This is a genomic window from uncultured Clostridium sp., assembly GCF_947039605.1.
Classification (GTDB): Bacteria; Bacillota; Clostridia; order Clostridiales; family Clostridiaceae; genus Sarcina.
Map to the genome: position 1 here is coordinate 1 of NZ_CAMQZG010000007.1, position 57,671 is coordinate 57,671.

52 protein-coding genes and 1 pseudogene (1 of these 53 running past the window's edge) are annotated in these 57,671 nt (G+C 30.3%); 51 read left to right on the forward strand and 2 right to left on the reverse strand.

Annotated elements, in window-relative coordinates:
• Together Q0V24_RS03855 and Q0V24_RS03860 are read left to right on the forward strand one after the other, a co-directional pair.
• Positions 1 to 549, forward strand: a pseudogene (locus Q0V24_RS03855) (hypothetical protein); the annotation flags it as partial.
• A 21-nt stretch (positions 550 to 570) separates the two neighbouring features.
• Positions 571 to 1,389 (forward strand): ribonuclease HII, encoded by an 819-nt coding sequence (locus Q0V24_RS03860; RefSeq protein WP_297518804.1) that lies wholly within the window; start codon positions 571 to 573, stop codon positions 1,387 to 1,389.
• A gap of 36 nt (positions 1,390 to 1,425) precedes the next feature.
• Here the strand turns inward: Q0V24_RS03860 and Q0V24_RS03865 are convergent, their stop codons facing one another.
• Complete coding sequence (locus tag Q0V24_RS03865) at positions 1,426 to 1,797, reverse strand: YraN family protein (protein ID WP_297518805.1); 372 nt, start codon at positions 1,795 to 1,797, stop codon at positions 1,426 to 1,428.
• A gap of 145 nt (positions 1,798 to 1,942) precedes the next feature.
• Here Q0V24_RS03865 and Q0V24_RS03870 point away from each other — a divergent pair, with 145 nt between their 5' ends.
• The 45 genes from Q0V24_RS03870 to Q0V24_RS04090 all read left to right on the forward strand — a co-directional run bounded on the left by Q0V24_RS03870 (position 1,943) and on the right by Q0V24_RS04090 (position 52,784).
• On the forward strand, positions 1,943 to 3,460 hold the full coding sequence (locus tag Q0V24_RS03870; protein WP_297518806.1) for a YifB family Mg chelatase-like AAA ATPase: 1,518 nt from the start codon (positions 1,943 to 1,945) through the stop codon (positions 3,458 to 3,460).
• The gene (gene dprA / locus Q0V24_RS03875; RefSeq protein WP_297518807.1) at positions 3,461 to 4,528 is read left to right on the forward strand and encodes a DNA-processing protein DprA; all 1,068 of its coding nucleotides are present in this window, start codon (positions 3,461 to 3,463) and stop codon (positions 4,526 to 4,528) included.
• A gap of 33 nt (positions 4,529 to 4,561) precedes the next feature.
• Positions 4,562 to 6,661: a type I DNA topoisomerase gene (topA, locus tag Q0V24_RS03880; protein WP_297518808.1), complete on the forward strand. Its 2,100-nt coding sequence runs from the start codon at positions 4,562 to 4,564 to the stop codon at positions 6,659 to 6,661.
• Between the two features lie 142 nt (positions 6,662 to 6,803).
• Positions 6,804 to 7,580 (forward strand): GTP-sensing pleiotropic transcriptional regulator CodY, encoded by a 777-nt coding sequence (codY, locus tag Q0V24_RS03885; RefSeq protein WP_297518809.1) that lies wholly within the window; start codon positions 6,804 to 6,806, stop codon positions 7,578 to 7,580.
• 203 nt (positions 7,581 to 7,783) lie between these two features.
• Positions 7,784 to 8,485, forward strand: coding sequence for a 30S ribosomal protein S2 (rpsB, locus tag Q0V24_RS03890; RefSeq protein ID WP_297518810.1), 702 nt, complete (start codon positions 7,784 to 7,786; stop codon positions 8,483 to 8,485).
• A gap of 71 nt (positions 8,486 to 8,556) precedes the next feature.
• Positions 8,557 to 9,471, forward strand: coding sequence for a translation elongation factor Ts (gene tsf, locus Q0V24_RS03895; RefSeq protein WP_297518811.1), 915 nt, complete (start codon positions 8,557 to 8,559; stop codon positions 9,469 to 9,471).
• An 81-nt stretch (positions 9,472 to 9,552) separates the two neighbouring features.
• Positions 9,553 to 10,269, forward strand: a complete 717-nt coding sequence (gene pyrH, locus Q0V24_RS03900) for a UMP kinase (protein ID WP_297518812.1) — start codon at positions 9,553 to 9,555, stop codon at positions 10,267 to 10,269.
• 25 nt (positions 10,270 to 10,294) lie between these two features.
• The gene (gene frr, locus Q0V24_RS03905) at positions 10,295 to 10,837 is read left to right on the forward strand and encodes a ribosome recycling factor (protein ID WP_297518913.1); all 543 of its coding nucleotides are present in this window, start codon (positions 10,295 to 10,297) and stop codon (positions 10,835 to 10,837) included.
• 77 nt (positions 10,838 to 10,914) lie between these two features.
• On the forward strand, positions 10,915 to 11,670 hold the full coding sequence (locus Q0V24_RS03910; protein ID WP_297518813.1) for an isoprenyl transferase: 756 nt from the start codon (positions 10,915 to 10,917) through the stop codon (positions 11,668 to 11,670).
• A gap of 12 nt (positions 11,671 to 11,682) precedes the next feature.
• Complete coding sequence (locus Q0V24_RS03915) at positions 11,683 to 12,483, forward strand: phosphatidate cytidylyltransferase (RefSeq protein ID WP_297518814.1); 801 nt, start codon at positions 11,683 to 11,685, stop codon at positions 12,481 to 12,483.
• 225 nt (positions 12,484 to 12,708) lie between these two features.
• Complete coding sequence (locus Q0V24_RS03920) at positions 12,709 to 13,866, forward strand: 1-deoxy-D-xylulose-5-phosphate reductoisomerase (protein WP_297518815.1); 1,158 nt, start codon at positions 12,709 to 12,711, stop codon at positions 13,864 to 13,866.
• 29 nt (positions 13,867 to 13,895) lie between these two features.
• Positions 13,896 to 14,924 carry an RIP metalloprotease gene (locus tag Q0V24_RS03925; protein ID WP_297518816.1) on the forward strand — a complete coding sequence of 343 codons (1,029 nt, stop codon included), beginning with the start codon at positions 13,896 to 13,898 and terminating at the stop codon, positions 14,922 to 14,924.
• A 10-nt stretch (positions 14,925 to 14,934) separates the two neighbouring features.
• On the forward strand, positions 14,935 to 16,032 hold the full coding sequence (ispG, locus tag Q0V24_RS03930) for a flavodoxin-dependent (E)-4-hydroxy-3-methylbut-2-enyl-diphosphate synthase (RefSeq protein WP_297518817.1): 1,098 nt from the start codon (positions 14,935 to 14,937) through the stop codon (positions 16,030 to 16,032).
• 62 nt (positions 16,033 to 16,094) lie between these two features.
• The gene (locus Q0V24_RS03935) at positions 16,095 to 20,417 is read left to right on the forward strand and encodes a PolC-type DNA polymerase III (protein WP_297518818.1); all 4,323 of its coding nucleotides are present in this window, start codon (positions 16,095 to 16,097) and stop codon (positions 20,415 to 20,417) included.
• A gap of 195 nt (positions 20,418 to 20,612) precedes the next feature.
• Positions 20,613 to 21,083 (forward strand): ribosome maturation factor RimP, encoded by a 471-nt coding sequence (gene rimP / locus Q0V24_RS03940; protein WP_297518819.1) that lies wholly within the window; start codon positions 20,613 to 20,615, stop codon positions 21,081 to 21,083.
• A 17-nt stretch (positions 21,084 to 21,100) separates the two neighbouring features.
• The gene (gene nusA, locus Q0V24_RS03945; RefSeq protein WP_297518820.1) at positions 21,101 to 22,147 is read left to right on the forward strand and encodes a transcription termination factor NusA; all 1,047 of its coding nucleotides are present in this window, start codon (positions 21,101 to 21,103) and stop codon (positions 22,145 to 22,147) included.
• A gap of 23 nt (positions 22,148 to 22,170) precedes the next feature.
• Positions 22,171 to 22,443, forward strand: a complete 273-nt coding sequence (locus Q0V24_RS03950; RefSeq protein ID WP_297518821.1) for a YlxR family protein — start codon at positions 22,171 to 22,173, stop codon at positions 22,441 to 22,443.
• Positions 22,430 to 22,732 carry a ribosomal L7Ae/L30e/S12e/Gadd45 family protein gene (locus Q0V24_RS03955; RefSeq protein WP_297518822.1) on the forward strand — a complete coding sequence of 101 codons (303 nt, stop codon included), beginning with the start codon at positions 22,430 to 22,432 and terminating at the stop codon, positions 22,730 to 22,732. Before Q0V24_RS03950 ends, Q0V24_RS03955 begins: the two co-directional genes overlap by 14 nt.
• 32 nt (positions 22,733 to 22,764) lie before the next feature.
• Positions 22,765 to 24,795: a translation initiation factor IF-2 gene (infB, locus tag Q0V24_RS03960; protein ID WP_297518823.1), complete on the forward strand. Its 2,031-nt coding sequence runs from the start codon at positions 22,765 to 22,767 to the stop codon at positions 24,793 to 24,795.
• Positions 24,796 to 24,811: 16 nt separating this feature from the next.
• The gene (rbfA, locus tag Q0V24_RS03965) at positions 24,812 to 25,162 is read left to right on the forward strand and encodes a 30S ribosome-binding factor RbfA (protein ID WP_297518824.1); all 351 of its coding nucleotides are present in this window, start codon (positions 24,812 to 24,814) and stop codon (positions 25,160 to 25,162) included.
• A gap of 2 nt (positions 25,163 to 25,164) precedes the next feature.
• The gene (locus Q0V24_RS03970) at positions 25,165 to 26,121 is read left to right on the forward strand and encodes a bifunctional oligoribonuclease/PAP phosphatase NrnA (RefSeq protein WP_297518825.1); all 957 of its coding nucleotides are present in this window, start codon (positions 25,165 to 25,167) and stop codon (positions 26,119 to 26,121) included.
• Positions 26,121 to 27,008 carry a tRNA pseudouridine(55) synthase TruB gene (truB, locus tag Q0V24_RS03975; protein WP_297518826.1) on the forward strand — a complete coding sequence of 296 codons (888 nt, stop codon included), beginning with the start codon at positions 26,121 to 26,123 and terminating at the stop codon, positions 27,006 to 27,008. The genes Q0V24_RS03970 and truB overlap by 1 nt, the downstream gene beginning before the upstream one ends.
• Before the next feature lie 4 nt (positions 27,009 to 27,012).
• Entirely contained in the window at positions 27,013 to 27,930 is a 918-nt protein-coding gene (locus tag Q0V24_RS03980; RefSeq protein WP_297518827.1) for a bifunctional riboflavin kinase/FAD synthetase, read from the forward strand.
• Positions 27,931 to 28,057: 127 nt separating this feature from the next.
• On the forward strand, positions 28,058 to 28,321 hold the full coding sequence (rpsO, locus tag Q0V24_RS03985; protein WP_297518828.1) for a 30S ribosomal protein S15: 264 nt from the start codon (positions 28,058 to 28,060) through the stop codon (positions 28,319 to 28,321).
• A 117-nt stretch (positions 28,322 to 28,438) separates the two neighbouring features.
• The gene (locus Q0V24_RS03990) at positions 28,439 to 30,556 is read left to right on the forward strand and encodes a polyribonucleotide nucleotidyltransferase (RefSeq protein ID WP_297518829.1); all 2,118 of its coding nucleotides are present in this window, start codon (positions 28,439 to 28,441) and stop codon (positions 30,554 to 30,556) included.
• Between the two features lie 96 nt (positions 30,557 to 30,652).
• Positions 30,653 to 30,928, forward strand: a complete 276-nt coding sequence (locus Q0V24_RS03995; RefSeq protein ID WP_297518830.1) for a YlmC/YmxH family sporulation protein — start codon at positions 30,653 to 30,655, stop codon at positions 30,926 to 30,928.
• Between the two features lie 13 nt (positions 30,929 to 30,941).
• Complete coding sequence (dapG, locus tag Q0V24_RS04000; protein ID WP_297518831.1) at positions 30,942 to 32,138, forward strand: aspartate kinase; 1,197 nt, start codon at positions 30,942 to 30,944, stop codon at positions 32,136 to 32,138.
• A gap of 70 nt (positions 32,139 to 32,208) precedes the next feature.
• The gene (locus Q0V24_RS04005) at positions 32,209 to 32,982 is read left to right on the forward strand and encodes an ATP-dependent Clp protease proteolytic subunit (RefSeq protein ID WP_297518832.1); all 774 of its coding nucleotides are present in this window, start codon (positions 32,209 to 32,211) and stop codon (positions 32,980 to 32,982) included.
• Positions 32,983 to 33,228: 246 nt separating this feature from the next.
• Entirely contained in the window at positions 33,229 to 35,898 is a 2,670-nt protein-coding gene (locus tag Q0V24_RS17090; RefSeq protein ID WP_366938270.1) for a DNA translocase FtsK, read from the forward strand.
• 192 nt (positions 35,899 to 36,090) lie between these two features.
• Positions 36,091 to 36,681, forward strand: coding sequence for a CDP-diacylglycerol--glycerol-3-phosphate 3-phosphatidyltransferase (pgsA, locus tag Q0V24_RS04015; protein ID WP_297518833.1), 591 nt, complete (start codon positions 36,091 to 36,093; stop codon positions 36,679 to 36,681).
• Positions 36,682 to 36,952: 271 nt separating this feature from the next.
• On the forward strand, positions 36,953 to 38,485 hold the full coding sequence (gene rny / locus Q0V24_RS04020) for a ribonuclease Y (RefSeq protein WP_297518834.1): 1,533 nt from the start codon (positions 36,953 to 36,955) through the stop codon (positions 38,483 to 38,485).
• Between the two features lie 141 nt (positions 38,486 to 38,626).
• On the forward strand, positions 38,627 to 39,814 hold the full coding sequence (locus tag Q0V24_RS04025; RefSeq protein WP_297518835.1) for a pyridoxal phosphate-dependent aminotransferase: 1,188 nt from the start codon (positions 38,627 to 38,629) through the stop codon (positions 39,812 to 39,814).
• Positions 39,815 to 39,910: 96 nt separating this feature from the next.
• Positions 39,911 to 40,171 carry an HPr family phosphocarrier protein gene (locus tag Q0V24_RS04030; protein ID WP_297518836.1) on the forward strand — a complete coding sequence of 87 codons (261 nt, stop codon included), beginning with the start codon at positions 39,911 to 39,913 and terminating at the stop codon, positions 40,169 to 40,171.
• A gap of 160 nt (positions 40,172 to 40,331) precedes the next feature.
• A complete protein-coding gene (locus Q0V24_RS04035) occupies positions 40,332 to 41,111 on the forward strand; it encodes a serine hydrolase (protein WP_297518837.1) in 780 nt (259 codons plus the stop codon).
• A gap of 230 nt (positions 41,112 to 41,341) precedes the next feature.
• Positions 41,342 to 42,277 carry an aspartate carbamoyltransferase gene (pyrB, locus tag Q0V24_RS04040; RefSeq protein ID WP_297518838.1) on the forward strand — a complete coding sequence of 312 codons (936 nt, stop codon included), beginning with the start codon at positions 41,342 to 41,344 and terminating at the stop codon, positions 42,275 to 42,277.
• Positions 42,278 to 42,430 carry an aspartate carbamoyltransferase gene (locus Q0V24_RS04045; protein WP_297518839.1) on the forward strand — a complete coding sequence of 51 codons (153 nt, stop codon included), beginning with the start codon at positions 42,278 to 42,280 and terminating at the stop codon, positions 42,428 to 42,430.
• A 20-nt stretch (positions 42,431 to 42,450) separates the two neighbouring features.
• Positions 42,451 to 43,650 (forward strand): dihydroorotase, encoded by a 1,200-nt coding sequence (locus Q0V24_RS04050; protein WP_297518840.1) that lies wholly within the window; start codon positions 42,451 to 42,453, stop codon positions 43,648 to 43,650.
• An 11-nt stretch (positions 43,651 to 43,661) separates the two neighbouring features.
• Positions 43,662 to 44,531 carry an orotidine-5'-phosphate decarboxylase gene (gene pyrF / locus Q0V24_RS04055; RefSeq protein WP_297518841.1) on the forward strand — a complete coding sequence of 290 codons (870 nt, stop codon included), beginning with the start codon at positions 43,662 to 43,664 and terminating at the stop codon, positions 44,529 to 44,531.
• A gap of 27 nt (positions 44,532 to 44,558) precedes the next feature.
• Entirely contained in the window at positions 44,559 to 45,305 is a 747-nt protein-coding gene (locus Q0V24_RS04060; RefSeq protein ID WP_297518842.1) for a dihydroorotate dehydrogenase electron transfer subunit, read from the forward strand.
• A 14-nt stretch (positions 45,306 to 45,319) separates the two neighbouring features.
• Positions 45,320 to 46,219, forward strand: coding sequence for a dihydroorotate dehydrogenase (locus Q0V24_RS04065; protein ID WP_297518843.1), 900 nt, complete (start codon positions 45,320 to 45,322; stop codon positions 46,217 to 46,219).
• Positions 46,220 to 46,257: 38 nt separating this feature from the next.
• Positions 46,258 to 46,824, forward strand: coding sequence for an orotate phosphoribosyltransferase (pyrE, locus tag Q0V24_RS04070; RefSeq protein WP_297518844.1), 567 nt, complete (start codon positions 46,258 to 46,260; stop codon positions 46,822 to 46,824).
• A 558-nt stretch (positions 46,825 to 47,382) separates the two neighbouring features.
• Positions 47,383 to 49,611, forward strand: a complete 2,229-nt coding sequence (gene pflB / locus Q0V24_RS04075) for a formate C-acetyltransferase (RefSeq protein WP_297518845.1) — start codon at positions 47,383 to 47,385, stop codon at positions 49,609 to 49,611.
• 124 nt (positions 49,612 to 49,735) lie between these two features.
• Positions 49,736 to 50,443 carry a pyruvate formate-lyase-activating protein gene (gene pflA, locus Q0V24_RS04080; RefSeq protein WP_297518846.1) on the forward strand — a complete coding sequence of 236 codons (708 nt, stop codon included), beginning with the start codon at positions 49,736 to 49,738 and terminating at the stop codon, positions 50,441 to 50,443.
• 246 nt (positions 50,444 to 50,689) lie between these two features.
• A complete protein-coding gene (locus tag Q0V24_RS04085) occupies positions 50,690 to 51,808 on the forward strand; it encodes a M20/M25/M40 family metallo-hydrolase (RefSeq protein WP_297518847.1) in 1,119 nt (372 codons plus the stop codon).
• Positions 51,809 to 51,995: 187 nt separating this feature from the next.
• Positions 51,996 to 52,784 (forward strand): TIGR00266 family protein, encoded by a 789-nt coding sequence (locus Q0V24_RS04090; protein ID WP_297518848.1) that lies wholly within the window; start codon positions 51,996 to 51,998, stop codon positions 52,782 to 52,784.
• A gap of 43 nt (positions 52,785 to 52,827) precedes the next feature.
• On the opposite strand, the gene Q0V24_RS04095 is transcribed toward Q0V24_RS04090, so the two are convergent.
• Complete coding sequence (locus Q0V24_RS04095; RefSeq protein WP_297518849.1) at positions 52,828 to 53,688, reverse strand: vanadium-dependent haloperoxidase; 861 nt, start codon at positions 53,686 to 53,688, stop codon at positions 52,828 to 52,830.
• A gap of 178 nt (positions 53,689 to 53,866) precedes the next feature.
• On the opposite strand from Q0V24_RS04095, the gene Q0V24_RS04100 reads away from it, so the two are divergent.
• The 4 genes in view from Q0V24_RS04100 to Q0V24_RS04115 are tightly spaced (at most 12 nt apart) and all read left to right on the forward strand, a layout consistent with a single transcriptional unit that may run on beyond the window.
• Positions 53,867 to 54,970, forward strand: coding sequence for an ATP phosphoribosyltransferase regulatory subunit (locus tag Q0V24_RS04100; RefSeq protein ID WP_297518850.1), 1,104 nt, complete (start codon positions 53,867 to 53,869; stop codon positions 54,968 to 54,970).
• The gene (hisG, locus tag Q0V24_RS04105) at positions 54,967 to 55,593 is read left to right on the forward strand and encodes an ATP phosphoribosyltransferase (RefSeq protein ID WP_297518851.1); all 627 of its coding nucleotides are present in this window, start codon (positions 54,967 to 54,969) and stop codon (positions 55,591 to 55,593) included. Before Q0V24_RS04100 ends, hisG begins: the two co-directional genes overlap by 4 nt.
• 12 nt (positions 55,594 to 55,605) lie before the next feature.
• The gene (gene hisD / locus Q0V24_RS04110) at positions 55,606 to 56,889 is read left to right on the forward strand and encodes a histidinol dehydrogenase (RefSeq protein WP_297518852.1); all 1,284 of its coding nucleotides are present in this window, start codon (positions 55,606 to 55,608) and stop codon (positions 56,887 to 56,889) included.
• A protein-coding gene (locus tag Q0V24_RS04115; RefSeq protein ID WP_297518853.1) for a histidinol-phosphate transaminase crosses the window boundary here: on the forward strand, positions 56,889 to 57,671 show its 5' portion. 204 nt of this gene lie beyond the right edge of the window; the window shows 783 of its 987 coding nt (coding positions 1–783); its start codon is at positions 56,889 to 56,891; its stop codon lies beyond the right edge, outside the window. Before hisD ends, Q0V24_RS04115 begins: the two co-directional genes overlap by 1 nt.

Below are 57,671 nucleotides of genomic sequence, written 5' to 3' on the forward strand. Positions count from 1 at the left end.
GACACAGAAGAGCTTACATATAAACTTATAGATAGACTTGCAGTAACATCTCCAGAGGTGCTTAAAAACAGATATAAACTTGATGATATATCAGATAATCCAATTGAAAATTTAGATGCAATAGCTAAAAAAAGAGGTTGTATTATGTCTGGTAAAAGAGTGAATTACAACAGGATTTCAGCTATAATTCTAGATGAATTTAGAGGCGGAGTGATAGGGAATATTTCTCTTGAAGGTCCTAATGATGTAATAGAGGAAGATGAGATAGAAGAGTTAGATGAAGATCAAAAAGCTAAGAATGATAAAAAAGCTAAAAAAGCTAAAAAGAAGCAAAAGCGTAAAGAATATCAGGCTAGCAAAGAGATAAAAGAAGCTAAGGAAGCTATGTCAGCACCAAAAGAAGAAAAGAAAAGTAAGTACCAAGAGTACCAAGAGAAGAAGAAAGCTAAAGAAGCTAAGAGTAAAAAAGAAAGTACTTCAAGTTTCCAAGGAAGAATTTCTAAAGTAACTAAAGGAACAAAGAAAACAAAGGGACTAAGAAGAAAATAATTGTTAAAGTGGGTAAATTATATGGATATTTTAATGAATTCATTATCTGAGAATATAAAAAGTTATTCTTATAAAGTTTTAAATGACAGTGTAAAACTACTTGATATTTCAGTAGAAAATACAGAAAGTCTTTTAGCGGTTGCTAGTATTTTAAAAGAAGATACTAGAAAAAATGTAATAGCATTAGGCACTAGACTTGAGAAAAACATAAAGGCTTATTTAGCAGAAATTGAAAGAGTTAAAGGTATGTATGAGTTTGATAAGGCTTTTAGCAATGATGGAATACTTGCTGGGGTTGATGAAGTTGGAAGAGGACCTCTTGCAGGTCCTATAGTAGCCGCGGCGGTAGTTTTAGATTTAGAGCGTATAGAAGATATTATTTTAGAAATAAATGATTCTAAGTTACTCTCAGAAGCTAAGAGAGAGAAGCTTGCGCAGATAATAAAAGAAAAATCAATATCTTATTCAATTTCAGAAAAATCAAATGATGAAATTGATGAAGAAGGTTTATCTTATTGTAATAATCAAATCTTTATAGATAGTTGCAAGGGGCTTAGTGTTAAACCAGATATAGTTTTATCAGATGGATACCTGATAAAAGGTTATGAGGGACTAAATGAAGCGGTTATTAAAGGTGATAGAAAAAGTGCATCTATAGCATGTGCATCTATTATAGCAAAAGTTTATAGAGATAATTTGATGAAGAAGTATGATTTAGAATACTCAGGTTATGATTTTTCTAATAATGTAGGATATGGTACTAAAAAACATTTAGAAGGCTTAAAGGAACATGGACCTACAAAGTTACACAGAAAGAGTTTTATAAAAAATTTAATATAAATAAAAGCACATCAGATTTAGAATTTGATGTGCTTTTTAATTTGCTCGAAAAGCATCAGGGATATAATTACTTTTATGTTGAGTAGAATTTGGAGATAATAGTATTTCAATGACATCAAAACGAATAAAAAAATTATTGTAATTATTTATATGTATATAATAATTAGCTAATTTTATGATATTTTTAATTTTAGATTTAGAGATAGATTCACAAGGAAGTCCAAAATTAGAATTAAATCTAGTTTTAACTTCTGTAAATACAAGAATATTTGTATAGATTGATATTATATCAATTTCACCACTACGTGTTTGAAAATTTGTTTCAATTATTTTATGATTGTTATTTTCAAGGATTGATTTAGCTATATTTTCACCATAAAAACCAATTGATTTGTTGTATTTTTTCATTAATATCACCACCACATAGAGTCTTAACATAAAAATATTGTTTTAAACAATGTTAAGTTTTTTTAGGGGAATTTTAATTAGATGTTTAGAATTACAAAAAAAAGGGTATTAATTTAGATAATAATAAGTTGAGGAGGTAAAAAATATGGCAGTGACAATTTTAAGTTCAACATATAAAGGAATAGAGGGAGTTTTAATAAGAATAGAGGTAGATATAGCGAAAGGGATTCCTTCGTTTAACATAGTAGGACTTGCAGACATATCGGTTAAAGAGGCTAAAGATAGGGTTAGAACAGCTATTGAGAATTCGGGGTATAATTTTCCATTAGGAAGACTAACTGTAAATCTAGCGCCTGCTAACATAAGAAAAAAGGGCTCTTTTTTAGATTTAGCTATAGCGGTAGCAATTCTTATAGAAAGTAACCAAATAAAAAATATAGAAAATGAAAATTTTCTATTTTTAGGAGAGTTATCATTAAATGGAGAGTTAAGAAAGTTAAATGGTGCATTAACATCTGTAATTCAGGCTCGTGAAGAGGGAATAAAAAAGATTATATTACCAAGAGAAAATTTGAGTGAGTGTAGTAATTTAAGTAATGTAGAGTTTTATGCATTGAATAATTTAAAGGAAGTTATAGAGTTTTTAAATTATAAACATTTAAAAGCAGAGAAGATAGAAGAGTTTAAAGCCGAGGATAGAGATCTTTATGAGTTTATAAATATATGTGGGCAAGAAGGAGCAAAGAGAGCTCTTATGATTTGTGCAGCAGGTGGGCATAATATAGTATTGCAAGGACCACCTGGGTCTGGAAAAACATTATTAGCTAAATCACTAATCGAGCTATTACCAAAGCTGAGTTTTGAAGAGTCTTTAGAGATTAGTAAAATTTGCAGTATAAAAGGGACTTTAAGTGAGGGTTTAGTTAAAAAAAGAGCTTTTAGAAGTCCACATCATACAATTACTAAAGCTGCATTAATTGGTGGTGGAAGAGATTTAAGTCTTGGAGAGATTTCTTTAGCACATAATGGAGTATTGTTTTTAGATGAACTTTTAGAATTTGATAGGCGTGTTCTTGAGAGCCTAAGAGAGCCGATTGAAAAAGGAAGGATAAATATATCAAGAAGCAGTGGAAGTGTTGAGTATCCTGCGGATTTCACACTTGTAGGAGCGTTTAATCCATGCCCTTGTGGGAATTATTTAAGTGGTGTAGAAATAAGAAAGTGTATTTGTAGTGAAGCAGCTAGAAAAAATTATGAAAACAAATTATCTAAGGCTATGAGGGATAGGATAGATATATTTGCATTTGTGACATATGTTGATTTTAAAAAACTTAGGGGTGAAAATTTGGAGAAAGTTGACGATTTTAAGAAAATTGTAGAAAAAGCTCGAATGAAACAGGTGTTAAGATATGAAGAAATTGGGATAAATACAAATTCGAAACTTGATTATAGTTTAATAGATAAATATATAAAAATAACAGTAAAAGGGGATAAGCTTTTAGAAGATATATATAGTAAATTTGGACTTAGTAGTAGAGTTTTACACAAAATAATAAAGTTAGCAAGAACGATTGCAGATATTGATGATAAAGATCTAGTAGATAGTGAACATATATATGAAGCACTAGGGTATAGAAAAAACATAAGAGGGGAAATTATATAAATGATAGATAAATATAAAATTTGGTTTTGTGCACTTCCAATACAGTCAAAGATAAAAATTGAAATAATCAAAAATGATATAAATTATAAGAAAATTTATACATTTAGAGAAAAATTATTCAAAGAATTAAAATGTTATGAAAAAATTATGAAGTTTGACTTGAATAATGATAAAATCAAAAAAATAGAAAATGGACTAAAAAATGGAGAATATTGTCTAGTTACATATGATGAAAAAGATTATCCAAATAATTTTAAAGAGATTGAAGAACCACCATTTTTTATTTTTTATAAAGGTAATATAGAAGAAGTTAATAAGAGACAGTTTATTGGAATTGTTGGGTCAAGAAAAAATAGCAATTATGGAGAACTTACAACAAAACGAATAGTAGCAAATTTAATTGATCAGTATAGTATAGGAATAGTAAGTGGTGGAGCAATAGGAATAGATTCTATTGCTCATAGGGCAGCAACTGAGAATAAAATTTTTAATATTGCTGTACTTGGGTGTGGAATAGATATTGTATATCCGAAATCAAATGTAAATTTATTTATTAATATTATTAAAAATGGTGTTATTATGAGTGAATTTTTACCTGGAGAAGAGCCGATATATTATAATTTTCCAAGGAGAAATAGATTAATAAGTGCAATTTCAAGTATAGTTATAGTGACAGAGGCTGGTATAAAAAGTGGAGCTAGTAATACGGCTTATCATGCTTGTTGTCAGAATAAATCTATATATGCAGTACCTGGAAATATAGATTCAAAATTTAGTGAAGGTTGCAATTTATTAATAAATGATGGAGCTTTAATTTACCTTAATATTGAACAAGTATTCAAAGAAATGGGATTAATCTATAAAAATACTAAAAGAGATATAAATTATAAGATAAAACTTGATATTTTAAAGATATTAGGTGAAGAACCAGTACATTTTGATAGAATTGTTAAAGAAATTAAAGTTGACAGAAATATTATTAATGAGTTATTATTTGAAATGCAATTCAATAATGATGTTATTGGATTGGTAGGAAATAATTATATGAAAATATTGCGAAATAATTAGAGGGGGTGAAACTCCGAAGTTTCGGGGGTTACTATGGGTCAAAAGTTAGTAATTGTTGAGTCACCAGCAAAGGCGAAAACTATAGAAAAGTATTTAGGAAAAAATTATATAGTTGAGGCTTCGATGGGACATGTAAGAGATTTACCTAAGAGTCAGTTAGGTGTTAATATAGAAGAGGATTATGAACCAAAGTATATTACAATAAGAGGTAAGGGAGAGCTTTTAACAAAGCTTAGAAAACTTGCTAAAAAAAGTGAGAAAGTTTATCTTGCGACTGACCCTGATAGAGAAGGGGAAGCAATTTCATGGCATCTTGCAAATGTTTTAAAGATACCAGAAGGCGAGAAATGTAGAATAGAATTTAATGAAATTACAAAAACAGCAGTTAAGGAATCAATAAAAAATCCAAGAGTTATTAATGAAAATCTTGTTAATGCACAGCAGGCAAGAAGAATATTAGATAGACTAGTTGGATATGAGATAAGTCCACTTTTATGGAGAAATGTAAAGTGGGGGTTAAGTGCTGGTAGAGTACAATCTGCTATGCTTAAAATGATTTGTGATAGAGAAAAAGAAATAGAAGAGTTTAAACCAGAAGAATACTGGAGCGTTGATATTAAACTTAAGAAAGCGAGTAAAAGCTTCCCTATAAAATTAGCAACGAAGAATAAAAAGAAAATAGAATTAAAAACTAAAGAAACAACAGATAAAATAATTAGTGAATTAAATGAGGGAGAATACCTTGTAAGTAAGGTTAAAATCGGTACAAGAGCTAAAAAGCCTTTAGCACCATTTACTACAAGTACGCTTCAGCAAGAAGCTAGTAAAAGATTAAACTTTATGACAAAGAAGACTATGCAAATAGCTCAACAACTTTATGAAGGGGTTGAGGTTAAAAAATTTGGTACAGTAGGTTTAATAACTTATATGAGAACAGACTCTGTAAGAATTTCAAATGAAGCGAAGGATAAAGCAAAAGAGTTTATAACTAGCACATATGGAGAAAACTATATACCAAAAGAAGAAAGAGTATTTAAAGGTAAAAAAAATATACAAGATGCCCATGAAGCTATAAGACCTACATATGTAGATATTACTCCAGAGATAGCAAAAGCAAATCTTTCAAGAGATCAGTATAAGCTTTATACATTTATCTGGAATAGATTTATAGCAAGTCAAATGGAAAATTGTATACTCAATACAAATAGTATTGAGATTAAAAATGGAGATTATGTTCTTCGTGCAAGTGGCTCAAATATAAACTTTGATGGATTTATGAAAATTTATGATTATGTAAATTCAGAAGATGAAGAGGATGTAATGCTTCCTAAAATAGTAGAAGATGAAATTTTAAATCTTGATACGATAGAAGGAAAACAACACTTCACACAACCACCAGCAAGATATACTGAGGCTTCATCAGTTAAACTTTTAGAAGAAAATGGTATAGGAAGACCAAGTACGTATGTTCCTACTATAACAACATTAGTTAGTAGAAAATATGTTAATAGGGAAAAGAAAGTATTAGCACCAACAGAGCTTGGGGTTATAGTTAATAATATAATTTCTGAATACTTTAAAACAATAGTAGATGCTGATTTTACAGCTTCAATGGAAAATAAGCTTGATTCAGTAGAAGCTGGTTCGCTTCAATGGAAGCAGGTTGTAGATGAGTTCTTTAAACCTCTTAGTGAGGATATAAAGAAGGCTGAAAGTGAAATTTCTAAAATTGTGATTGAGGATAAGATAAGTGATGTACCATGTGATAAATGTGGGAAAATGATGGTTATTAAACATGGAAGATTTGGTGATTTCTTAGCATGTCCTGGTTATCCAGAATGTGAGAATACTAAGCCAATTGTTGAAACAGTTGATGCCTCTTGTCCATTATGCAATGGAGATGTTGTAGTTAAGAGAAGCAAAAAAGGTAATAGATTCTATGGATGTTCAAATTATCCAGATTGTACTTTTGTTAGTTGGAATGAACCAAGTAACATAAAATGTCCTAAATGTTCTGAGTATATGCTTAAAAAATACTCAAAAGCAAAAGGTCAGTATTTAGAATGTAGCAATAAGGAATGTAAAGAGAAAGTTGATATTCCAGATGAGAAAGATGATAAAAAGGACGAATAATATTATAAAACTATGAACACTATTAAAACTATTTTGTAGTATGTTGAAAAACACTAAGTCACTATGATATATTATGTAGTGAATTTTTAGAAAATTTTGAAGGTTTGATTAGTGGTTTAGTGTTGTTTTAAGGAGGGGTTTCATGTCAACTTTATTAGAAAAGACAAGAAAACTTAATAAGATATTACAAAAGTCTGGAAGTGAGACAGTAGTTTTTGAAGATATATGTAGCATATTAAGTAAGGTATTAGAGTGTAATGTGTACTTAGTAGAAAAAAAAGGATTAATACTTGGTTATACATTTTCAGAAAAATTTGAATGTAGTGTAATGAGAGAGAAAGTCGTAAAGGATAAAAGATTTCCTCGAAGTTATAATCAAAGACTTTTAAGTATAAGAAATACTTTATCTAACGTGCCAAATAATGGAGAATGTGTTTTTGAGGGACAAGGTATGTGTCCTATGGAAAATAAAATATCTACAATTGTTCCGATATTAGGAAATGGAGAACGACTTGGTACTTTATTATTAGCAAGATTTGGAGAAGAATTTACAGATGATGATTTAGTTTTATCAGAGTATAGTGCAACAGTTGTTGGAATAGAGATGTTAAGATCTAAAAGGCTTGAAGTAGAAGAAGATGCCCGTAAAAAAGCTATAGTACAACTTGCTATAGGGACATTATCTTATTCAGAACTTGAAGCTGTTGAGCATATATTTGATGAACTAGGTGGTACAGAAGGGCTTTTAATTGCATCAAAGATTGCAGATAAAGTTGGTATTACAAGGTCAGTAATTGTAAATGCGCTTAGGAAATTTGAGAGTGCAGGAGTGATTGAGTCAAGAAGTCTTGGAATGAAAGGAACACATATTAAGGTCTTAAATGAAAAGCTATTAACAGAGCTTAATAAAATTAAATAAAGAGATTTATTATGTAGATAGTTATTGGGAAATTAATTTTAATATTAATATTGATACTTTGCAATAGCTATGATATACTAACAAAGGTAATAAATACACACATTATCTAATCTAGTAAGTGGTGCTTTATTTTTTTTAGTAAGGAAGCTTTTTAGTCAAGTTAGATAGTGGAGGAATAACCAATTATAAGGAGGACTAAATTTATGTCAGTAATTTCAATGAAACAATTATTAGAAGCAGGAGTTCATTTCGGACACCAAACAAGAAGATGGAACCCTAAGATGGCTCAATATATCTTCACAGAAAGAAACGGAATCTATATAATAGATTTACAAAAAACAGTTAAAAAAGCAGAGGAAGCTTACAACTTCATTAAAGAAGTATCATTAGAGGGTAAAGATGTTATCTTCGTAGGTACTAAGAAGCAAGCTCAAGATGCTATAAGAGATGAAGCTATTAGATCAAACATGCACTTTGTTAACCACAGATGGTTAGGTGGAATGTTAACTAACTTCAAAACAATAAAAACAAGAATAGCTAGATTAGAGTCAATACACAAAATGGAAGAAGACGGAACTTTCGAAGTTTTACCTAAAAAAGAAGTAATTCACTTAAAGAATGAAATGGAAAAATTAGAAAGAAACTTAGGTGGAATTAAAAACCTTAACGTTTCAAATATCGGAGCTATGTTTGTAGTAGATCCAAGAAAAGAAAACAACGCTATATTAGAAGCTAAAATATTAGGAATTCCAGTTGTAGCTATAGTTGATACAAACTGTGATCCAGAAGTTGTTGATTACGTAATTCCAGGAAATGACGATGCTATAAGAGCGGTTAAATTAATAACTGCAAAAATGGCTGATGCTATATTAGAAGGAAGACAAGGCGAGTCAATAGCAGAATAATTAAAAATTTTAGGGTAGATGAGGATATTTTCCTTATGTGCCCTTTACCTAAAATATAGGAGGATTTATAAATGAATATAACAGCAAAAATGGTTAAAGAATTAAGAGAAAAAACTGGCGCAGGGATGATGGATTGTAAAAAAGCATTATCAGAAGTTGCTGGAGATATAGAAAAAGCTGTAGAAGCACTAAGAGAAAGAGGTCTTGCTGCTGCTGCTAAAAAATCAGGAAGAGTTGCTGCTGAAGGTATAATCAAAACTTATATTGCTGCAGATAAAAAATCAGGAGTTATCCTTGAGTTAAATTGTGAAACAGATTTCGTTGCTATAAACGAAGATTTCATAGGATTCTCAGATATGTTAGCTAAATTAATAGCTGGAAACAACTTTGCAAACGTTGAAGAAGTTTTAGCTGCTGAATTAGAAGCTGGAAAAACAGTTCAAGCTGGTTTAACAGAATTAATAGCTAAAATCGGAGAAAATATGAGCTTAAGAAGATTTGAGAAGTATTCAGTTACAAGTGGAGTTGTAAAAGATTATATCCACGGTGGCGGAAGAATCGGAGCTTTAGTTGAACTTTCATCTGATAAAGAATCAGAAGAGTTAGATAACTTAGCTAAAGAATTATGTATGCAAATAGCTGCTGCTAACCCTGCATGTATATCAGAAGCTGATGTAGATCAAGAAGAATTAGCTAAAGAAAAAGAAGTTCTTAAAGCACAAGCGCTTAATGAAGGAAAACCTGAAAAAATCGTTGATAAAATGGTTGAAGGAAGAATCAAGAAGTACTTAAAAGAAATCTGTCTTTTAGATCAAGTTTGGGTTAAAGATGGAGACTTAACTATAGCTAAGCTTTTAGAAGCTAAGTCAAAAGAGTTAGGTGCAACAATCACAGTTAATAAATTCGTTAGATTCGAAAGAGGAGAAGGAATTGAAAAGGCTGAGGAGAACTTTGCAGAAGAAGTTGCTAAAATGGGAGCAAAATAAGAAATAAAAAACAATAAGAGAACACTTTGGTGTTCTCTTTTTTTAAAACTAAAGGAATTTATCTAGATGGAGGATATTATAATGGAAGCTTGTAAGTATAAAAGAGTAATGTTAAAGTTATCAGGTGAGGCTTTAGCAGGTAAAGATGGTTTTGGAATAGATTTTAATGTGGCAACAAGAATAGCTAAAGAGATAAAAGAACTTATAGACTGTGGTGTAGAAGTTGGAGCTGTTGTTGGTGGTGGAAACATTTGGAGAGGTAGAGAAGGCGAAGGTATGGACAGAACAACTGCTGACTATATGGGAATGCTTGCTACGTCAATAAATGCATTAGCACTACAAGATTCATTAGAAAGTTTAGGCGTTAATACAAGAGTACAAACAGCTATCGAAATGAAAGAAATAGCAGAGCCTTATATAAGAAGAAGAGCCATGAGACACTTAGAAAAAGGTAGAGTTGTAATTTTTGGAGCAGGAACAGGGAATCCATATTTCTCAACAGATACAGCAGCAGCGTTAAGAGCAGCTGAAATAGAAGCAGAAGTTATACTTTTAGCTAAGAAAGTTGATGGAGTCTATGATAAAGACCCAAATAAATTCTCAGATGCTAAAAAATATGATAGATTATCATATATAGAAGTATTAGAGCAAGGATTACAAGTTATGGATTCAACAGCAACAACATTATGTATGGACAATGAAATTCCAATCATAGTATTTGCACTTGATGAAGTAGGAAATATTAAAAGAGCAGCAATGGGAGAAACTTTAGGAACTACAGTTTCTAATAATAAATAGGAGGTTTTTTTAAGTGAAAGCAATAATGAATTTAATGGAAGAAAAAATGAATAAAACTATTTCTGTTTTAGTTTCAGATTTAGGAACTTTAAGAGCAGGAAGAGCTAATCCAAGAATGCTTGATAGAATAGAAGTAGAAGCATATGGGTCAATGTGTCCAATATCACAAGTAGCTAATATTTCTATACCAGAACCAAGAGTTATAGCAATAGCACCATGGGATAAGTCAACTCTTAAGGATGTAGAAAAAGCTATATTAAAATCAGACCTTGGAATGAACCCTTCAAATGATGGTACTATGATAAGACTTGTAATACCAGAATTAACAGAAGAAACAAGAAAAAATCTTGTTAAAAGAGTTAAAAAAATGGGTGAAGATTCAAAAGTTGCACTAAGATCAATCAGAAGAGATGCTAATGATAAAATTAAGAACATGAAGAAAAATAATGAAATTAGCGAAGATGATATGAAAACTAGTGAAGATAAAGTTCAAAAGATTACAGATAAATTTATCAAAGAAATAGATAAAGAAATCGTAGCTAAAGAAAAAGAAATCATGAGTATATAATAGGGAAACCTGCTTTCTTTAGCAGGTTTTTTTGTTAATGATTTTGCTGTTTGAAGCATATCGAGGAGGTTGTCTTTATGATTAATATATTTAAGGGCAGAAAGAATGGAAAAGAAGAAGAAGTAGCCATAGATATGGATAGAATACCAAAACATATTGCTATTATAATGGATGGTAATGGAAGATGGGCTAAAGTTAGAGGACTTGCAAGAACTATGGGGCACAGAGCAGGTACTGAAACTATTAGAAGAGTTCTAAGAGAATGTGATAAACTTTCAGTTGAGTATTTAACACTTTATGCATTTTCAACTGAAAATTGGAAGAGACCAAAAGACGAAGTAAATGCAATAATGAAACTTCTAGTTGAATTTTTAAGAAAAGAAATTAGAGGACTTAATGAAAATAATGTAAAAATCACTACAATTGGTGATTTAACTAAAATACCTGAGTTTTGTCAAACAGAAATAGAAATGGCAAAAAATCTTACAAAAAATAATACTGGGGTAGTATTAAATGTTGCATTTAATTATGGTGGAAGAGATGAGATTGTAAGGGCTATAAAAAAATGTCTTGAAGATAAGTCATTAAATCCGAAAGATTTAACAGAGGAAAAATTTGAGAAGTATTTAGATACGAATGGAATGCCAGACCCAGAAATAATTATAAGACCTAGTGGAGAGCAAAGAATAAGTAATTACCTTTTATGGCAATGTGCATATTCAGAGTTTTGGTATTCAAATATAAATTGGCCTGATTTTAAAGAAGAAGATTTAAGAGAAGCTATATATGATTTTCAGAATAGAGACAGAAGATTTGGTGGGGTCAAGAAATAAGAGGTGTATTTTATGAATTCAGATAATAGATATTTAGGCGCTGCAATAATGGCTCCTTTTGTAATACTAATATTCCTTGGTGGAATTTGGTTGAAAGGACTTGTTATAGCGTTATCAGTAATTGGTATGTATGAGTTTTATAAAACTGTTAAAGTTGCAAAAATGTTACCAGTTATATCAATTGGATATATACTTTTAGCTATATATTATTTAACAGAAAATAATTTTACAACATTATCATATATAATAATAATCGGGACATTTATATTATTATGTATTCCAGTTTTAAATGTAAGATATACATTTATTGATTCGGGTATAACAATGCTTGGATTTATATATGTTGGAGTTTTATTTAGTTTTATATATCTTGTAAATAAGATGTCTGGGGGAGAATACTTAGTATGGCTTATTTTCCTTGCATCATGGTTTTGTGATACTGCTGCATATTATGCAGGAAGAACTTTTGGGAAACATAAACTTTGTCCAAAAGTAAGTCCAAAGAAAACTATTGAAGGTTCAATAGGTGGGATAATTGGTGCGGCGGTTGCTTGTGGAGTATTTGGTTACTTTATGATGTCAACAGGTCGTATAGTCGATATTGCATTATATAACTATATAGTTATAGGTCTTATATGTGGTGTATTCTGTCAATTTGGAGACCTTGTTGCATCATCAATTAAAAGATATGCAGGTATAAAAGATTATAGTAAACTTATTCCAGGACATGGTGGGATATTAGACAGATTTGATAGTATTTTATTCTCAGGTACTGTTGTGTTTTTCTACCTTACATTAGTTATTGGCAAGTAAGAATTTAATAGTTTAGAGTAATATGCAATTTTGAAAAAAATTGCATATTTTTTTATTTTAAAACACAGAAGAAACTTAAATTTTATTTGTAGCCATTATTAATTTATAGCATTTTATATGAATAGATTTTAACAAAAGTTGTATTTAATTCTAGAATGATTTAAAATAGAATCTGTATATAAGTAAATAATAAAATTAATATATAGATATTTAACGAGGTGCAAAATGAAAAATATTTCTATACTAGGAGTTACGGGTTCAATAGGAACACAAACTCTAGACGTTTTAAGATTTCATAAAGAAAAATATAATTTAGTGGCAATATCTGCTCATAAAAATGTAGAATTAGCATTAAAAGTTATAAAAGAGTTCAATATAGAGCTAGTTTGTATAACAGATAAGGAGTCATTTGATAAATTAAGTTCTATTATAGAGTGTGAAAACATAAATACTAGAATAGTTTATGGAATGGATGGGCTTGTTGAAGTTGCAACACATAATGAGGTTGACATAGTAGTAACTTCAGTTGTTGGAATGATAGGACTTAGACCTACGATAGAAGCTATAAATGCAGGTAAAGATATAGCACTTGCTAATAAAGAAACTTTAGTTGTTGCAGGTGAACTTGTTATGGGGCTTGCAAAGAAGAAAGGTGTTAAAATATTACCTGTAGATTCAGAGCATAGTGCTATATTCCAGTCTTTACAAGGTAATGAGCATAATAAACTTTATAAAATACTTTTAACAGCATCAGGTGGACCTTTTAGAGGGTATACAAAAGAGATGCTTAAGGAAGTTACAGTTGAAAAAGCTTTAAAACATCCTAAATGGAATATGGGACAAAAAATTTCTATAGATTCTTCAACTTTAATGAATAAAGGGCTTGAAGTTATAGAAGCACATTTCCTATTTGATTGTCCATATGAGGATATAGAAGTAGTTGTTCATCCAGAATCAATAATACATTCTATGGTTGAATATAAAGATGGTGCAGTTATAGCACAGCTTGGAGTTCCAGATATGAAACTTCCAATACAATATGCACTTAACTATCCAAAAAGAGAAGATAATATAGGTGGAAGACTTGATTTTAAGACTATAAGTAGTCTTAATTTTGAAGTGCCTAATATAGAAGTTTTCTCTTGTTTAAAATATGCATTTAAAGCAGGAAAAGTTGGGGGACTTATGCCGGCAATATTAAATGGTGCAAATGAAGCAGCTGTTGATTTGTTTTTAAATAAAAAAATAGAATATCTTGATATCGAAAGAATAATAAGAGAGTGTATGGAGAAATTTAATTATAAAGAAGATATAACTCTTGAAAATGTAATTGCAAAAGATAAAGAGGTAAGAGAATACATTTATAAAAAATACAGTAAGTAAATAGGTGATAATTTAGGAGGGGTAAATTAGTGAGTATTATTTTTGCTATATTAGCTTTTGGGTTAATAATATTAATACATGAGGTAGGACATTTTACAGCTGCAAAACTTAGTGGAGTAAGAGTTTTAGAATTTTCTATAGGGATGGGACCCAAATTGTTTAGTTTAAATCGTGGAGATACAGATTATAGTATCAGAGCACTTCCAATAGGTGGATTTGTTCAAATGCATGGTGAATCAGAAGAAGAAGGTGATGAAGTCGATGGAAATGATAAAACAGCTTTATCAAATAAATCACCATTAATTAGATTTATAGTGTTTTTTGCGGGTGCATTTATGAACCTTGTGCTCGCAATAATTATATTCACAGCAATAACTATGAATTTTGGTTATAAGACAAATCTTGTAGATGATGTTGTAAATGGAACTCCGGCATATGAGGCTGGAATAAGAAAAGGTGATACGTTACTTAGCTTAGATGGGAAAAAGCTTATGACACCAGATGATCTTAGTATGGGACTTGCAATGGTAAAAGGTGCAAGTGTTACATTAGAATATGATAGTAATGGTGAAATTAAAACCACTCAAATAAAACCAATAGAAGATAAAAATGGGATGTTTATCATAGGTGTTAATAATCATAAAGTTACAAACCCTGGAATCTTTGAGAGTATAAAGCAAGGATCAAAAGAACTTGTAGGTATGATAGGTCAAACATTTACAAGTTTTAAAATGCTTATAACAGGAGAAGTTAACTTTAAGACTGATGTAGGAGGACCTGTAACTATAATAAAAATGACTAGCGAAGCTGCTAAAATGGGTATTTGGAATTTAATGAATCTTACAGCATTCTTAAGTGTTCAAATAGGTGTATTTAATTTATTACCTTTCCCAGCACTTGATGGTGGTCATATATTTGCAGTTTTAATTGAGGGGATAACAAGAAAAAAAATACCTTCAAAAATCTTAAATACAATAAACACAATAGGATTTATACTTCTTATGGCATTTATGGCCGTAGTTGTATTAAAGGATATAATATTCCCAGTTAATATATAAGAGGTGTAAAATGAAGATAGAAAATATAAGTTTAAAAGCAAAGGAAAGTTTTGCTTTTGACAAGAAGAAAACAAGAAAAGTTAAAGTTGGAGATGTATACGTTGGAGGAGATTCAAGGGTCACAATTCAATCAATGACTAATACAGATACAAGAGATGTAAATGCAACAGTAGCACAGATTGAAGAACTTCAAAAGGCAGGCTGTGATATTGTAAGGTGTGCAGTTCCAGATATGCAGGCAGCTGAGGCAATAAAAGAAATAGTAAAAAAAGTTACTATTCCTGTAGTTGCAGATATACATTTTGATTATAAACTTGCACTTAAATGTGTAGAATATGGAATTTCAGCTATTAGACTAAACCCTGGTAATATAGGAAGTAGAGATAGAGTTGAAGCTGTAGTAAAAGCTTGTAAGGAAAAGAATATACCTATAAGAATCGGAGTTAACTCAGGTTCATTATCAAAAGCACAACTTGATAAGTATGGAAAAGTTTGTGCACAGGCTTTAGTTGAAAGCGCATTAGAACATGTAGAAATATTAGAATCTTTAGATTTTAGAGATATAGTAATATCAATTAAATCTTCAAATATAAAAACTATGATTGAAAGTTATAGACTTGCATCAGAAAAAGTTGATTACCCTCTTCACCTTGGAGTTACTGAGGCTGGAACAATATGGAGAGGTACAATTAAGTCTGCAATCGGAATTGGAACTTTACTAGCAGAGGGTATTGGTGATACTATAAGAATATCTTTAACAGGAGACCCTGTAGAAGAAATTAAAGTAGGAAAAGAAATGCTTAAAAACTTTGGTCATTTAACTGAAGGTATAGAATTTGTATCATGTCCTACTTGTGGAAGAACAGAAATTGACCTTATATCAATTGCAAATGAAGTAGAATCAAAATTATCAGATTCTAAAAAAAATATAAAAGTTGCAGTAATGGGTTGTGTAGTTAATGGACCCGGAGAAGCAAGAGATGCAGATATAGGAATTGCTGGTGGAAAAGGCTATGGAATAATCTTTAAAAAGGGTGAAGTAGTTAAAAAAGTAAATGAAGACCAGTTAGTTTCAGAATTACTTAGAATAATAGAAGAAGAATTATAAAAATTAAAGGGGCTCTTGTATTAGAGTCCTTTTATTTTCTTTAAAGAAGGGAGCGGTTTATTTTGAGTGCTGAGTTTATAAAAAAAATCAATGCAACGCTTAAAAGTGATGAAAAACTAGATAGACTAGAGTTTAATCTAGAGAAGTTTCAGTTAGTTAAAAATAAAAATTTACTTAAAGCAGTAATTAGAAGTCAGGATAAAATAAGTCATGAAAATTGTGAACTTATAAAAAAATATATATGTAGGACTTTAGGATTTCAAATAGATGTAGAACTTGTAATATATATAGATATATCAGATGCAAGTCTAGAACAAGTAGTAAATGAACATTGGCTTGATGTAATAGGTAACATAATAAGTGGATGTCCTATGATAAAACCATTTTTAGTAGACTCTAAAAGAATAGTAAAAGATGATGTGATAATAATAGAATCAGCCTTTGACTATCTTATGGAATATTCAAAAAAAAGAGGTGTAGATATATCTATTAGAAATATACTAAAAGATATTTTTGGACTAGAGTGTAAAATTGAATTTAAGTTTGATGATAGCCTTGTAGATAATTCATATATAGAAGAGCAAAAACGAATAGAAAAAGAAATAATACAGGGAATAAAAACAAGACAAATAGATGCACCAAAGAAAGAATCAGGAGATGAAAAAATTAAAACACCAGAAGTTAAAGCTTACTATGAGTATGGCGAATCTGCAAAAAGAAATGAAAATACTATACTTGGTAGAGAGATAAAGCAAGAAGTAATGGATATTGTAGATATAGATGAAAAGTCTGGTTATGTAACAGTTGCAGGAGATGTATTTAAAACAGAAATATTTGAAACAAAAGCTGGGAAAATAATACTTACATTCTATGTAACAGACTACACAAGTTCTATTGCGGTAAAATGTTTCTTAAGACCAAGAGATACAGAACATGTTCTTGAAAATATAAAAAAAGGTCTTCACTGTAAAGTTAGAGGTGAAGCTACTATGGATACTTATATAAAAGAATTAGTAATCATGGGAAAAGATATTTTTAAACTGAAAAAAGTAGAAAGATCAGATAATTCAGTAGAGAAGAGGGTAGAATTGCACCTTCACACTAACATGAGTAGTATGGATGCTATGAACTCAGTTAAAGATTTAGTAGAGAGAGCAGCAAAATTTGGACACAAAGCAATAGCAATAACAGACCATGGAGTAGTTCAAGCATTTCCAGATGCACAAAGTGCAGGTAAAAAACATGGAGTTAAAATACTATATGGAGTAGAAGGTTATTTAGTTGATAATGGAACCCCTATAGTTATTAATGGAGATGAGGGTAATTTAGATGCCGAGTTTGTTGTATTTGATCTTGAAACAACAGGATTCTCAAGCAAAAATGATAAAATAATAGAAATTGGTGCTGTTAAAATAAAAGATGGTGAAGTTATAGATAGGTTTAGTAGTTTTGTAAATCCACAAAGACATCTTCCAGCAGTTATAATAGAACTTACAAAAATAACTGATGAGATGCTTGTAGGTGAGGATGTTATAGAAAATATTCTACCAAAGTTTATGGAGTTTGTTGGAGATGCAACAATGGTCGCACATAATGCACCTTTTGATGTATCATTTATAAAGAAAAATTTAAGAGATATGGGAAAAGAATTCTCTAATCAAGTTTTAGATACGGTACCGCTTGCTAGATTTTTATATTCAGAACTTAAAAGAGTTAAGTTAAATACTGTAGCAAAATACTTAGGAGTAAGTTTAGAAAATCACCATAGAGCTGTAGATGATGCAAAAGCAACAGCTGAAATACTTTTAATATGCTTTAAAAAGCTAAAAGAAGAAATGGAAATAGAAGATTTAAAAACATTAAATACTCAATTTTTAGAAAATGTTGATATAAAAAAACAACCAATGAATCATATAGTTATACTAGCTAAAACACAGGCTGGAATAAAGAATCTTTATAAAATTATATCAGCAGCACATTTAGAACACTTTGCTAGAAAACCAAGAATACCAAAAACTTTACTTGCACAGATGAGAGAAGGACTTATAATTGGTTCAGCTTGCGAAGGTGGTGAACTTTATAAGGCTGTGTTAGAAGGTAAAACAACAGAAGAATTAAAAGAGATAGCAGAATTTTATGATTATCTAGAAATTCAGCCAGTTTTAAATAATGAATATCTTATAAGAAAAGGTAATGTTGCAAATGAGCAAGAAATTAAAGATATGAATAAGAAAATTTATATGTTAGGTAAAGAAATGGATAAATTAGTAGTTGGGACAGGTGATGTTCACTTCCTAAATCCTGAGGATGAAATGTACAGAAGAGTAATACAGGCAGGGCAAGGGATGAAAGATGCAGATAATCAACCACCACTTTACTATAGAACAACAGAAGAAATGTTAAAAGAGTTTGACTACTTAGGGGATAGAATAGCTAGAGAGATAGTAATTGAAAATCCTAATAAAATAGCAGATGAAATTGAGAATATAAAACCAATACCCGATGAGACATTTCCACCTAAAATTGATGGGGCTGAAGATGATATAAAAAATATGACACTTGCTAAAGTTCACTCAATATATGGAGATGTTCTTCCAGAGGTAGTTCAAAAAAGAGTAGATAAAGAACTTAACTCGATTATAAATAATGGATATGCAGTTTTATATCTTATAGCTCAAAAATTAGTTGCTAAATCGCTAGAAGATGGATATTTAGTTGGATCAAGAGGGTCTGTTGGGTCATCCTTTGTAGCAACAATGACAGATATAACTGAAGTTAATGGATTACCACCACACTATGTTTGTTCAAAATGTAGAAAATCTGAATTCTTCTTAGATGGTTCTATGAGCTCTGGAGCAGATTTACCAAACAAAGATTGTCCAGATTGTAACATACCATATATTAAAGATGGTCATGATATACCATTTGAAACTTTCCTTGGATTTGAAGGAGATAAAGAGCCAGATATAGATCTTAACTTCTCAGGTGAATACCAAGCTGTAGTTCATAAATATACAGAAGTATTATTTGGAGAAGGATATGTATTTAAAGCTGGAACAATAGGTACAGTAGCAGAAAAAACAGCTTATGGTTATGTTAAAAAATATTTAGATGAAAGAGGACTTATAGTATCACAAGCTGAGATAGAAAGATTAACACTTGGATGTACAGGAGTTAAAAGAACTTCAGGACAGCACCCGGGGGGAATCATGGTTGTACCAAGAGATAATGAAATTTTCAATTTCTGCCCAATACAGCATCCGGCAGATGATATGACAACTGATATAATAACAACACATTTTGATTATCACTCAATAAGTGGTAGACTTTTAAAACTTGATATACTAGGGCATGATGATCCAACTGTGCTTAGAATGCTTCAAGATTTAACTGGAATAGATCCTAAAAGCATTCCTTTAAATGATGAAAAAGTTATAAGCTTATTTACATCAACAGATGCACTAGGAGTAACTAAAGAACAATTAGGGTGTGAAGTTGGAAGTTATGGACTTCCAGAGTTTGGAACAAAGTTTGTAAGACAGATGCTTGTAGATACACAACCAAGAAGTTTTGCTGACCTTGTAAGAATATCAGGGCTTTCACATGGCACTGATGTATGGCTTAATAATGCACAGTATTTTATAAAAGAAGGATACACAACACTAAAAGATTGTATATCTACAAGAGATGATATAATGGTTTATCTTATGTATAAAGACTTAGAGCCTAAAACTGCATTTACAATAATGGAGAAAGTAAGAAAAGGTAAAGGTCTTTCAGAAGAAGATGAAGCTACAATGAAAGAAAAGCAAGTTCCAGATTGGTATATAGAATCTTGCAAAAGAATAAAATACATGTTTCCAAAAGGTCATGCTGTTGCATATGTTATGATGGCAGTTAGAGTAGCTTATTTTAAAGTTTATTACCCAGCAGCATATTATACAACTTATTTTACAGTTAGAGCAGATGATTTTGATGCTGATTTAATATGTAAAGGAGAGGCTGTGATAAGTGCAAAAATGAAAGAATTAAATGCACTTGGGAATAACTTAACACATAAAGAAAAAAGTTTACTAACAATTCTAGAACTATCATATGAAATGTATAAAAGAGGTCTTAAATTTAATAAGGTGGATATATATAAATCAAATGCTATTAAATTTAAAATAGAAGAAGATGGAAGTATAAGACCACCAATGAATGCACTACAAGGTATAGCAGATAATGCAGGTAAAGCTATTGTAGAAGCAAGAAAAGATGGTGAGTTTATATCAAAAGAAGATTTGAGAATAAGAGCTAAAGTATCTAAGACAGTTATAGAGAGTTTAACCAACCATGGCTGCATAGATGGATTACAAGAAACGAATCAGATAAGTTTATTTTAGTCAAGAAAAATAAACTTGTAATAAAATTTGGAATATGATAGAATTATATCATAAAGTATTTTACTAATAGTTTAGATGTGGAGAGTGGGAAGAAGATTCCCGCTCTTTCTGTTTACACGCAATTTGTTTGTAGATGTTTAAATAATATGGATATAAGGAATACTATATAATGAAAACTGAATAAGGAGGGAAGATATGATGAAAGAAAATGTTTTAGAGCAATTAACTACTCTATTCAACCCTATATTTGAAGAATTAAATTATGAGCTTTACCATTTAGAATCTGTAAGAGAAAATGGAGAGAACTACTTAAGGATTTATATAGAAAATCCAGAAGGAAAAGTAGATTTTAAAGCATGTGAAGATGTAAGTAGAAAAGTTAATGAACTATTTGATTTACATGAAATGGAAAAGAAAATAGATGTGGATTATCTAGAAGTTTCTTCACCAGGTGTGTATAGAGCGCTACATAATGATGACCACTTTAATAAAGTATTAGATAAAAAAATAAAAGTAGTTTTAAAGAGCCCAATTGAGAATGTAAAGAAATTTGAAGGGGTCTTAAAAGAAATAAAAGCAGATGAAATACTAGTTGATGTTAATGGAACTGTTATTACAATTCCTAAAGAAAAAATAAAATCAGCTAATCTTGAAGGCGATATATAATGGGGAGGATATAGATAATGAAGAATGAATTCCTAGGTGCATTAACTGAGATAGTTAGAGAAAAAGGAATAAGCGAAGAAGAGTTATTAGCAGTTTTAGATGAGGCTATTGTAGCAGCATATAAAAAAAACTATTCAAGCCAAGCTCAGAATGTAAAAATAAGAAGAACTAAAGACGGTGCTATAAAAGTATTCGCACAAAAAGAAATTGTTGAAGAAGTTTATGATGATTCAACAGAAATATCATTAGAAGAAGCAAAAGCAATAAATGCAGTATTACAACTTGAAGATATCGTAGATGTAGAGGTTACACCAAAGAATTTTGGTAGAGTTGCAGCACAACTTGCAAAGCAAATGGTAATCCAAAAAATCAAAGAATCAGAAAGAAGTATAATATATAATGAGTTTGCAGAGCAAGAACATGATATAATAACAGGTATAGTTCTAAGAAAAGACAAGATAAATGCTTTCATTGATCTTGGAAAAATAGAAGCAATACTTGGACCGAATGAACAAATGCCAGGAGAGCACTATGACTTTAATGAAAAGTTAAAACTTTACATTGTAGAAGTAAGAGATAGCTCAAAAGGACCACAAGTAGTAGTTTCAAGAACTCATCCAGGTCTTATAAAGAGATTATTTGAACTTGAAGTACCTGAAATATTTGAGGGTATAGTTGAAATCAAGAGCATAGCAAGAGAAGCTGGTTCAAGAACTAAGATTTCAGTTTATTCAAATGATGAAACTATTGATCCTATGGGAGCATGTGTTGGTCCTAAAGGAATAAGAGTTCAAAACATAGTTGGAGAACTTAAAAATGAAAAAATTGATATAATTAAATGGAGTAATAGTTCAGAAAGTTATATTGAAAATGCATTAAGTCCTGCTAAAGTTATAGGTGTAACTGTAGATGAAGATAGCAAATCAGCTAGAGTTGTTGTTGAAGATTCACAATTATCACTTGCTATAGGTAAAGAAGGTCAAAATGTAAGATTAGCTGCAAAATTAACTGGTTGGAAGATAGATATTAAGAGTCAATCACAATCAGAAGCTAAATCTGAGTAATATTACTCTGAAGGGGTGATAGTATGAAAGTTAAAAAAGTTCCAATGAGAATGTGCAATGGTTGCATGGAAATGAAGGCTAAAAAAGAACTCATAAGAGTTGTTAAAGATAAAGAAAATAATATTTCTGTAGATTTAACAGGCAAAATGGCTGGTAGAGGTGCATATATATGTAAGGCTACTAAGTGTTTAGATGCAGCTTTTAAGGCTAAAAGGTTAAATAGAAATTTATCAAGCAACATTGACACTGAAATCTATAATAGATTGAGAGAAGAGGTTGCACATGATGAGAAGTAAATTTTTGAGTTTTTTAGGACTTGCAAAACGTTCAGGAAACTTATTAGATGGATATAATAAATGTGAAGAAACACTTGGTAAAAGAAGCGTTCATCTTGTTATATTCTCAAATGAAATATCAGCTAAGTCTAAGGATAAATTCACAAAAAAATGTGAAAAACTTAATATATCATGTATTGATGGTTTTTCAAAAGAAGAACTTGGAGCTAGCATAGGAAAAAAAGAAATAAATATAGTAGGGATTACAGATAAGAATATGGCTTTAAAACTATTATCTTATGAATTATAATCTAGGCTATAAATACTTTCGGGGGTGAATATATGTCAAAAATCAGAGTATATGAATTGGCAAAAGAATTAAAGGTTTCAAGTAAGGACCTTATAAGAATATTAATGGAAGAGTTTAGTGTTGAAGTTAAAAACCATATGAGTATTATAGAAGACGAAGACGCAGAACTAATCAAAGAATTATTAACAGGAGCTGATTCAAAGAGTATAGTAGATCAATACGAAGAAGAATTAGCTGAAGAAGTTAATAATGTTAAGAAAAAGAAAAAGAAAAAAGGTGCTAGAGAAGAAGAAGTTGAAGAACTTGATGTAGAAGTAATCGAAATAGGTGAAACTATAACACTTAAAGACCTTGCAGAAAAGCTTAAAAAACCAAATAATGAAGTTATTAGAGTATTAATGTTTGAAGGTGTTATGGCTGGACTTAACCAGGAAATAAACTTTGAAATAGCTCAAAAAGTAGCAGAAAAATTTGAAATAGAAGCTTACAAAAAAGAAGAAGAAGAAATTTTAGAAGAGTTTGAAGAAGAAGAAATAGATACAGCAGCCTTAGAAACAAGACCTGCTATAATCACAGTTATGGGTCACGTTGACCACGGTAAAACTTCAATACTTGATGCTATAAGAAAAACTAAAGTTGCGTCAGGTGAAGCTGGTGGAATCACTCAACATATTGGTGCCTACACAGTTAAAGTTGATGGGGAAATCTTAACATTCTTAGATACTCCAGGTCACGAAGCTTTTACAGCTATGAGAGCTAGAGGAGCACAAATAACAGATGTTGTTATATTAGTTGTTGCTGCAGATGATGGTATAATGCCACAAACAGCGGAAGCTATAAACCACTGTAAAGCTGCTAAGGTTCCTATGGTAGTAGCTATCAATAAAATTGATAGAGATGGTGCTGATGTAGAAAGAGTTAAAGCTGGTCTTGCAGAGCATGGACTAGTAGTAGAAGATTGGGGCGGAGATGTTGTAGCAGTACCTGTATCAGCTAAAACAGGCGAAGGTCTTGATACTTTACTTGAAATGGTAGTTTTAAGTGCTGAAATGCAATCACTTGTTGCAAACCCACACAGAAAAGCTAAAGGAACAGTTATAGAATCTAAACTTGATAAAGGAAGAGGAGCTGTTGCATCACTTCTTGTTCAAGATGGTACATTAAATAGTGGAGATTCAATATTCGTAGGTAACACATACGGAAGAATTAGAGCTATGTTTGATGATGCTGGTAAAAGAATTGAGTCAGCAGGCCCATCAATTCCAGTTGAGATTTTAGGACTTTCAGAAGTTCCAGCTGCTGGAGATAGATTTATTGTTGTAAAAGATGAGAAAACTGCTAGACAAATGGCTGAAAAAAGAGTTGCTAAGCAAAGACAAGAAAGCTTTAGTGCTTCAAATAGAGTTTCACTTGAAGACTTATACAGTCAAATCAAGGAAGGTAAAGTTAAAGAGTTATCAGTTATAGTTAAAGCAGACGTTCAAGGTTCAGTAGAAGCTATAAAAGGATCTCTTGAAAAATTAAGTACAGAAGATGTTAAAGTAAGAGTTATTCATGGTGGAGTAGGTGCTATCACTGAAACAGACGTAACATTATCAACAGCTTCAAATGCTTTATTAATAGGATTTAATGTAAGACCTACAGTTACAGCTTCAATGTTAGCTAACAAAGAAAATGTTGATATCAAAACATATAGCATCATATACGAAGCTATAGAAGATGTTAAGTCAGCTATGATAGGAATGCTTGATCCAATAGAAAGAGAAGTAATTCTTGGAAATGTTGAAATCAGAGCTACTTATAAAATATCAGCTGTTGGAACAATCGCTGGATGTTACGTACTTGATGGTAAAATTACAAGAAATGCCGGAATAAGAATAATCAGAGATGGTATAGTTGTTAAAGAAGGTAAACTTGCATCACTTAAGAGATTTAAAGATGACGCTAAAGAAGTTAAATCTGGATATGAGTGTGGTTTAAGTATAGAAAACTACAATGATATTAAAGAGGGCGACATCATAGAAGGTTATATAATGGAAAAAATCATAAGAAAAGAACTATAATACGAGGTGATTTCAAATGGCAAATCATAGACCAGGAAGAATTAACGAAGAAGTTAAAAAAGAAGTTAGTAACATCATCAGAAATGATGTTAAAGATCCAAGAATTACAGCTATGGTAAGTGTTACAGATGTTAAAGTTACAAAAGACTTAAGCTTTGCTAATGTTTATTTAAGCGTATTTGGTGGATCTAAAGAAGAAGAACAAGCAACTTTTGAGATAATCAAAAAATCTGCTGGGTTCATAAGAAAAGAATTAGGTAAAAGAGTAAAACTTAGAGTTACACCTCAAATTGTTATTGAAAGAGATTCTTCAATAGCACAAGGGATGTATATAGACTCTTTACTTGCTAAAATTAAGGAGAAATAAAAATGAATATACGTGAAGTTATAGATTATATCGATTCAGTAGAAAAGATAGCTGTAACATTTCATGTTTCTCCAGATGGTGATGCTGTGGGGAGTGTTTTATCACTCCTTCAAGGCTTAAGAAAATATGGTAAAGAAGCTTATATTATTTCAAAGGATAAACCTGCGGATAATCTAGGCTTTCTTCCTTATGCAAAGGAAATTACTGGCGAGCATACATTACCAACTGAGGGAACAGATTGTGTTATAGTTTTAGATTGTGGAAATGTTGAAAGAATAGCAGGAGATATAGAGAAGTTTGAAGGAAAAGTTTTAAATATAGATCATCATTTATCTAATGATAAATATGGATATATAAATTATGTTGATACTGATGCTTCTTCAAGTTGTGAAGTGGTTTATGACCTTCTTACTGCTATGAATGTTGATATTGATGAGAATATAGCAAGAACATTATATACAGGTCTTGTGACAGACACAGGGTCATTTAGATATTCTAATGCAACAAAGAAAACACATAATATAGCAGGTGAACTTGTTTCAAATAATATTAAACATGATGAAATTCACAGAGAATTATTTGATAATAAATCATTTGGAAAATTAAAGTTAATTGGTAAAGTATTAGATGATATGGAACTTGTTTGTGGTGGGAAACTTGTAGTGATGAGAATTACTAAGGAAATATTGAAATTAATAGATACAGACAAGGAAGATACAGGAGATTTAGTTTCATTTGGTAATAAAGTAGAAGGTGCAAAGGGGTGTATACTTTTAAAAGAAGCGGATGATGCAGTTAAAATAAGCTTTAGATCAAAAGATACTTTAGATGTTAGAAAAATAGCAGAATTATTTGGTGGCGGTGGTCATACAAAAGCTGCTGGTGCTAAAATTGTTGGAGTTACAATGGATGAAGCTAAAGCAATGATAATAGAAAAATTAGAAAAAGAGTTGATTTAATGAACGGTGTAATAAATATTTGTAAAAACACAGGGCAAACATCATTTGATGTTGTTGCAAGGGTAAGAAAAATTGCAAAAATAAAAAAAGTAGGTCATACAGGAACATTAGACCCTGAGGCAAGTGGAGTTCTACCTATATGTATAGGTAGAGCTACAAAAATTATAGATTATATAATGGAAAATAAGAAAGTTTATAGAGTTACTATGAAGCTGGGGGTTGTTACAGATACTTATGATCTAGAGGGTAAAGTTATAAGAGAAGCTGATGCAAGTAACATAAGTGAAGAAGAAGCTTTGACTGTTGTAAATACATTCAAAGGTGATATTATGCAAATACCTCCAATGTTTTCAGCACTTAAAAAAAATGGTGTAAGATTATATGAACTTGCAAGAAAAGGTATAGAAATTGAAAGAGAAGCTAGACCAATAACTATACATTCATTAGAAAATATAAAAATAGAACTTCCAAACATAACAATGGATGTATGCTGTTCTAAGGGAACATATATTAGAAGTCTTTGCTATGATATTGGAGAAAAACTTTCAGTTGGTGCTGTAATGACATCACTTGTAAGAATACAAAATGGTCCATTTACGATAGATGAAGCAGTTAATATAGAAGATTTAACAGAAGAATTACTAAATGAACATATAATATCAATAGATGAAGCACTAGAGAGTTTTGAAGGTTTTGTTATTAAAAATGAAAAATTTAGCAAACTTTTAGCAAACGGTGTATCTGTAATGGATAATAAACTTTATAATGGTATTGTCTTAAAAGATAACAAACTTTACAGAGTTTATGATTACAAGGGTATTTTAATTGGTCTTGGTAAAAAAGGCAGTAAAGGGTTTAAGATAGAAAAACTATTATTAGAGGAGTAGTAGAATGATATTGATTGATGAAGATTTTAAAGGAAACTTAAAACAAAAAACTTATATTGCTTTAGGAAGTTTTGATGGTATACACAAAGGTCATCTGACACTTATGGACGAACTTTTGCAGTTGAGCAAAAAACATAAGGTTCTTAGTATGGTTTATACCTTTAAAAATCATCCCTTAACTATTATAAAAAGTAGCGCTAAACCAAAGATAGTTATGGTTAATCAACAAAAAATAGAAGTTCTAGATGACTTAGGTGTAGATTTAGTTTGTTTAGATGAATTTAATAGAGAGCTTATGGTAAAAGAACCAGAAGATTTTATAAAGATGCTTTTAAAAAAATTTAATGCTAAAGGATTTGTAGTTGGTTTTAACTATAGATTTGGCTATAAAAATAAAGGTGATATAAAATTATTAAAAGAACTAAGTGAAAAATATGATTTTGAACTTAGTATAATGGAAGCTTATAAAGAAGATGGAAAAGTTGTAAGTTCAAGCAGAATAAGAGAACTTATAACAACAGGAGAAATTGAAATGGCAAATGAACTTTTAACAAGAAAATTCATTTTAACAGGTGAGATAGTTCATGGCAAAAAACTTGGAAGAACAATAGGATTTCCTACAGCAAATTTGGCAGTAGATAAAAATCTTGCGCTTCCGAAGCTTGGAGTATACTATACTAATGTGGAAATTGATGGAAATATTTTCAAAAGTATAACATCAGTTGGGAATAATCCAACGGTAAATGGTGATACTACAACAGTAGAAACTTATATATTAAATTTCTCAAAAGATATTTATGGAAAAAATATAAAATTGTATTTTATCGAGCAAATAAGAGAACAACACAAGTTTGCTTCAATAGAAGAACTTAAAAAGCAGCTTGAAAAAGATAAAATGTTTGCTTATAACAGAAAAATATAAAATAATTTGCAAAACTTTATTTACAATAAAATAGAGTTTTGATATAATGGTACAGAACCTAGTCCTAAGATTTAGGGTACCGCCTTTTTCCTGGAACTAGGGGATAATTATACGGAGGTGTTTATCAATGGATAAAGCTAAAAAACAAGAAATAATCGTAAAATACGGAAGACACGAGGGAGACACAGGATCACCTGAGGTTCAAATCGCACTTTTAACAGAAAGAATTAACTACTTAACAGATCACTTAAAAACACACAAGAAAGACCACCACTCAAGAAGAGGACTTCTTATGATGGTTGGACAAAGAAGAGGATTATTAAACTACTTAACTAAAGAAGATATCGAAAGATACAGAACTGTAATCAAAGAGTTAGGATTAAGAAGATAATCAATCTTTCATATAAGAAATAAATTTAGTAGAGCGGGTTTATTCTCCGCTCTATTATTTTAAGAATATTAAAATTATAAACTTTTACCAGTTGTTTACCGAAAGGAGGTATTCAGTATGATTAATACAAATGAAATACAATTAGCAGGAAGAACTCTTAAAGTAGAGTTTGGAAGAATTGGTATGTTATCAAATGCAGCTATTTTCATAAGTTATGGAGATACTGTTATTTTAACTAATGCCAATGCATCAGAAAAACCAAGAGCGGGGATAGACTTTTTCCCATTAAGTGTTGAGTATGAAGAAAGACTATATTCAGTTGGAAAAATACCAGGTGGATTTGTTAAAAGAGAAGGAAGACCTTCAGAACAATCTATTTTACATGGTAGAGCAGTCGATAGAACAATCAGACCTTTATTCCCAAGCGGATATAGAAGTGATGTTCAAGTTGTTTGTACTGTAGTATCAGTAGAAAAAGACAATTTACCAGAAATATTAGCAATAAATGCTGCGTCTACAGCTTTATGTTTATCAAGTATTCCATTTACAACACCTACAGCAGCTGTTCAAGTTGGATTAATAGATGGCAAGTTCATCACTAACCCAACATCAGAAGAGAGAGCTAAAAGTGAAATGGAATTAACAGTTTGTGCTACAGGACAAAAAGTTATGATGATAGAAGCAGGTGGAAATGAAATACCTGAAGATGTTATGATAAATGCTATTAAATATGGTTTTGATGAATGCCAACCTATAATTAAATTCCAAGAAGAAGCTATGAAATCTTTTGGAAAAGAAAAGTTTGTTCCAGAACTTCATACAATTGATGCAGGAGTAGAAGCTGATATAAAAGCATTTGCTTATGATATGATTAATGAGGCTATGCACATAACTGATAAAGATGAAAGAAATCAAGCTATGGATGAAGTTAAAAACAAAATAGCTGAAGAATTTAATGAAAAATATGAAGATAAACTTGCAGATGTTGGAGAAGCTATCTACAACACTCAAAAGAAATGTGTAAGAAGCATGTTACTTAATGAGAAAAAAAGACCTGATGGAAGAGCTTTTGATGAAGTGAGAACAATAGGTTGTGAGGTTGACATATTACCAAGAACTCATGGTACAGGATTATTCACAAGAGGGGCGACTCAAGTAATGACAGTTGCTACACTTGGTGGGGTAGGAGAATACCAAACAATAGATGGTCTTAGTGAACTTGATTCGAAAAGATATATGCATCACTACAATTTCCCAGCTTACAGTGTTGGAGAAGTTAGACCTTTAAGAGGACCAGGAAGAAGAGAAATAGGACATGGAGCTTTAGCAGAAAGAGCTTTAGAGCCACTAATCCCTTCAGAAGATGATTTCCCATATACAATTAGATTAGTTTCAGAAGTATTAAGCTCAAATGGATCAACTTCACAAGCATCAGTTTGTGGTAGTACACTTGCTTTATTAGCAGCTGGTGTTCCACTTAAGAGACCAGCAGCTGGAATAGCTATGGGACTTATTACTTCAGATGATTTAACTGAAGAAGGCGTTTTAACAGATATTCAAGGAATCGAAGATTTCTTTGGAGATATGGACTTTAAAGTTGCTGGAACAGAGAAGGGTATCACATCAATACAAGTTGATACAAAACTTCATGGATTATCAGAAACAATAATCAGAGATGCTATTGTGAATGCTAGAGTTGCTAGAATGCACATTTTAGATAAAATAACTGAATGTATACCAGCAGCTAGAGAAGAAGTTTCAGAATATGCACCTAAAACATCAACACTTAAAATCAATCCTGATAAAATCAGATCTGTAATTGGAGCTGGTGGAAAAGTTATAAATAAAATTATAGCTGATACAGGAGTTAAAATTGATATTAAAGAAGATGGTTTAGTATTTATATCTTCAGAAAACTCAAAAGGTGTTAAAGAAGCTATAGAAATTATAGAAGGTTTAACTAAAGAAGTTAAAGCTGGAGAAGTATATCTTGGAAAAGTAACTAAGATAACTACATTTGGAGCATTTGTAGAAGTGTTACCAGGTAAAGAAGGATTGGTTCACATTTCAAAGCTTGCTTTAGAAAGAGTTAACAAAGTTGAAGATGTAGTTTCTGTAGGAGATGAAATCTTAGTTAAAGTAACAGAAATAGATCCTCAAGGAAGAGTTAATCTTTCAAGAAGAGATGTGTTACAAGATGAAGAAGATAAAAAAGCATCAGAAGAACAGCAGTAATAAGTAAAGGCAATTTTAAATTGCCTTTTTTTTTATAAATTTTTATCATATGCTTTAATATAATCTCATAACCTAATATAATGGGGGGGATATATTATGAGTAATGTGAAATATCTAAGTGAAATTGAAAAGTATGAAATAATTAATGTGAATGATGGAGAAAAATATGAAACACTTGCAAATAATGATATAATAGTTGATGAAAAAGGGGAACTTAAATTACTACTTTTAAATGTAGGTGGTGGAAAGTTTGGCTTTTTTGGAGGTGCTAGTGAATTTTATGAAGTTGACTGGGAATATGTCAAAAAAATAGGGGCTAGGACTATTATTTTAGATGCAGAGCAGGAGTTAATGCGTAAAGTAAATTTATAGGGGCGTGGTTTTAATGGAGATTATAGTTCAGAAATTTGGTGGCACATCAGTGTCTACACCAGAGAGAAGAAAAATGGTTATTAAAAAAGTTAAAGAAGTCATAGATTCAGGTGCACTCCCAGTAGTTGTAGTTTCAGCTATGGGAAGAAAGGGTGAAGCTTATGCAACTGATACGCTTTTATCTTTAGTTGGGGAGAGATTTAAAGAGGAAAATAAAATGGCTACTGATATGCTTATGGCATGTGGGGAAATAATCAGTACCGTTGCTATGAGCAATGAATTTTTAGAAGCAGGAATAAATGCAGTACCATTAACAGGCGGACAAGCTGGTATATTAACAGATAGTAATTTTAAGTCAGCTGAACCAATTGATATTGATCCAAAGCATATATTAACAGTTTTAAAAGCAGGGAAAGTTCCAGTTATAGCAGGTTTTCAAGGAGTAAATAGAGATGGATTCTTTACTACTCTTGGGAGAGGTGGTAGTGATACTACAGGAGCTATACTAGGAGTTGCGGTAAAAGCTAAAGAAGTACAAATATTTACAGATGTTGATGGAATAATGACTGCAGACCCAAGAATAGTTTCTGATGCAAAACTTATAAATAAAATAAGTTATAATGAAATATTTGAACTTGCAGACCAAGGTGCAAAAGTTATACATCCAAGAGCTGTAGAAGCAGCTATGAGAGGTAACATACCTCTTGTAATTAAAAATACTATGTCAGATTGTAAAGGTACTATGATAGATAATCTTGGGGATTTAGAGGCAGCAACTGTTATTACAGGTATAACACATCAGTCAGATAGAATACAAGTTTCTATAAACTTAGATGATAATATTAATAATAAAGCAGTTTATAAATCAATATTAGCTATACTTGCTGATAATGAGATAAGTCTTGATCTTATAAATATTTTCCCGAAAGAAAAAGTATTTACAATAGGTGAAGATAAAAAAGTTTTATTTGAAAGCATAATGAATGAACATAATATTAAGTTTGAACTTATTGATAATTTAAGTAAAATAGCAGTAGTAGGTACAAAGATGAGAGGGATTCCAGGTGTTATTGCAAAAATAGTAGAAGCACTAGATGATAAGGATATTGAAGTATTACAAAGTGCTGATTCACATATGACTATATGGTGTCTTGTTGAAACTAATAAAGTTAAAGATGCAATAAAGGCATTACATCAGGCTTTTTTATAGAATAAAAAATATATAGTATAAATTTAGACTCTCTTGTAAAAAATAAGTATAATACAGGAGGGCTTTTTTTATGGATTTAAATATTGATGAGTTAGAAAATATAGATTTAGAAAAAAAAATATTGAAAAAAGATAAGCTAGAAAGTAAAGAAAAGGCATGTGAAAATAGAGAGAAGATAGCAAAAATTGAGCAGATAAAAGAATTTGGTTCTGTTGATAAAACTGAATCAGAAGAGGAAAAAGCAGAAAAAGAGACTATACAAGTTATAAGTATTATAGGGCTTATAGAGGGGCATGCAGAATCAGGTGCACAAAATAAGACTACAAAATATGAACATATGATACCACAACTTTTAGAAATAGAACAAAGTGAAAAAGTAAAAGGTATACTATTTGTACTAAATACAGTAGGGGGAGATGTTGAGGCTGGCCTTGCAATTGCAGAAATTATAAGAAGCCTTAGTAAACCTACAGTATCAATTGTAATTGGAGGTGGACATTCAATAGGAGTGCCACTTGCAACAGCAGCTACTTATTCATTTATAGCACCTTCGGCAACAATGATTATCCATCCTGTAAGAATGACAGGGCTTGTAATAGGAGTACCACAAACATTTAAATATTTTGAAAAAATGCAGGAAAGAATAAATGATTTCATTGTAAGTACATCAAAGGTAACTAAGACTAACCTTAAAAAACTTATGATGAAAACAGATGATTTATTAAATGATATGGGGTCTATACTTATTGGGAAGGAAGCTGTAAAAGAAGGGATAATAGATGAAGAAGGTGGAGTAAAAGAGGCTATTAAAAAACTTAAAGAATTAATAGAGAAAAAGTTATAGAGTAAATCTATAACTTTTTTACATATTTTTAATTAATAAATATTTGATAGATTTGTCTTTTAAGAGTAAAATATGTAGTATATATATTTTTGTAAAAATAAATCATAAAGGGTATTTTACATAATAAAATTATAGTTAAATGCTAAATTTTAATATTAGTTTATACAGTACTTATGGTAGATACTTAAAAATAAATAATTATGGTTTACTTAGTTAAGTAAGGAAAAAGAGGGGTGATTTAGCAGGATGGCAACTGCAAAGAGGACAGAAAAAAAACAGACACCGAGCGCTAAAAAAAATTCTAGGAAAAATATAACTACCAACACTAAAAAAGTTAGTAATAAAAAAGAATTTAAAAACAAGGGTGATAATGAGATATATGGAGTTATAGCAATAGCATGTTCGCTTATTTTTATGTTTAGTTTGTATACGTCAAAACTTGGGTATTTAAGTATAATATCTAAAAAAATATTTATTTCATTGTTTGGACTTGCAGCATTTCTTGTACCGATATATTGTTTGTATATTTCAGTGAAATATTATTTTTTGAAGCAGAAAGTGACAATATCAAGAAAGTATTGGGGCATAGTTGGTGGGATAATAACAACACTTATTTTACTTCAAACATTGAATATGACAGATTATTATGTGAAGAATAGTATTATGAATTCCTTTGGTAATTTTTTAGTATCAGATTCATATATGAATGGTGGATTTATTATATTTATAATTATATTACCAATTTATAAATTTATGGGAGATATTGGCCTTTATATAGTTGTTATTGCGGCATATGTTATATGTTCAATTTTAATATTCAATTACAATATTAGAGGAGTTGCAACAGGTGTTCATAAAAAAGGTAAAACTATACAAAAGAAAGCTACTAATACGTTAAATAATCAAAGAGAAAAAATTTCAACTATAAGAAATAATAGAGATGTAAATCAAAATACAAATATAAGTAGAAATAATTTTGAAAATACATTATCAAGTACAGAAGATAGTAGTTTTAGAGAAGAAGTTGAAAAAAAGATGAAAATGATAGAATTTATGAATAATTCAACTTTAGGGACTGATGAACTTTATGATGATAGTGTAATAGAAAGCACTGAAAATGCTAAAAATCAGATTATAAATGAAGTAGTTAAAGAAAAAGAAATGATTATGGAAGAAATAAAAGGAAGTAAATATAATAATGATTTAGGTATAGTTTATGGACAACAAGAGGATATTAGAGAAAGTAAAAAAGAAATACCTATAGAAAAAGATATAGAGGAATTTAAAGAAGAAATTGTAGTTACAAAGCTAGCAGATAAGAAATACATTGAAATAAAAGAACAAGAACCTATAATTAAGAAAGAGGTTGAAGTTATTAAGCTACAAATTCAAGAGAAAGAAGTAGTAAAAAAAATTATAGAAGATGAAAAAATTGAGCAAGGTGAAGAAGAAAAAGTTAAAGTTGTTAAAAATGAATATTCTTATCCATCAGCAGACCTTCTTAATATTAATACTAGATCAGAACTTAGTGTAGAAGAAAGGCGTGAACTTGTTGAAAGTTCTAATAAACTTGAAGAGGTTCTTTTAAGCTTTGGAGTTGAAGCAAAACTTTTAGATGTTACTAAGGGACCATCGGTTACAAGATTTGAAATACAACCTAAATCAGGAATAAAAGTTAATAAGATAGTGAATTTATCACATGATATAGCACTAGGACTTGCAGCAGCAGGTGACGTAAGAATAGAGGCTCCTATTCCGGGTAAGGCAGCAGTTGGAATTGAAGTTCCGAATAAAAAACAAACACCAGTTTATTTCAGAGAAATAATCGAATCGTCAGAGTTTAATGATAGTAGTTCCAATATTGCATGTGCATTAGGTAAAAGTATAGAGGGTAAGCCTGTGGTTGCAGATTTATCAGCAATGCCTCATCTTCTTATTGCAGGAGCAACAGGTTCAGGTAAGAGTGTATGTATAAATACTTTAATTGTAAGTATTTTATATAAATATTCTCCTGATGAGGTTAAACTTCTTATGGTTGATCCAAAGGTAGTTGAGTTAAGTGTTTATAATGGGATACCACATTTATTAATCCCAGTAGTTACAGATCCTAAAAAGGCATCAGGTGCATTATTCTGGGCAGTTAAGGAAATGGATAGAAGATATATCCTATTTGCTGAAAATGGTGCTAGAAATATAACATCATATAATAATATGGCTGATAAGGGGAAAGTAAGTGAAAAATTACCTTATATTGTTATAATAGTAGATGAACTTGCTGACCTTATGATGGTTTGCCCTGGTGATGTAGAAGAATATATTTGTAGATTAGCACAAAAAGCTAGAGCTGCAGGGATGCATCTAGTAATTGCAACACAAAGACCATCTGTAGATGTAATTACAGGTGTAATTAAGGCAAATATACCATCTAGAATATCTTTCTCAGTTTCGAGTCAGATAGATTCTAGGACTATATTAGATTGTGGTGGTGCTGAAAAACTTCTAGGACGAGGTGATATGCTATTTAGTCCTATAGGCAAATCAGGAAATATGAGGGTGCAAGGAGCTTTTATATCTGAGGAAGAAGTTGAGCAAGTTGTAGAACATGTTAAAGGTATAGAAAATACTATAGAAAATAATTATGAAGCAGAGATATTAAAACACATGGAATCAGCTGCAAGTGGTGGGAAATCAGGAAGTTCAGGAGATGAACAAGATGAACTTTTAGATCAGGCTATAAAACTTATAGTTGATAGTGGACAAGTCTCAGCATCTTTTATTCAAAGACGTTTAAAGATGGGATTTAATAGAGCTGCTAGAATGATAGAACAAATGGAGGACCTTGGAATAATATCAGAAAAAGATGGTAATAAGCCAAGACAGGTTTTAATAACGAAAGAAGAATTAGAAAATATTTAAATATTAATAATATATTAAATTTAATAAGATAAAATTATAGACAATAGGTTAGATATTGATATAATATTATATATGAATATTTTTAATAGAAATCTAAATATTTCTAATTGATGTAATAGTTATATAATATTTAGAGTTTTAGCTATCGAAAAAGAGATAAGCTAAATTACTATAATAGTGGGAGTGTAAAAAATGAATTTAGCAAATAAATTAACAGTAATAAGAGTTATATTTGTTCCAATTTTCTTATTATGTATGTCTACAAACATAATACCTTATGGAACATTTATAGCTACTATTATATTCATATTAGCTTCAATAACTGATAAGTTAGATGGATATATAGCAAGAAGTAGAAATCAAGTAACTAATTTTGGGAAATTTATGGACCCATTAGCGGATAAATTATTAGTTACAGCTGCACTTATAACATTAGTAGGTGTTAATATTATACCGGCGTGGATAACTGTAGTAATTATATCAAGAGAGTTTGCAGTTTCAGGTCTTCGTTCTATAGCAGCAGCAGAGGGGCATGTAATTGCTGCAAGTAATTGGGGGAAAATTAAAACAGTATTTCAAATGGTTGCAATAGTTTTATTATTAATAGTTGCCAATATTGCAACAACTCCATTTATTGCAGACATAATAAATTCAAGTTCAATTTTAATAAATTTCTTTACTTATGTTCCAAATATAATTTTATATATAGCTTTAATAATAACAATAATATCTGGAATAGATTATTTTGTTAAGAATAAATCTGTTATAAATACTAATAAATAGTGAAAAGTACCGTTCATTTTTAAAAATGAATGGTACTTTTTTTATTTTAATAAAAGAATTAGCATTAAAAAATTTTTTTGAAATAAATATATATAAATAGCTATATTTAAGTGTATTACACAACTTGACATAAGAATTTATATGCTATACAATAATAACAAATACTGGTTTCACCATGAGTAAAAGTAGTATTTGTTGAAATAAAACAAACAGAGAACCTTTAAATGGCTAACTTGCTTTATAGATGCCAACGCAAGGAGGAGTTTGTATTATGGAATTAATAATAATAGCAGTGCTTATCATAGTTATCGGTGGATTTGCAACATACAAAATGATACAAAGTGCTACTAAGACTAAGGTTGAGGCCTTAGAAAAAGAAGCAGTTGATAAAGTTGAAAGTGCAAAAAAAGAAGCTGATGCAACTAAGAAAGAAGCTATACTAGAAGCTAAAGAAGAAGTACACAGATTAAGAACAGATTTTGAAAGAGATTCTCGTGAAAGAAGAAATGAAATTCAACGATTAGAGAGAAGAGTAATTCAAAGAGAAGAGTCTTTAGACAAAAAATCAGAAGTGTTAGATAAGAAAGATGATAGTCTTAATTTAAAAATACAAGAGATAGAAAATTTAGAGGCGAGTGTACAGGAATTATATACGAAGCAAAGAGAAGAGCTTGAGAGAATCGCAAACCTTTCAAGTGATGTTGCAAAAGATATTTTATTAGATGAAGTACGAAGAGAAATTAAACATGAGACAGCAATGATGGTTAAAGATATCGAGAACAAGGCAAAAGAGGATGCAGATAAAAAGGCTAGAGAAATTATAACAACTGCTATTCAAAGATGTGCTGCAGATCACGTATCAGAAACAACAGTTCATGTTGTAGCATTACCAAACGATGAAATGAAGGGTAGAATTATAGGAAGAGAAGGTAGAAATATTAGAACGCTAGAAACATTAACAGGAGTTGATCTTATAATAGATGATACTCCAGAGGCAGTTATACTTTCAAGCTTTGATCCTATAAGAAGAGAAGTTGCTAGAATGGCACTTGAAAAGTTAATTGTAGATGGAAGAATACATCCAGCTAGAATTGAAGAGATGGTTGAAAAATCAATTAAAGATGTAGAAAATGATATTAAAGAAGAGGGAGAGCAAGCAACATTTGAAACTGGTATACATGGTTTACACCCAGAAATTATAAAACTTCTAGGTAGACTTAAATACAGAACAAGTTATGGTCAGAATGTTTTAAAACATTCTATAGAGGTTTCATATCTTGCAGGACTTATGGCGTCAGAATTAGGAATTGATCCTACAATGGCAAAAAGAGCTGGACTTTTACATGATATTGGAAAAGCGGTTGATCAAGAAATTGAAGGACCACATGCTTTAATTGGGGGAGACCTTGCTAAAAAATATAATGAATCTAGTATTATAGTAAATGCTATTGCAGCACACCACGGTGATGTTGAAATGGAAACTTTAGAAGCAATACTTGTTCAGTCAGCGGATGCTATATCAGCTGCTAGACCAGGAGCTAGAAGAGAAACTTTAGAAGCATATATTAAAAGATTAGAAAAATTAGAAGAAATAGCAGACTCTTATGAGGGTGTAGAAAAATCATATGCTATTCAAGCAGGTAGAGAAATTAGAATAATGGTTAAACCAGAAATAATTGATGATGCGGGAGCAGCTGAGCTTGTGAGAAATATTGTTAAGGATGTTGAAGATAAATTAGAATATCCAGGACAAATTAAGATCAATGTTATTAGAGAAACTCGTTCAGTTGATTATGCAAAGTAATATTAGAGTTAGAGTTAAAAATACATTTTGCCGTGTGCAAAATGTATTTTTTTTTCTATTAATATAGAATGTTATATTTACATTCAATTTTAAAAGTGCTATATTTTTAGTATATTTATGTGAAATAGGGGGCTAAAAATTATGAAAGAATTATCAAAAAAAGCAAAAAGTATGTCAGCATCTTTAACACTTGCACTTACAGCTAAAGCTGCTGAGATGAAAAAAGAAGGTATTGATGTTATAAGTTTTGGGGCAGGAGAACCAGATTTTAATACACCTAAAAATGTTAGAGATGCAGCACATAGTGCTATAGAAGAAGGTAAAAGTAAATATACAGCAGCATCTGGGCTTTTAGAATTAAAAGAATTCGTGTGTGATAAATTTAAAAAGGATAATAATTTAGAATATAGACCAGAAAATATAATTATATCAACAGGGGCAAAGCAATGTTTAACAAATGTATTTGTGTCAATTTTAAATCCTAATGATGAAGTTATAATTGCTAGTCCATATTGGGTTAGTTATCCAGAACTTATAGCACTTGCAGATGGAAAAACAATATTTGCAGAAACATTAAGAGAAAATGATTTTAAGTTAACAGTAAATGATATTGAAAAAAATATTAGTAATAATACAAAAGCTATTATTTTAAACAGTCCTAATAATCCAACGGGTGCAATATATACAAAAGAAGAGCTTGAAGAAATTGCTGAAGTTTGTGAAAAACATGATTTATTTATAATTTCAGATGAAATATATGAAAAATTAAATTATGATAAAGAAATAAATCCACATGTTAGTATAGCTAGCCTGAGTGAGGATGCATTCGCTAGAACTATAGTGATAAATGGATTCTCAAAATCACATGCAATGACAGGATGGAGACTTGGCTATGCAGCAGCTAGTAAGGAAATAACTAAATTAATGTCAATAATTCAAAGTCACACAACATCAAATCCTAATACAATTACACAATATGCAGGTATAGAGGCATTAGTTGGAAATGGTCAGGAATTAGATAAAATGGTAGAAGTTTTTTCAATAAGAAGAGATTTAATGGTTAAATTAATTAGTGAAATAAAAAGTTTTGATTGTATAAGTCCAAAAGGAGCATTCTATTGTTTTATTGATATATCAAAATTATTTAATAAAGACATCAAAAATTCTATTGATTTTGCATCAAAACTTTTAGCTACAAAAAATGTTGTGGTAATACCAGGAAGTGCTTTTGGTAAAGATAATTATATAAGACTTTCTTATGCAACATCAGAGGAAAACATAGTAAATGGGCTAGAAAGAATAAAAGATTTTATAAATAATAATTTATAATAATATTTTTCTTGAAATTTTTAGAAAAAATTATTATAATGGTAGATAGATATAAGAATTTATATTTAAGAAATAAAATTAAATGAGGTGTGTGTAATGATAACTAAAGAAGTTTTAGTTAAAAATGCAACAGGTTTACACGCTAGACCTGCTACATTATTAGTGAAAAAGGCTTCATCTTTTAAATCAGATGTAAGTTTAGAATTCAATGGTAAAAAAGCAAATGTTAAGAGTTTAATCGGTGTTTTATCATTAGCTGTTGGCAAAGACGCTAAAGTAACAGTAATAGCTAACGGTGATGATGAGGCTGCTGCTGCTGATCAAATAGCAGAATTAATAGCAAACTTAGCAGACTAATTTCCTTAAATGACTTATAGAGAAATCTATAAGTCTTTTTTTTGCGAAAAATAATGATTTTTGATAAAAAATTATAGAATTTAGTATAGCTTAAAGAATTTTTGAATATATTTATACTAGAAGATGAAAGAAATTTTTATTAGAGAGAGCAGGTGTTATTATGCAAGAAATAGAAGATTATTTAGAATCTAGAATGGGAACTTATAGCTTCTTTTTTGAAGATTTAAGAAGTGGTTATGTATTTGGGTATAATGAAAACGTTAAAATGGTGGCAGCTGGATGTATGAAGCTTCCAATAGCAATTGCACTTATAAAAGAAGAAGAAGAAGAAAGAGTTAGTTTTTTAGATAAAGTAAGAATAGAAAAGAAAGATAAAGTATGTGGAAATGGTATAATACATGAATTTGAGGATAGAGACTATACAATATTTGAATTACTTGTAGCTATGCTTATACAAAGTGATAATACAGCTGCAAATAAAATAATTGATCTTATTGGGATGGGGAAAATAAATGAGACAATAAGCATTTTAGGATTGGAGAATACCACTTTAAATAGAAAAACTAATGATGAGAGAAATAAGGTTATAGAAGTAGAAAATATAACTACAGCAAATGATCTGTGCAAAATTTGGAAGATTTTAAATGATGGGTCATATTTAAATAAAGATAATTCAACTATGTTAATTGATATATTAGCGAGGCAGCAAAAGAAAAATAAATTAGCATTATATATCCAGGATGACTTAAAAATAGATATTTCGAGTAAAAGTGGAGATAAAAATGGTGTAGAGAATGATACCGAGTATATAAAAATTACTAAAGGTGAATTTGCATTTACAGTTATGTCAACAGGAATTCCTAATTCAGTGTATGGAACAATAACACTTGCAAAAGTAGGGAAAATGATGTGGGATAATATTATGAATAAATGGAATTAAATTCTTGACAAAGAAATTATAAACTGATAAAATTAACTCAATTTAAGAAACCTTTAATTTGATCCCGAGAGGTCAGTAAGGAAGTTATTTTGAGATAATGTTATAATTTATCAAAATTTAGTGCGGCTAAAAGTCTTCCTTAGTACAGGAGGACTTTTTTTTAGCAAAAAATTTAATAACAGTCTCTTCTTTAAATTTAACACAGAGAGGTTAAAAAGGAGTGAAATAGTATGTTAAAGACTAATTTAGAAATAAAACATCTAATAGAGCCAAAAGATTTATCATTAGAAGAATTAAATGATATATTTGAGCTTTCAAATCAAATAATAGAAAATCCTAAAGAGTATCAGGACCTATGCAAAGGTAGAATACTAGCAACTCTTTTTTATGAACCAAGTACAAGAACAAGACTGTCATTTGAAACAGCTATGTTAAGACTTGGTGGACAAGTTATTGGTTTTTCAGATGCCAAAGCGAGTTCAGTATCAAAAGGAGAGTCAATAAGGGATACAATTCAAACAGTGGGTTGTTATGCAGATGTAATAGCAATGAGACATCCATTAGAAGGAGCGTCAAAACTTGCATCAATGTTTTCACAGGTTCCAGTTATAAATGCTGGAGATGGAGGTCATCAACACCCAACTCAAACATTAACTGATTTATTAACAATAAAAACTATCAAAGGAAATTTAAATGGGAATACAATAGCACTATGTGGAGATTTAAAACATGGTAGGACAGTACATTCACTAATAAAAGCACTTTCAAGATTTGAAAATAATAAATTTGTTTTAATCTCACCAGAGGAATTAAAATTACCAAATTATATAAAAGAAGATGTCCTAGAGGCAAATAATATAGAATATATAGAAATAGATAAACTTGAAGATGGAATAAAAAATGCAGATATTCTTTATATGACAAGAATTCAACAAGAAAGATTTGAGAGTAAAGAAGAGTATGAAAAACTTAAAGGTATTTATATCTTAGATGAAGAAAAAATGACACTTGCAAAAGATGATATGATAGTGCTACATCCATTACCAAGAGTAAATGAAATAAGCTATGAAGTGGATAATGATGAAAGAGCAAAATATTTTGTACAAGCTAAAATGGGCATGTATGTAAGAATGGCTCTTATAGCAAAACTTTTGGGGGTAGCATAAATGAAACAGATAAAAATTCAAAATAAATGTTCAAATTCAAACTGTGTGACTAACTATGAAACTTATGTTAGTCCTAAATTTATCTTAGTTAATAAAGATAAAAATAAATATATATGTGAATTTTGTAGTACAGAACACAAAATGGACAACTAATAAATATATGGGGTGAGAATATGGAGTTATTAATAAAAAATGCAAATATAATTGATAAAGCTCATAGTTTTTATGGAGATTTATATATACAAGATGGGAAAATAAAAGAGCTTTCAGATAACATAGATAAAAATTGTAAAGTTATAGATGCTAAAGGGAAAGTTGTAATGCCAGCATTTATAGATACACATGCACACTTTAGAGATCCAGGCTTCACTCATAAAGAAGATATAGAAACAGGCTCAAAAGCAGCAGTTAGAGGTGGATATACAGCAGTTACACTTATGGGGAATACAAATCCAATATCAAGTAGTATTGAAGTTGTAGATATGGTAGAAAATAGAGCAAAAGAGATTGGTCTTGTTGATGCATATCAATGTGCAACTATTACAAAAAATTTAGATGGAAAGACATTAGAACACTTAACTGAGTTTGAAGGCATGGATAAAATAAAAGTTATAACAGATGATGGAAAAGGTGTATGTGATTCAAACATAATGTATAGGGCAATGCTTATAGCAAAGAAAAACAACTGGCTTATAATGTCACATGCAGAAGATCATGATTTATCAAAAATAAGCATGAGACTTGCAGAGAATATGATGACACATAGAGATGTAGAACTTGCAAAGTTCACAGGGGCAAGACTTCATATGTCACATGTTAGTACAGTAGAGGCAATAGAATATATCAAAAATGGTAAAGAACATGGTGCAAATTTAACTTGTGAAGTTACACCACACCACATATTCTTAGATACAAGCAAAAGTAATTATAGAGTAAATCCTCCTATAAGAGAAAAAGAGGATGTAGATTCAATAATAAAAGCAATAAGACTTGGAGTAGTTGATTGTATAGGAACAGACCATGCGCCTCACACAGATGAAGAAAAGTTAAAAGGTGCACCAGGAATGACAGGGATAGAAATTGCATTTTCAATATGCTATACAAAACTTATTAAAGAAGAGGGAATGAGTTTAAATAAACTTTCAGATTTAATGAGTGGGAGAGCGGGTGAAATTCTAGGAGTAAACAAGGGGAAAATACAAATAGGATATGATGCAGATTTAGTTATAATAGATACAGAAAAAGAATTTGTAGTTGATAGAAGTAAGCTAGTTTCAAAGAGTAAGAATACTCCTTTTGATGGAATAACTTTAAATGGTGATATAGATATGACAATAAAAGCTGGGAAAATAGTTTATAGCCAAGAGATATAGGGGGATTAATTATGATAATAGATAAGTTATATAAAAAAGTAGAAGAAAATGGTGTAGTATGTTTAGGGCTTGATACAAGTGTGGATTATATACCAGAGAGTTTTAAAAAGCAGTTTAATAATGTATCAGAATATTTATTTGAGTTTAACAAAGCAATAATTGATGAAACTTTAGATGTAGTATCATGTTATAAAGTACAAATTGCTTACTACGAGGCATTAGGTCTTGAAGGTCTTATAGCTTATAAAAATACACTTAAATATTTAAAAGAAAAAGAAGCAATAAGCATAGCAGATATTAAAAGAGGGGATATAGCTGCAACAGCAACAATGTATGCAAAAGCACACTTTGAAGGAGATTTTGAAGCAGATTTCATCACACTTAGCCCATACATGGGAATGGATAGTATAGAACCATATATGCCATACTTTGAATCAGGAGATAAGGGAGCTTTTATTCTTGTAAGAACTTCTAACAAAGGAGCGCAAGATATAGAGTTTGTTGAAAATAAAGAAGGAAAAACAATCTATGATATAGTTGGTGACAAAATAACAGAGCTTAGTACATCTTCACTTGGAGAAAGTGGATATAGTGCTATAGGTGGAGTTATAGGATGTACACATAGCGAGAATGCAGAAAAAATCAGAGATGATTTTAAAAATATGTTCTTCTTAATACCAGGTTATGGGGCGCAAGGTGGAAAAGCTATAGATGTAGCAAAATACTTAAATAATGGAAATGGTGGAGTTGTAAATTCATCAAGAAAAATCCTTTTAGCATACAAAGAGCAAAATAATGAAGCAGAGTTTGCAAAGTGTGCTAGAAAAGAAGCTATAAGAATGAGAGATGAGATAAAAGAAGCAGTAGAAAGTTTAAGATAGTTTTTAAATAAAGGAGATTGGTGAGATATGTCTATGGAATATGTAAATACAACAGTTATAGAAAATAAAGAAATTTCACAGGGAATATTCTCTATGAAAGTTAAGCATAAAGAGGGAGTAAGAGCAGGTCAGTTCTATATGCTTAAAGGAGAAATTGCTTTTCTTGGAAGACCAATAAGTGTTTGTGAAGTTGAAGCGGATATAATAAGATTTGTTTATGCAGTAGTTGGAACTGGAACAAATGAACTTAAAAATATGAAAAATGGTCAAACATTAAAACTTATAGGACCTCTTGGAAATGGTTTTGATACAGAACGAGAATATGGAAAAGTTGCTTTAGTTGGTGGTGGAATTGGTGTTGCACCAATGCTTGAAGTTGCTAAAGGAATTAGAAAAAAAAATAGTGAAGTAAAAATGGATTTCTATGGTGGATTTAGAGATGAGATATATCTTGCTGATGAAATAGAAAATTATGTAGAGAAAACTTATATAAGTACAAATACAGGAAAATATGGAATCAAAGGATTTGTAACAAAGCCTTTAATTGAAAATATAAAAAATTATGATACAATACTATGCTGTGGACCAGAAGTTATGATGAAAAAAGTAGTTGAAATAGCTAAAGAAAACAATGTGGAGATATTTATCTCTATGGAAAAGCACATGGCTTGCGGGGTTGGAGCTTGTCTTGTATGTACATGTAAAACAAAATCAGGAAATAAAAGAACTTGCAAAGATGGTCCAGTCTTCAATGGCTTAGACATCGAGTTTTAAGGGGGGGAAGATCTATGTTAGAAGTTAGTATAAATGGAGTAGAGTTTAAAAATCCAGTAATAGGAGCATCAGGGACATTTGGCTTTGGAGCAGAGTATAATAATTTTTATGATGTTGGAATTCTTGGTGGAATTTCATCAAAAGGTCTAACTTTAAATGAGAAGCAAGGTAATGATGGAATAAGAATTTATGAAACACCACAGGGGATAATGAACTCAGTTGGGCTTCAAAATCCAGGTGTTGAAGGTTTTATAAAAAATGAACTTCCAAAAATGAGAAAATTAAATACAAATATTATTGCAAACCTTGGTGGTGGTACAATAGAAGATTATGAAAAAGGAATAATATTACTTAATGATACAGATGTAGATATGATAGAACTTAATATATCATGTCCTAATGTAAAATCAGGTGGAATGGCTTTTGGAATAAAATCTGATGTAGCAAAAGATGTTGTATCAAAAATAAAAGCATTAACAAATAAACCTTTAATGGTTAAATTATCACCAAATGCAGAAGATATAGTGGATATGGCTATAAAGTGTCAAGAAGGTGGGGCAGATTCTATCTCACTTATAAATACATTAAAAGGTATGGCAATTGATATAAATAAAAGAGAGACAATATTTAATAATAAATTTGCAGGATTATCAGGCCCAGCAATAAAGCCAATAGCATTAAGAATGGTTTATGAAGTATCAAAAGCTATAGATATACCAGTTATAGGACTTGGTGGGATATCTACAGCAGAGGATGCAATAGAATTTATGATGGCTGGAGCAAATGCTATACAAATAGGAACAGTTAATTTTATAAATCCAACTGCAGGCTTAGAAATAATTAAAGGTATGGAAGATTTCTGTACTAGAGAAGGAATCAAAAATATTAATGAGATAGTTGGAATAATTAAATAGATACAATTTAGAATAAAAAATATTAGGAGGAATTTATTATGGTAATTCAAACATTAAAAGAAGCAGGGGCATTATTAGAAGGACATTTCTTATTATCTTCAGGAAAACATTCAAACGGATACTGTCAGTGTGCAAAGGTATTACAACACCCAGAGAAAGCAGAAAAAGTTTTATCAGTAGTTGTAGATAAATTAAAAGAAGCTAATGTAGAATGCGACTTAGTTGTAGGACCTGCTATGGGGGGAGTTATAGTTGCTTATGAAATTGGAAGACAACTTGGAAAGCCAGCTATATTTACAGAGAGAGAAAATGGAGAAATGACTTTAAGAAGAGGATTTGAAATTAAAGAAGGTCAAAGAGTTATAATAACAGAAGATGTTGTTACAACAGGAAAAAGCTTTAAAGAAGCAGCAGCAGTAATAGAAGCTCATGGTGGAGTGGTAGTTGCAGTTATATGCATGGTTGATAGAACTTCTACAAAAGTAACAGATTATCCAATGTTTAGTTCAGTAAAACTTGAAATTGAAACTTATGATGCAGATAATTGTCCTTTATGTAAGGAAGGAACAGCATATGTTAAACCAGGAAGTAGAAAAATAAAATAATAAAGAAAAAAATACTCTCATGTAGTAATTATGCATGGGAGTATTTTTTTATCTAAATTATTATATAAAAATGGAATGAATAATAATTAGTAGAGTATAAATTTATAGAGTATAAAAAGTCTTTAAATATAAAATTTTCAGTCAATTCAAGTAAATGGTAAATTTGGTGATATAATTAAATCATAGGTAAAGGAAATGAAAATTTCAAAAACTTAGTTAAAAAAATATTAATGTAAGTGTTTACAAGGGTAACAGAATTAGGTAGTTAATGGTATTATATAGTATAATTGTCTTATTAAGAGAAATTATTAATTAGTAATATATAAATATTAAATTTTTATAAACACTTTAAAAGTGCCTTAAAACTAGTGAAATAGCAGTTTTATGAAGCGTTTAGTATAAGAATGTTAAGAAAGAGTAATATTTACTGTTACTATATTTACAAGAGGTACCATTAATGCTAAAGTATTAGTATAAGATGGAAACTAAATTTAGTTGAGTTTAAAGATAGTTATATTTTTAACAAAATAATGAAAAATTTTAGGAGGTCTTTTAGTTATGTTTAAACAATGGGATGGATTCAACACAGGAACTTGGGCAGAGGGAATTGATGTAAGAAACTTTATTCAAAAGAACTATGTAGAGTATAAAGGGGATAAAGAATTCTTAGTTGGAACAACAGATAAAACAGATAAAGTATGGGGAAAAGCTCAAGCTTTAATAATAGAAGAGGTTCAAAAAGGAATTATAGATGTTGCAACTGATAGAGTATCAGGAATAAATAACTATGAAGCAGGATATATAGATCAATCAAATGAAGTTATAGTAGGACTTCAAACAGATGCACCACTTAAGAGAATAGTAAACCCATACGGTGGTATGAGAATGGTAGAAAGTGCATTAAAAGAGTATGGATATGAATTAGATCCAGCTATCGGAGAGCACTTCAATGAATATAGAAAAACACACAACCAAGGTGTATTTGATGCTTATACAAAAGAAACAAGAGCAGCAAGATCAGCAGGTCTTTTAACAGGACTTCCAGATGCATATGGTAGAGGTAGAATAATAGGTGACTATAGAAGAATAGCACTTTACGGAATAGATTATCTTGTAGATGAGAAGAAAAAAGATTTAGAAGCTTTACAAGGTGATATGTTAAATGACTTAATCAGACAAAGAGAAGAAGTAAATATGCAAATAAGAGCACTTGCAGCTATTAAAGCAATGGCAGCTAAATATGGTTCAGATATTTCTAAGCCAGCTGTTACAGCTCAAGAGGCAGTACAAGCACTTTACTTTGGTTACTTAGCAGCTATCAAAGAAAATAATGGAGCAGCTATGTCAATTGGTAGAACATCTACATTCTTAGATATCTACATTGAGAGAGATTTACAAAATGGATTAATCACAGAGGCTGATGCACAAGAATTAATAGATCAATTAATAATCAAATTAAGACTTGTAAGACATCTTAGAACACCAGAATATAATGACTTATTTGCTGGAGATCCTACATGGGTTACAGAAGGAATAGCAGGTATGGGGGTTAATGGTAAATCACTTGTTACTAAAAACTCATTTAGATACCTTCACACATTAATAAATCTTGGACCAGCACCAGAGCCAAACTTAACAGTTTTATGGTCAGATAAATTACCAACAGGATTCAAAAAATTCTGTGCTGAAATATCAATCAAAACAGATGCTATCCAATATGAGAATGATGAAGTTATGAGACCATTATATGGTGATGACTACTCAATCGCTTGTTGTGTATCAGCTATGAAAATTGGTAAGCAAATGCAATTCTTCGGAGCAAGAACAAACCTTGCTAAAGCATTACTTTACACAATTAATGGTGGTATAGATGAGAAAACTGGAAAAACTGTTATAGAAGGAATAGCTCCAATAACAGATGAAATTTTAGATTTTGCAACAGTTAAAGTTGGATACCAAATCGTACTTGATAAAGTTGCAAAACTTTATGTTGATACAATGAATGTAATTCACTTTATGCATGATAAATATGCTTATGAAGCAGGACAAATGGCATTACACGATACTGAAGTAGAAAGATTAATGGCATTTGGTATAGCTGGACTTTCAGTTGTAGCTGACTCATTAAGTGCTATTAAGTATGCTAAGGTTAAGCCAATAAGAAATGAAAATGGAATTGCTACTGATTTTGAAATTGAAGGAGAATTCCCTAAATTTGGTAATGACGATGATAGAGTTGATGATTTAGCTGTAGAAGTTGTTACTACATTTAGTTCAGATCTTAAAGAGCACCCATTATATAGAAATGCTAAACACACACTTTCAATCTTAACAATAACATCTAATGTTGTTTATGGTAAGAAAACAGGTTCAACACCTGATGGAAGAAAAATTGGAGAAGCTTTCGCACCAGGTGGAAACCCAATGCACGGAAGAGATTCAAGTGGAGCATTAGCAAGTTTAAATTCAGTTGCTAAAATACCATATTTAAATGTTTGTGAAGATGGAGTTTCAAATACATTCTCAATCGTTCCAGATGCTTTAGGAAAAGATATGGATGGTAGAACAACAAACCTTGTTGGATTACTTGATGGTTACTTTGCACAAGGAGCTCACCATTTAAACGTAAATGTATTTAACAGAGATACATTATTAGACGCTATGGAGAATCCAGAGAAGTACCCAACATTAACAATAAGAGTATCAGGATACGCTGTTAACTTTGCTAGACTTACAAGAGCACAACAACAAGAAGTTATAAGCAGAACATTCCACTCAACTATATAATTTATAGGAGAGTTTTAAAGTAAAAGGTATGAAAGCTTAGCTTTCATGCCTTTTTTTAATAGTATTTTACGATTTAAATATGATACAATTACATTTTATTTAAATTTGTTAGGGGGGATTTTATATGACAAAAGGAAGATTACATTCAATAGAGACAATGGGACTTGTAGATGGACCTGGAATAAGATTTGTTGCATTTATGCAAGGATGTGCAATAAGATGTGCATATTGTCATAATCCAGATACATGGGCAATAAATGGTGGCGAAGAATATACACCAGAAGAACTTGTTAAAAAGATAAAAAGATATAAAACTTATTTTGCATCATCAGGTGGTGGAGTGACATTTTCAGGTGGAGATCCATTATTACAACCAGACTTTTTAATTGAAACACTTAAATTATGTAAGGAAGAAGGGATTCATACAACTCTTGATACAGCAGGTGTTGGAGTTGGTAGATATGATGAAATTTTAAAATATACAGATTTAGTATTATTCGATATTAAGCATATTGATAAAGATAAATATAAAGAGTTAGTTGGAAAAGATATGGGTGAATCAATGAAATTCTTAGAAGTATGTCAAAAAAATAACACTAAAATTTGGGTTAGACATGTAGTAGTACCAGGGATGACAGATTCAAAAGAACATTTAATTAAACTTAAAAAGTTTATTGATACTTTAAAGAATGTTGAAAAAGTAGAGCTATTACCGTACCATGTTTTAGGTGTTAATAAGTATGAAACAATGGGAATAAAGTACAAGTTAGAAGGTTTAGAGCCAATGGACAAAGATCTTTTAAATGACATGAAAAAAGAAATATTTGGATAAGAGAAAACCACCTAGATTTTAAAAGTCTGAGGTGGTTTTACTTAATTATTTAACTAGAATAGCAGTTCCACCAAAAATTTCTGTTTTTTCACCATTCTATCCATTGCAGTTTCTTTAGCATAATAGAATAAGGTTATTATGGCTATAATATGAAGATGTATAAATAAGGAAAAGAAATATTGATATTAGAGTTTGGAGTTAGTATACTTAATATAAGAAAAATGTTGAAATATAGGGGGAATAATTATGAGAAATAAGAATAGATTAATTAATAGATTTATAGAGTATGTAAAGATAGATAGTGAGAGCTATAATGAAAAAAACTTTGCAGATAGGTTATTTAAAGACTTAATAGAGCTTGGATTTGAAGTAAACTATGATGATGCAGGTGAAAAAATAGGTTCAAATTGTAAAGGGAATATAATTGCAAAGCTTAAAGGTACAGTAGAGGGAGAGACAGTACTATTCTCAGGTCATATGGATACAGTTACTCCAGGCGTTGGTATAAAGCCTATAATAAAAGATGATATGATATGTACTAATGGAACTACTATCCTTGGTGGAGATGATAAGGCCGGTATAGCAGGTATTTTAGAAGCTATACTAACACTTAAAGAAAATAAAGAAGATTATCCAAGTATAGAACTTGTATTTACAGTAGCAGAGGAAGTTGGACTTCTTGGGTCAAAGAACTTGGATTATTCAAAAATAACAGCAAAAAAAGCATTTATACTAGATAGTAGTGGCGATATTGGAGTTGTTACTATACAAGGGCCCGCACAAGATAACTTAAAAGTTAAAATACTTGGAAAACCAGCTCATGCAGGGGTTGCACCTGAAACTGGAATTAGTGCAATTCAAATAGCTGCAAGTGCTATTTCAAATATGAAACTTCTTAGGATTGATAAAAATACGACTGCGAATATAGGTACAATAAATGGTGGTAAAGTTACAAATATTGTTTGCCCAGAAGTGATGATAGAAGCAGAGGCAAGAAGTACTGTTGAAGAATCTTTAGATTTACAAACAAAGCATATGGTAGATATATTTACTAAATTTGTAAATGAAGCAGGTGGACAAATTGAAATTAAAGTTACTAGATCATATGGAGCATTTAGTGTAAATGAAGATAATAAAATTATAGAACATATGAAAAAAGCTTGTTCAAAAGTAGATTTACCAATGAAATTAGTTGCATCAGGTGGTGGAAGTGATACTAATATATTTAATGGAAAAGGTATTATAGCTATTAATTTAGCAAGTGGAGAGAGAAAGCCACATACATTAGAAGAACATATATTTATAAAAGATTTACTTAATATATCAGAAATAGTAAAAGCAATAATTACTACAGCAATTTATTAAGCTAATTTCGAAGTTATAAAAACAAAAAGAAATAATAGTAAAAGGCATGAATTTAGATTTTTTAAATTCATGTCTTTTTTTGTGAATATAAATTTTAATAAAATTATAAAATAAAATTATAGGGACAATATAAGTAGTAGGATTATATTTTATATTATTAAATAATTTTAAGAAAGTGGTGATAGTTTTGTATAGCAATGAAATTGATTATAAAATCTATGGGGATGACATGCAATTTGTAGAAATTGAGTTAGATCCAAAAGAAACTGTTATAGCAGAAGCGGGTTCTATGATGATGATGGATAATAACATACAGATGGAAACAATATTTGGAGATGGAAGTAGTAAGAAAAGTGGCTTTTTAGGGATGCTTGGAGGTGCTGCTAAGCGTGTTATTAGCGGAGAAGGTCTTTTTATGACTGCATTTACCAATACAGGAGGGTACAAAGAGCAAGTATCTTTTGCATCACCATATCCAGGGAAAATAATCCCACTTGATTTAAGTAGATATCAAGGCAGGATAATTTGTCAGAAAGATGCTTTTTTATGTGCAGCAAAAGGAGTAAGTGTTGGGATTGATTTTAAAAGAAAACTTGGTGCTGGTTTCTTTGGTGGCGAAGGATTTATTCTTCAAAAGTTAGAAGGTGATGGACTTATATTTATTCATGCTTGCGGAACTATTATAAAGAAGAGTATTATGCCGGGTCAAAGATTAAAAGTAGATACAGGATGTTTAGTTGCTATGACAAAAGATGTAGATTATGATATCCAATTTGTTGGAGGAATTAAGAATAGTTTATTTGGTGGTGAGGGGATATTCTTTGCTAGTTTAACTGGGCAAGGTGATGTTTGGATACAAAGCTTACCATTTAGTCGTCTTGCTTCAAAAATATTTGCAGCAGCACCACAAGTTGGGGGACGAGATACTGGTGAAGGAAGTATTTTAGGAGGTCTTGGGAATTTATTTCAAGATTAAAAAAACTAGGCAGCTTGAGTTACTTCAAACTGCCTAGTTTTTATTAAATATACTGTTTTGATGTATCAGGAATAATTGGTGCATCCAAAAATTCATTATATTGATAATCTATTTTAGAATGATTAGAATTGATATCTTTTGATACAATATCAATTATAGTATTACCGATAAATTCACCAAGTACAAATCCTTCATCACAGTCTGGCTTATAGTGAACACCACCATAAAGTCTAGAGACTGAACATTCAACTCCAAGATTATAAAGTTTTTCTGCTTCGCTAGGGAAGAAATAAGTAAGTATAGAAACCATACAACCAGCCATAACAGAATGACCAGCAGGATAAGATGGATGTCTAGGTGTAGCTAAAACTGGCTTGAATAATGGATTGTATTGTACAGGCCTTACAACATTAAAAGCATATTTATAATGCCAACAAACAACGCAAGCATCATTTAAAGCCGCATGAAGGATATAATGCATTCTTTGCGCTCTACAAGCTGGCACTTTATAAGTAGTTATTAAGATATCTAAGATTGGTGTAAATTGCTTTGATGGAGGTCCATATCCCCAGTAATGAGCAAGTTCAATCTCTTTAGGTGTTAAAAATTTAGATATGTTATAAATATATTCAAACTCTTTTTTGAAGTCAAATACTAAATCTGCTTCTTTTATTGGAAAGTTTAATGGACATGCTCCTAAGCCATAAAAGAGATTATCTTTTTTTGTTAAAAAGCAAGTAGGCCAACTACTAGCGTTTCTTTCTTCTGGCTGTGGAAATAAATACTCTCCAGGGTATGGGATTATATTCCATCCGTAAGGGTGAATTGAGTCGAATATTTCAGGACTTTTAGGTGTTGATGTATCGTTACAGTTGCAACAATTTTTATAATTATTGTTATTCATATAAAACTCCGTAAATAAATTGATAATAACTAGTATATAAATAAATAAGTGGATTTGACACTTATTTATAATAATTAAAAATAATTAATAATAAACATGAACAAATAAAGAAAAGATGAATATCATATAAGTAGTTTAGTGATTTATCACTTTACTTTAATAAAGTGCAGGAGGGGCTATGTTTAAAAATATTAAAGAGCTACCAATAGGAATGAGAGACATTATTGGAGAAGATTGTTTAAAGATAGAAAAAATATTAGATAGTACAAATAAAATATTTAATAATTTTTCATATGAAGAGGTTATAACACCTAGTATAGAGTTTTATGATACTTTCAAAGGTATATCTAAAGCTATAAATCAAGATGAAATGTATAAATTATCTGATAGAGAAGGGAAGTTATTAAGTTTAAAAGTTGATGCAACACTTCCTATTGCAAGAGTGGTGTCTAGTAAACTTAAAGATAAAAAATTACCTATAAGAATAAGATATTCAACTAATGTTTTTAAAGTGAGTAAAAAACTTTCTGGAAAAAGAAATGAATCTTTAGAAGTTGGAATAGAACTTATTAGTGATGAGAATTTCCATTCAGAAGTAGAGGCTATTTTAATTGCAATAGAAACAATAAAAGGGCTAGAGATTAAAAATTTTAAGATAGAAATAGGGCATATAGGAATTGTAAAAAGAGTAATTAAACTTTTGAATTTAGATATAGAGAAAAAAGATGAATTCATAGAATTAGTAGAGGAAAAAAGACTTATTGATTTAGAAGAATTTTTAGGTGAATTAAATTTAGAAGATAATTTAAAAATATTTTTAAAACAATTTCCATGGATGTTTGGTGATTTTAGTAATTTGAAAAATGAAAAAAAATATATAAAAGATATAATAATACAGGAATATGTTGATTATATTGAAAAATTATATGGAGTTTTTAAGGAACTAGGCTTAGATAAATATTTAAGTTATGATTTATCAGTTGCATCAAAGATTGACTATTACTCAGGTGTTGTATTTAAGGGGTATTTAGAGAATCAAGGAAATCATGTAATTCAAGGAGGCAGGTACGATAGTCTGATGAGTTTATATGGTAGGGATGTTAGTGCAATTGGATTTTCTTTAAATATTGATGATTTATTAGTTAATATGGAAAGCATAGAAAAAGAAGATGCGAGTAAGTTATCATATACTGATGAGAATTACATTGCAATATTAAAAGAGGCAATAAAATTAAATCAGGAAGGTAAAAAAATAATTCTTGTTAAGGAGGAATTATCATGACTATAAATATAGCACTTACAAAGGGAAGACTTGAAAAAAATGCTATTGAGATATTTGAAAAAGCAGGACTAAATTGTGAGAGTCTAAAAAATAAAGGAAGAAAGTTAGTATTTAGAGATGAGGAAAATGATATAAATTATTTTTTAGTTAAGGCTAATGATGCAATAACTTATGTAGAACATGGCGTTGCAGACCTTGCAATTGTAGGGAAAGATTCACTTATGTACTCTGGAAAAGATTATTATGAAATTTTAGATATGAAATTTGGAGTGTGTAAATTTATAGTAGCAGGAATGCCGAATATAAATTTATTTGAAAGAGTTGGACATGTTAAGATTGCATCAAAGTATCCAGAAGTAGCAACTGAATATTTTAAAAAGCGTTATATGGATGTAGAGGTAATTAAAATAGAGGGCTCTGTAGAACTTGCGCCTATTCTTGGGTTATGTGATGGGATAGTAGATATTATGGAAACAGGGACTACACTCAAAGAAAATGGATTAGTTGTGTTAGATGAAGTCTGTAATATAAGTGCAAGGCTAATAGCGAATAAGGTTAGTTTTAAGATGAAACAAGAACAATTATTACCATTAGTTAATTTGCTAGATAAAGTAGTAAGGTAAGGAGAGTTTATAATGTTAAAGGTGAGTTTTTACAATAAGGGAGATAGTATAGAAAAAGTTTTTGAGGATAGGGTTATAGCAACTCCTGCTCAAATAGAGGAAGATGTAGATAGAATTATTGAGAATACAAAACTTAATGGAGATGTAGCATTAAAAGAATATTCTAAGTTATTTGATGGAATAGATATAGAAGACTTTATTATAACTAGAAAAGAATTGCAACTTGCAGCTAGAAAAGTATCTAGAGAAGTTTTAAATGCACTAAAAAAAGCTAAAGAAAATATAGAAAAATTTCATGTTAAACAAAAACAAAATTCATATGTGAATTTTGAAGAAGATGGTGTCTTTTTAGGACAAAGAGTACTTGCTATAGAAAATGTAGGAGTGTATGTTCCAGGAGGGATAGCAGCATATCCATCATCAGTTTTGATGAATGTTATACCTGCTAAAGTTGCGGGAGTGAAAAATATAATTATGGTTACACCACCATCGAAAACAGGAAGAATAAATCCAGTTATAGCAGCGGCTGCGATAATAGCAGATATTGATTGTGTTTATAGCATTGGTGGGGCACAGGCTATAGCAGCACTAGCTTTTGGGACAAAGAGTATACCAAAGGTTGATAAGATTGTAGGCCCAGGAAATATATATGTAGCAACAGCAAAGAAAAAGTTATATGGAGTAGTTGATATAGATATGATAGCAGGGCCTAGTGAAATATTAGTAATAGCAGATGAGGGGGCAAATCCTAAATATATAGCAGCAGATCTTTTATCACAAGCAGAACATGATAAAATGGCAGCAAGTATTTTAGTCACAACATCTGAATCTTTATGTGAAGAGGTTAATTTAGAAATTGAAAATCAACTTAAAGTACTAGATAGAAAAGAAATTATACAACATTCATTAGAGAATTATAGTAAGGCAATAATATGTGAAAGCATAGATGATGCTATAAATGTAGCTAATGAATTTGCCCCAGAACATTTAGAACTTATGATACAAAACCCTATGGAGCATTTTGAGAAAGTGAAAAATGCAGCATCAGTATTCTTAGGATATTATACACCTGAGCCAGTTGGTGATTACTTTGCAGGGGTGAATCATGTATTACCAACAAATAGCACAGCAAGGTTTTTCTCTCCGTTATCAGTTGATAGTTTTATAAAGAAAATGTCTTTCACTTATTATACTAAGGATGCTATTAATAAAAATGGAAAAGATATAATGCTTATAGCTGAAAAAGAAGGGCTTCTTGCACATAAAAATTCTATAAAAGTTAGGATGGAAAAATAATGAAAAATATTGGTTTAGATAGTAATGAAAATTTATATAATCCATATAATTCAGTGGATTTTCTAAGTGGTTTATCTTTTGAAGATGTGATGTTTAAATATCCTGATAATGAATATTTAGAGTTGAGAAAAGCTTATGCAGATTATTCAGGGGTTAGAAAAGAAAATATAATTGCAGGTAATGGCTCTGATGAAATGTTAAATCTTATAATTTCAAATTATATTTTTGATGGGGATATTTTTATGACATTAAGTCCTGATTTTGGTATGTATGATTTTTATGTGAATCAAAATGGTGGAAAAATATGTAAGTATGTTTTTGAAAAGGATAATTTTAATATTGATGAATTTATTTTTAAAATAAAAGAAGTTAATCCAAAGTTATTGATATTTTCAAATCCTAATAATCCTACAGGGAATGCGCTAACTAAAAAAGAAGTGAAAAAAGTATTAGATAGTGTTACAGATACTAAAATAGTTGTAGATGAGGCTTATTTTGAATTCTTCGGAGAAACAGTTATTAATGAAACAAATAATTATCCTAATTTAATAGTTACAAGAACATTATCTAAAGCTTTTGGACTTGCAAGTATTAGAGTAGGTTTTTTAATAAGTAATGAGTATGAAGTTGAAAAGTTAACTTTAAAGAAAGTTCCATTTAATATTAATAGAATTTCAAATAATATAGCAATACAGGCATTAAAGAAAAATGAATTAATGATTGAAAGTGTTGAAAAAATTGTTTTAGAGAGAAGTAGAGTTTTTGAAAAGTTAAAAAATGTA

Excerpts from the sequence above, each read along its gene's own strand:
- Q0V24_RS17090 (WP_366938270.1), top strand. The coding sequence starts at position 33,229 with ATGGCAACTGCAAAGAGGACAGAAAAAAAACAGACACCGAGCGCTAAA.
- Q0V24_RS04050 (WP_297518840.1), top strand. The coding sequence starts at position 42,451 with ATGGAGTTATTAATAAAAAATGCAAATATAATTGATAAAGCTCATAGT.
- Q0V24_RS03955 (WP_297518822.1), top strand. The coding sequence starts at position 22,430 with ATGATGAGAAGTAAATTTTTGAGTTTTTTAGGACTTGCAAAACGTTCA.
- nusA (WP_297518820.1), top strand. The coding sequence starts at position 21,101 with ATGAAGAATGAATTCCTAGGTGCATTAACTGAGATAGTTAGAGAAAAA.
- Q0V24_RS03920 (WP_297518815.1), top strand. The coding sequence starts at position 12,709 with ATGAAAAATATTTCTATACTAGGAGTTACGGGTTCAATAGGAACACAA.
- Q0V24_RS04035 (WP_297518837.1), top strand. The coding sequence starts at position 40,332 with ATGCAAGAAATAGAAGATTATTTAGAATCTAGAATGGGAACTTATAGC.
- pyrE (WP_297518844.1), top strand. The coding sequence starts at position 46,258 with ATGGTAATTCAAACATTAAAAGAAGCAGGGGCATTATTAGAAGGACAT.
- Q0V24_RS04095 (WP_297518849.1), bottom strand. The coding sequence starts at position 53,688 with ATGAATAACAATAATTATAAAAATTGTTGCAACTGTAACGATACATCA.
- Q0V24_RS03950 (WP_297518821.1), top strand. The coding sequence starts at position 22,171 with ATGAAAGTTAAAAAAGTTCCAATGAGAATGTGCAATGGTTGCATGGAA.
- Q0V24_RS03915 (WP_297518814.1), top strand. The coding sequence starts at position 11,683 with ATGAATTCAGATAATAGATATTTAGGCGCTGCAATAATGGCTCCTTTT.
- pyrF (WP_297518841.1), top strand. The coding sequence starts at position 43,662 with ATGATAATAGATAAGTTATATAAAAAAGTAGAAGAAAATGGTGTAGTA.
- Q0V24_RS04065 (WP_297518843.1), top strand. The coding sequence starts at position 45,320 with ATGTTAGAAGTTAGTATAAATGGAGTAGAGTTTAAAAATCCAGTAATA.
- Q0V24_RS03910 (WP_297518813.1), top strand. The coding sequence starts at position 10,915 with ATGATTAATATATTTAAGGGCAGAAAGAATGGAAAAGAAGAAGAAGTA.
- rbfA (WP_297518824.1), top strand. The coding sequence starts at position 24,812 with ATGGCAAATCATAGACCAGGAAGAATTAACGAAGAAGTTAAAAAAGAA.
- pflB (WP_297518845.1), top strand. The coding sequence starts at position 47,383 with ATGTTTAAACAATGGGATGGATTCAACACAGGAACTTGGGCAGAGGGA.
- rimP (WP_297518819.1), top strand. The coding sequence starts at position 20,613 with ATGATGAAAGAAAATGTTTTAGAGCAATTAACTACTCTATTCAACCCT.
- Q0V24_RS03995 (WP_297518830.1), top strand. The coding sequence starts at position 30,653 with ATGAGTAATGTGAAATATCTAAGTGAAATTGAAAAGTATGAAATAATT.
- hisD (WP_297518852.1), top strand. The coding sequence starts at position 55,606 with ATGTTAAAGGTGAGTTTTTACAATAAGGGAGATAGTATAGAAAAAGTT.
- dprA (WP_297518807.1), top strand. The coding sequence starts at position 3,461 with ATGATAGATAAATATAAAATTTGGTTTTGTGCACTTCCAATACAGTCA.
- topA (WP_297518808.1), top strand. The coding sequence starts at position 4,562 with ATGGGTCAAAAGTTAGTAATTGTTGAGTCACCAGCAAAGGCGAAAACT.
- pyrB (WP_297518838.1), top strand. The coding sequence starts at position 41,342 with ATGTTAAAGACTAATTTAGAAATAAAACATCTAATAGAGCCAAAAGAT.
- Q0V24_RS04060 (WP_297518842.1), top strand. The coding sequence starts at position 44,559 with ATGTCTATGGAATATGTAAATACAACAGTTATAGAAAATAAAGAAATT.
- Q0V24_RS04045 (WP_297518839.1), top strand. The coding sequence starts at position 42,278 with ATGAAACAGATAAAAATTCAAAATAAATGTTCAAATTCAAACTGTGTG.
- truB (WP_297518826.1), top strand. The coding sequence starts at position 26,121 with ATGAACGGTGTAATAAATATTTGTAAAAACACAGGGCAAACATCATTT.
- Q0V24_RS04030 (WP_297518836.1), top strand. The coding sequence starts at position 39,911 with ATGATAACTAAAGAAGTTTTAGTTAAAAATGCAACAGGTTTACACGCT.
- Q0V24_RS04025 (WP_297518835.1), top strand. The coding sequence starts at position 38,627 with ATGAAAGAATTATCAAAAAAAGCAAAAAGTATGTCAGCATCTTTAACA.
- rpsO (WP_297518828.1), top strand. The coding sequence starts at position 28,058 with ATGGATAAAGCTAAAAAACAAGAAATAATCGTAAAATACGGAAGACAC.
- ispG (WP_297518817.1), top strand. The coding sequence starts at position 14,935 with ATGAAGATAGAAAATATAAGTTTAAAAGCAAAGGAAAGTTTTGCTTTT.
- Q0V24_RS04085 (WP_297518847.1), top strand. The coding sequence starts at position 50,690 with ATGAGAAATAAGAATAGATTAATTAATAGATTTATAGAGTATGTAAAG.
- Q0V24_RS03990 (WP_297518829.1), top strand. The coding sequence starts at position 28,439 with ATGATTAATACAAATGAAATACAATTAGCAGGAAGAACTCTTAAAGTA.
- Q0V24_RS03980 (WP_297518827.1), top strand. The coding sequence starts at position 27,013 with ATGATATTGATTGATGAAGATTTTAAAGGAAACTTAAAACAAAAAACT.
- Q0V24_RS04100 (WP_297518850.1), top strand. The coding sequence starts at position 53,867 with ATGTTTAAAAATATTAAAGAGCTACCAATAGGAATGAGAGACATTATT.
- rny (WP_297518834.1), top strand. The coding sequence starts at position 36,953 with ATGGAATTAATAATAATAGCAGTGCTTATCATAGTTATCGGTGGATTT.
- codY (WP_297518809.1), top strand. The coding sequence starts at position 6,804 with ATGTCAACTTTATTAGAAAAGACAAGAAAACTTAATAAGATATTACAA.
- rpsB (WP_297518810.1), top strand. The coding sequence starts at position 7,784 with ATGTCAGTAATTTCAATGAAACAATTATTAGAAGCAGGAGTTCATTTC.
- Q0V24_RS03970 (WP_297518825.1), top strand. The coding sequence starts at position 25,165 with ATGAATATACGTGAAGTTATAGATTATATCGATTCAGTAGAAAAGATA.
- hisG (WP_297518851.1), top strand. The coding sequence starts at position 54,967 with ATGACTATAAATATAGCACTTACAAAGGGAAGACTTGAAAAAAATGCT.
- frr (WP_297518913.1), top strand. The coding sequence starts at position 10,295 with ATGAATTTAATGGAAGAAAAAATGAATAAAACTATTTCTGTTTTAGTT.
- Q0V24_RS03860 (WP_297518804.1), top strand. The coding sequence starts at position 571 with ATGGATATTTTAATGAATTCATTATCTGAGAATATAAAAAGTTATTCT.
- Q0V24_RS03865 (WP_297518805.1), bottom strand. The coding sequence starts at position 1,797 with ATGAAAAAATACAACAAATCAATTGGTTTTTATGGTGAAAATATAGCT.
- Q0V24_RS04005 (WP_297518832.1), top strand. The coding sequence starts at position 32,209 with ATGGATTTAAATATTGATGAGTTAGAAAATATAGATTTAGAAAAAAAA.
- tsf (WP_297518811.1), top strand. The coding sequence starts at position 8,557 with ATGAATATAACAGCAAAAATGGTTAAAGAATTAAGAGAAAAAACTGGC.
- dapG (WP_297518831.1), top strand. The coding sequence starts at position 30,942 with ATGGAGATTATAGTTCAGAAATTTGGTGGCACATCAGTGTCTACACCA.
- pgsA (WP_297518833.1), top strand. The coding sequence starts at position 36,091 with ATGAATTTAGCAAATAAATTAACAGTAATAAGAGTTATATTTGTTCCA.
- pyrH (WP_297518812.1), top strand. The coding sequence starts at position 9,553 with ATGGAAGCTTGTAAGTATAAAAGAGTAATGTTAAAGTTATCAGGTGAG.
- infB (WP_297518823.1), top strand. The coding sequence starts at position 22,765 with ATGTCAAAAATCAGAGTATATGAATTGGCAAAAGAATTAAAGGTTTCA.
- pflA (WP_297518846.1), top strand. The coding sequence starts at position 49,736 with ATGACAAAAGGAAGATTACATTCAATAGAGACAATGGGACTTGTAGAT.
- Q0V24_RS03870 (WP_297518806.1), top strand. The coding sequence starts at position 1,943 with ATGGCAGTGACAATTTTAAGTTCAACATATAAAGGAATAGAGGGAGTT.